This is a genomic window from Allorhizobium ampelinum S4 (genome assembly GCF_000016285.1).
In the GTDB taxonomy this organism is placed as follows: domain Bacteria; phylum Pseudomonadota; class Alphaproteobacteria; order Rhizobiales; family Rhizobiaceae; genus Allorhizobium; species Allorhizobium ampelinum.
Map to the genome: position 1 here is coordinate 1664297 of NC_011989.1, position 55694 is coordinate 1719990.

At 57.5% G+C, this 55694-nt stretch carries 54 protein-coding genes, 1 tRNA gene, 1 pseudogene and 1 riboswitch (2 of these 57 running past the window's edge); of the genes and pseudogenes, 31 read left to right on the top strand and 25 right to left on the bottom strand.

Annotation, left to right across the window (positions count from 1 at the left end; all coding sequences use genetic code 11):
- On the bottom strand, positions 1–449 hold the 5' portion of the coding sequence (locus tag AVI_RS07925) for a peptide deformylase (RefSeq protein WP_015915864.1). It extends 52 nt beyond the left edge of the window; only the first 449 of its 501 coding nucleotides appear in the window; the start codon lies at positions 447–449; its stop codon lies beyond the left edge, outside the window.
- A gap of 18 nt (positions 450–467) precedes the next feature.
- Entirely contained in the window at positions 468–1193 is a 726-nt protein-coding gene (locus AVI_RS07930) for a Crp/Fnr family transcriptional regulator (RefSeq protein WP_015915865.1), read from the bottom strand.
- Positions 1194–1512: 319 nt separating this feature from the next.
- Between AVI_RS07930 and hemN the strand changes: the two genes are divergently transcribed.
- The 7 genes from hemN to AVI_RS07965 all read left to right on the top strand — a co-directional run bounded on the left by hemN (position 1513) and on the right by AVI_RS07965 (position 8655).
- The gene (hemN, locus tag AVI_RS07935) at positions 1513–2865 is read left to right on the top strand and encodes an oxygen-independent coproporphyrinogen III oxidase (RefSeq protein ID WP_015915866.1); all 1353 of its coding nucleotides are present in this window, start codon (positions 1513–1515) and stop codon (positions 2863–2865) included.
- 107 nt (positions 2866–2972) lie between these two features.
- Positions 2973–3251, top strand: a complete 279-nt coding sequence (locus tag AVI_RS07940) for an acyl carrier protein (protein ID WP_015915867.1) — start codon at positions 2973–2975, stop codon at positions 3249–3251.
- 82 nt (positions 3252–3333) lie between these two features.
- On the top strand, positions 3334–3807 hold the full coding sequence (locus AVI_RS07945) for a 3-hydroxyacyl-ACP dehydratase FabZ family protein (protein WP_015915868.1): 474 nt from the start codon (positions 3334–3336) through the stop codon (positions 3805–3807).
- A 290-nt stretch (positions 3808–4097) separates the two neighbouring features.
- Positions 4098–5303, top strand: a complete 1206-nt coding sequence (locus tag AVI_RS07950) for a beta-ketoacyl-ACP synthase (RefSeq protein ID WP_015915869.1) — start codon at positions 4098–4100, stop codon at positions 5301–5303.
- 10 nt (positions 5304–5313) lie between these two features.
- Positions 5314–6615 carry a beta-ketoacyl-ACP synthase gene (locus AVI_RS07955; protein WP_015915870.1) on the top strand — a complete coding sequence of 434 codons (1302 nt, stop codon included), beginning with the start codon at positions 5314–5316 and terminating at the stop codon, positions 6613–6615.
- 76 nt (positions 6616–6691) lie between these two features.
- On the top strand, positions 6692–7720 hold the full coding sequence (locus tag AVI_RS07960) for a zinc-binding dehydrogenase (RefSeq protein WP_015915871.1): 1029 nt from the start codon (positions 6692–6694) through the stop codon (positions 7718–7720).
- A 2-nt stretch (positions 7721–7722) separates the two neighbouring features.
- On the top strand, positions 7723–8655 hold the full coding sequence (locus tag AVI_RS07965; RefSeq protein WP_015915872.1) for a lipid A biosynthesis lauroyl acyltransferase: 933 nt from the start codon (positions 7723–7725) through the stop codon (positions 8653–8655).
- On the opposite strand, the gene AVI_RS07970 is transcribed toward AVI_RS07965, so the two are convergent.
- Positions 8639–9445 carry a hypothetical protein gene (locus AVI_RS07970; RefSeq protein WP_234617895.1) on the bottom strand — a complete coding sequence of 269 codons (807 nt, stop codon included), beginning with the start codon at positions 9443–9445 and terminating at the stop codon, positions 8639–8641. The two genes, AVI_RS07965 and AVI_RS07970, sit on opposite strands and share 17 nt — an antisense overlap.
- 841 nt (positions 9446–10286) lie before the next feature.
- Between AVI_RS07970 and AVI_RS07975 the strand changes: the two genes are divergently transcribed.
- The 3 genes from AVI_RS07975 to bluB all read left to right on the top strand — a co-directional run bounded on the left by AVI_RS07975 (position 10287) and on the right by bluB (position 13772).
- Complete coding sequence (locus AVI_RS07975; protein WP_015915874.1) at positions 10287–11966, top strand: NAD+ synthase; 1680 nt, start codon at positions 10287–10289, stop codon at positions 11964–11966.
- A gap of 7 nt (positions 11967–11973) precedes the next feature.
- The gene (locus tag AVI_RS07980; protein WP_015915875.1) at positions 11974–12807 is read left to right on the top strand and encodes a TolB family protein; all 834 of its coding nucleotides are present in this window, start codon (positions 11974–11976) and stop codon (positions 12805–12807) included.
- An 18-nt stretch (positions 12808–12825) separates the two neighbouring features.
- A riboswitch (cobalamin riboswitch) is annotated at positions 12826–13006 on the top strand.
- 79 nt (positions 13007–13085) lie between these two features.
- Positions 13086–13772, top strand: a complete 687-nt coding sequence (gene bluB / locus AVI_RS07985) for a 5,6-dimethylbenzimidazole synthase (RefSeq protein WP_015915876.1) — start codon at positions 13086–13088, stop codon at positions 13770–13772.
- A gap of 77 nt (positions 13773–13849) precedes the next feature.
- On the opposite strand, the gene AVI_RS29540 is transcribed toward bluB, so the two are convergent.
- A complete protein-coding gene (locus AVI_RS29540; RefSeq protein WP_015915877.1) occupies positions 13850–14434 on the bottom strand; it encodes a bifunctional transcriptional activator/DNA repair enzyme AdaA in 585 nt (194 codons plus the stop codon).
- Positions 14435–14547: 113 nt separating this feature from the next.
- Between AVI_RS29540 and AVI_RS07990 the strand changes: the two genes are divergently transcribed.
- Both AVI_RS07990 and AVI_RS07995 read left to right on the top strand, forming a co-directional pair.
- Positions 14548–15480: a DMT family transporter gene (locus AVI_RS07990; protein ID WP_041696530.1), complete on the top strand. Its 933-nt coding sequence runs from the start codon at positions 14548–14550 to the stop codon at positions 15478–15480.
- Positions 15477–15983 (top strand): methylated-DNA--[protein]-cysteine S-methyltransferase, encoded by a 507-nt coding sequence (locus AVI_RS07995; protein ID WP_015915879.1) that lies wholly within the window; start codon positions 15477–15479, stop codon positions 15981–15983. Before AVI_RS07990 ends, AVI_RS07995 begins: the two co-directional genes overlap by 4 nt.
- Before the next feature lie 81 nt (positions 15984–16064).
- Here the strand turns inward: AVI_RS07995 and tyrS are convergent, their stop codons facing one another.
- On the bottom strand, positions 16065–17321 hold the full coding sequence (tyrS, locus tag AVI_RS08000) for a tyrosine--tRNA ligase (RefSeq protein WP_015915880.1): 1257 nt from the start codon (positions 17319–17321) through the stop codon (positions 16065–16067).
- 141 nt (positions 17322–17462) lie between these two features.
- Here tyrS and AVI_RS08005 point away from each other — a divergent pair.
- From AVI_RS08005 to AVI_RS08010, 3 genes and pseudogenes are all read left to right on the top strand, one after another.
- Positions 17463–18578 (top strand): annotated as a pseudogene (locus AVI_RS08005) (anhydro-N-acetylmuramic acid kinase); the annotation flags it as partial.
- Positions 18573–19082 (top strand): GNAT family N-acetyltransferase, encoded by a 510-nt coding sequence (locus AVI_RS31390; protein ID WP_234895232.1) that lies wholly within the window; start codon positions 18573–18575, stop codon positions 19080–19082. The pseudogene AVI_RS08005 and the gene AVI_RS31390, both read left to right, overlap by 6 nt.
- 123 nt (positions 19083–19205) lie before the next feature.
- On the top strand, positions 19206–19469 hold the full coding sequence (locus AVI_RS08010; RefSeq protein WP_041696531.1) for a hypothetical protein: 264 nt from the start codon (positions 19206–19208) through the stop codon (positions 19467–19469).
- Between the two features lie 82 nt (positions 19470–19551).
- Here AVI_RS08010 and AVI_RS08015 read toward each other — a convergent pair.
- Positions 19552–19626 (bottom strand) — tRNA-Asn (locus AVI_RS08015).
- Between the two features lie 175 nt (positions 19627–19801).
- Between AVI_RS08015 and AVI_RS08020 the strand changes: the two genes are divergently transcribed.
- Entirely contained in the window at positions 19802–20113 is a 312-nt protein-coding gene (locus tag AVI_RS08020) for a membrane protein (RefSeq protein WP_015915883.1), read from the top strand.
- 19 nt (positions 20114–20132) lie between these two features.
- Here the strand turns inward: AVI_RS08020 and AVI_RS08025 are convergent, their stop codons facing one another.
- Complete coding sequence (locus tag AVI_RS08025) at positions 20133–21668, bottom strand: sensor histidine kinase (RefSeq protein ID WP_015915884.1); 1536 nt, start codon at positions 21666–21668, stop codon at positions 20133–20135.
- 130 nt (positions 21669–21798) lie between these two features.
- On the opposite strand from AVI_RS08025, the gene AVI_RS08030 reads away from it, so the two are divergent.
- The 3 genes from AVI_RS08030 (at position 21799) to AVI_RS08040 (ending at position 23500) form a co-directional block, all read left to right on the top strand.
- Positions 21799–22314 carry a thermonuclease family protein gene (locus AVI_RS08030; RefSeq protein WP_015915885.1) on the top strand — a complete coding sequence of 172 codons (516 nt, stop codon included), beginning with the start codon at positions 21799–21801 and terminating at the stop codon, positions 22312–22314.
- Entirely contained in the window at positions 22311–22946 is a 636-nt protein-coding gene (locus AVI_RS08035; RefSeq protein ID WP_015915886.1) for a uracil-DNA glycosylase family protein, read from the top strand. The genes AVI_RS08030 and AVI_RS08035 overlap by 4 nt, the downstream gene beginning before the upstream one ends.
- Positions 22947–23011: 65 nt before the next feature.
- Positions 23012–23500 carry an Lrp/AsnC family transcriptional regulator gene (locus tag AVI_RS08040; protein ID WP_015915887.1) on the top strand — a complete coding sequence of 163 codons (489 nt, stop codon included), beginning with the start codon at positions 23012–23014 and terminating at the stop codon, positions 23498–23500.
- A 37-nt stretch (positions 23501–23537) separates the two neighbouring features.
- Here AVI_RS08040 and AVI_RS08045 read toward each other — a convergent pair whose 3' ends face one another.
- From AVI_RS08045 to AVI_RS08075, 7 genes are all read right to left on the bottom strand, one after another.
- Positions 23538–24407 (bottom strand): NAD(P)-dependent oxidoreductase, encoded by an 870-nt coding sequence (locus tag AVI_RS08045; protein WP_015915888.1) that lies wholly within the window; start codon positions 24405–24407, stop codon positions 23538–23540.
- Between the two features lie 105 nt (positions 24408–24512).
- Positions 24513–25487 carry a prolyl aminopeptidase gene (gene pip / locus AVI_RS08050; protein ID WP_015915889.1) on the bottom strand — a complete coding sequence of 325 codons (975 nt, stop codon included), beginning with the start codon at positions 25485–25487 and terminating at the stop codon, positions 24513–24515.
- A 21-nt stretch (positions 25488–25508) separates the two neighbouring features.
- A complete protein-coding gene (locus AVI_RS08055; RefSeq protein WP_041696534.1) occupies positions 25509–26318 on the bottom strand; it encodes a class I SAM-dependent methyltransferase in 810 nt (269 codons plus the stop codon).
- A gap of 195 nt (positions 26319–26513) precedes the next feature.
- Positions 26514–26780 (bottom strand): usg protein, encoded by a 267-nt coding sequence (locus AVI_RS08060; protein WP_041696536.1) that lies wholly within the window; start codon positions 26778–26780, stop codon positions 26514–26516.
- A gap of 233 nt (positions 26781–27013) precedes the next feature.
- Positions 27014–27844: an ABC transporter permease gene (locus AVI_RS08065; RefSeq protein WP_015915892.1), complete on the bottom strand. Its 831-nt coding sequence runs from the start codon at positions 27842–27844 to the stop codon at positions 27014–27016.
- Positions 27841–28644 carry an ABC transporter permease gene (locus AVI_RS08070; RefSeq protein WP_015915893.1) on the bottom strand — a complete coding sequence of 268 codons (804 nt, stop codon included), beginning with the start codon at positions 28642–28644 and terminating at the stop codon, positions 27841–27843. The genes AVI_RS08065 and AVI_RS08070 overlap by 4 nt, the downstream gene beginning before the upstream one ends.
- 94 nt (positions 28645–28738) lie before the next feature.
- The gene (locus AVI_RS08075; protein ID WP_015915894.1) at positions 28739–29515 is read right to left on the bottom strand and encodes an ABC transporter substrate-binding protein; all 777 of its coding nucleotides are present in this window, start codon (positions 29513–29515) and stop codon (positions 28739–28741) included.
- Positions 29516–29803: 288 nt separating this feature from the next.
- Between AVI_RS08075 and AVI_RS29015 the strand changes: the two genes are divergently transcribed.
- Positions 29804–32422 (top strand): OmpA family protein, encoded by a 2619-nt coding sequence (locus AVI_RS29015; RefSeq protein ID WP_049777166.1) that lies wholly within the window; start codon positions 29804–29806, stop codon positions 32420–32422.
- A 47-nt stretch (positions 32423–32469) separates the two neighbouring features.
- Here AVI_RS29015 and mobB read toward each other — a convergent pair whose 3' ends face one another.
- The 4 genes from mobB to moaA form a co-directional block, all read right to left on the bottom strand.
- Entirely contained in the window at positions 32470–32997 is a 528-nt protein-coding gene (gene mobB / locus AVI_RS08085) for a molybdopterin-guanine dinucleotide biosynthesis protein B (RefSeq protein ID WP_015915896.1), read from the bottom strand.
- A complete protein-coding gene (mobA, locus tag AVI_RS08090) occupies positions 32984–33625 on the bottom strand; it encodes a molybdenum cofactor guanylyltransferase MobA (RefSeq protein ID WP_015915897.1) in 642 nt (213 codons plus the stop codon). The genes mobB and mobA overlap by 14 nt, the downstream gene beginning before the upstream one ends.
- A gap of 14 nt (positions 33626–33639) precedes the next feature.
- A complete protein-coding gene (locus tag AVI_RS08095; RefSeq protein WP_015915898.1) occupies positions 33640–34533 on the bottom strand; it encodes a DMT family transporter in 894 nt (297 codons plus the stop codon).
- 102 nt (positions 34534–34635) lie between these two features.
- Positions 34636–35637, bottom strand: coding sequence for a GTP 3',8-cyclase MoaA (moaA, locus tag AVI_RS08100; protein ID WP_049777288.1), 1002 nt, complete (start codon positions 35635–35637; stop codon positions 34636–34638).
- A gap of 442 nt (positions 35638–36079) precedes the next feature.
- On the opposite strand from moaA, the gene AVI_RS08105 reads away from it, so the two are divergent.
- Entirely contained in the window at positions 36080–36445 is a 366-nt protein-coding gene (locus AVI_RS08105; RefSeq protein WP_015915900.1) for a gamma-butyrobetaine hydroxylase family protein, read from the top strand.
- 18 nt (positions 36446–36463) lie between these two features.
- Here AVI_RS08105 and AVI_RS08110 read toward each other — a convergent pair whose 3' ends face one another.
- The 3 genes from AVI_RS08110 to fumC form a co-directional block, all read right to left on the bottom strand.
- A complete protein-coding gene (locus AVI_RS08110) occupies positions 36464–37531 on the bottom strand; it encodes a GGDEF domain-containing protein (RefSeq protein WP_041696538.1) in 1068 nt (355 codons plus the stop codon).
- Between the two features lie 183 nt (positions 37532–37714).
- Complete coding sequence (locus AVI_RS08115) at positions 37715–39319, bottom strand: fumarate hydratase (RefSeq protein ID WP_015915902.1); 1605 nt, start codon at positions 39317–39319, stop codon at positions 37715–37717.
- Between the two features lie 128 nt (positions 39320–39447).
- Complete coding sequence (gene fumC, locus AVI_RS08120; protein WP_015915903.1) at positions 39448–40839, bottom strand: class II fumarate hydratase; 1392 nt, start codon at positions 40837–40839, stop codon at positions 39448–39450.
- Positions 40840–41234: 395 nt separating this feature from the next.
- On the opposite strand from fumC, the gene AVI_RS08125 reads away from it, so the two are divergent.
- Entirely contained in the window at positions 41235–43079 is a 1845-nt protein-coding gene (locus AVI_RS08125) for a L,D-transpeptidase family protein (protein ID WP_015915904.1), read from the top strand.
- A gap of 66 nt (positions 43080–43145) precedes the next feature.
- Here AVI_RS08125 and AVI_RS08130 read toward each other — a convergent pair whose 3' ends face one another.
- Positions 43146–43859: an HAD family hydrolase gene (locus AVI_RS08130; RefSeq protein ID WP_015915905.1), complete on the bottom strand. Its 714-nt coding sequence runs from the start codon at positions 43857–43859 to the stop codon at positions 43146–43148.
- 221 nt (positions 43860–44080) lie between these two features.
- Here AVI_RS08130 and rpiA point away from each other — a divergent pair, with 221 nt between their 5' ends.
- The 4 genes from rpiA to AVI_RS08150 all read left to right on the top strand — a co-directional run bounded on the left by rpiA (position 44081) and on the right by AVI_RS08150 (position 48701).
- Positions 44081–44779 (top strand): ribose-5-phosphate isomerase RpiA, encoded by a 699-nt coding sequence (gene rpiA, locus AVI_RS08135; RefSeq protein ID WP_015915906.1) that lies wholly within the window; start codon positions 44081–44083, stop codon positions 44777–44779.
- 139 nt (positions 44780–44918) lie between these two features.
- Entirely contained in the window at positions 44919–45512 is a 594-nt protein-coding gene (locus tag AVI_RS08140) for a DUF2059 domain-containing protein (protein WP_041696540.1), read from the top strand.
- A 227-nt stretch (positions 45513–45739) separates the two neighbouring features.
- Positions 45740–47128 carry a glutathione-disulfide reductase gene (gor, locus tag AVI_RS08145; protein WP_015915908.1) on the top strand — a complete coding sequence of 463 codons (1389 nt, stop codon included), beginning with the start codon at positions 45740–45742 and terminating at the stop codon, positions 47126–47128.
- Between the two features lie 196 nt (positions 47129–47324).
- Positions 47325–48701 carry a class II 3-deoxy-7-phosphoheptulonate synthase gene (locus tag AVI_RS08150; protein ID WP_041696542.1) on the top strand — a complete coding sequence of 459 codons (1377 nt, stop codon included), beginning with the start codon at positions 47325–47327 and terminating at the stop codon, positions 48699–48701.
- 158 nt (positions 48702–48859) lie between these two features.
- Here the strand turns inward: AVI_RS08150 and AVI_RS08155 are convergent, their stop codons facing one another.
- Both AVI_RS08155 and AVI_RS31050 read right to left on the bottom strand, forming a co-directional pair.
- Complete coding sequence (locus AVI_RS08155) at positions 48860–49366, bottom strand: hemerythrin domain-containing protein (RefSeq protein ID WP_015915910.1); 507 nt, start codon at positions 49364–49366, stop codon at positions 48860–48862.
- Between the two features lie 494 nt (positions 49367–49860).
- A complete protein-coding gene (locus tag AVI_RS31050; RefSeq protein ID WP_156553207.1) occupies positions 49861–50010 on the bottom strand; it encodes a hypothetical protein in 150 nt (49 codons plus the stop codon).
- A gap of 88 nt (positions 50011–50098) precedes the next feature.
- On the opposite strand from AVI_RS31050, the gene ccoN reads away from it, so the two are divergent.
- From ccoN to ccoP, 4 genes are read left to right on the top strand one after another with little or no spacing between them, the layout of a single operon-like run.
- Positions 50099–51739, top strand: a complete 1641-nt coding sequence (gene ccoN, locus AVI_RS08165; RefSeq protein ID WP_041697930.1) for a cytochrome-c oxidase, cbb3-type subunit I — start codon at positions 50099–50101, stop codon at positions 51737–51739.
- Between the two features lie 10 nt (positions 51740–51749).
- Positions 51750–52481, top strand: coding sequence for a cytochrome-c oxidase, cbb3-type subunit II (gene ccoO / locus AVI_RS08170; RefSeq protein WP_015915912.1), 732 nt, complete (start codon positions 51750–51752; stop codon positions 52479–52481).
- A 10-nt stretch (positions 52482–52491) separates the two neighbouring features.
- The gene (locus tag AVI_RS29020; RefSeq protein ID WP_049777167.1) at positions 52492–52653 is read left to right on the top strand and encodes a cbb3-type cytochrome c oxidase subunit 3; all 162 of its coding nucleotides are present in this window, start codon (positions 52492–52494) and stop codon (positions 52651–52653) included.
- 2 nt (positions 52654–52655) lie between these two features.
- On the top strand, positions 52656–53519 hold the full coding sequence (ccoP, locus tag AVI_RS08175) for a cytochrome-c oxidase, cbb3-type subunit III (RefSeq protein WP_015915914.1): 864 nt from the start codon (positions 52656–52658) through the stop codon (positions 53517–53519).
- Positions 53520–53636: 117 nt separating this feature from the next.
- Here ccoP and AVI_RS08180 read toward each other — a convergent pair whose 3' ends face one another.
- Positions 53637–53990 carry a VOC family protein gene (locus AVI_RS08180; protein WP_015915915.1) on the bottom strand — a complete coding sequence of 118 codons (354 nt, stop codon included), beginning with the start codon at positions 53988–53990 and terminating at the stop codon, positions 53637–53639.
- 345 nt (positions 53991–54335) lie between these two features.
- Here AVI_RS08180 and AVI_RS08185 point away from each other — a divergent pair, with 345 nt between their 5' ends.
- Positions 54336–55694, top strand: the 5' portion of a protein-coding gene (locus AVI_RS08185; RefSeq protein ID WP_015915916.1) for a putative bifunctional diguanylate cyclase/phosphodiesterase. It continues 579 nt past the right edge of the window; only the first 1359 of its 1938 coding nucleotides appear in the window; the start codon lies at positions 54336–54338; its stop codon lies off the right edge, out of view.

Sequence of the window (55694 nt, forward strand, 5' to 3'; positions counted from 1 at the left end):
TTCAGGCGGGAAAGCCGCTGGATCCAGAACAGGCCGTCGAGCTGGTCGATTTCATGCTGCATGCAGATGGCGGCAAAGTCCTGAAGCTCCTCCTCGCGAACCGTACCGTCCAGCGACTGGTAGCGAAGGGTAATCTGGCGCGGCCGCGTCACGGTCTCGGTCATGCCCGGCATGCAGACACTCCCTTCATCATGATCCAGAGTGTTTTGAGAAAAGGAGAGGATTTCAGGATTGACGTAATCACGCCGTCCACCCAATTCGGGCAGATCGAGGATGACCAGGCGCATCAGCTCGCCCACATGCGCAGCGGTAATGCCGACGCCGGGTGCGGCGCGCATTGCATTGTATAATGCATCGGCAAAACTGATCAGCCTGTCGTCAAACGCCGTCACGGTCTGGCAAGGTTTCGCTAGAAGCGGATGAGGGTAGCGCAGGATTTTCAGGGCCATGACAGAACGATAGGCGGCTCAATCGGAGCCAGCCGCCTCGCGCAGCTTGCGACGGTCGGGCACGATAACATGGCGGTTGTTTTCGATGACGATAATGCCCTCCTTGCGCAGTTTGGTCATCTGCCGGCTGACGGTTTCAATGGTCAGGCCGAGGAAATCGGCAATATCAGCGCGTGACAGCGGCAGGTCGAAGCTCTTGCTGAACGGCTGCATCGGGTCGATATGGGTGGCGATCAGATGGAGAAAGCTTGCCACTTTTTCCTGCGCCGTTTTGCGGCCCAGCGTCAGCATCCATTCGCGCGCTTCATCCAACTCCTTCAGGGACTGTTCGTGCAGCTTGCGCTCGAAGTCAGGAGCATCGGCCACCAGCCGGTCGATGACAGCACGGGGAAAGGCGCAGATTTCCGCGTCGGTCGCGGCCTCAGCTGTCAAACTGCTTTCCTTCAGGAACGGGCGCCCCATGAAATCGGGGGCAAATTGCAGGCCAACGATCTGTTGGCGGCCATCCGCCATCATTTTCGACAGCTTGACCACGCCCTTGACGATATTGCTATAGCTGGAGATCTGCTCTCCCTGGCCGATCACTTCGCCGCCCGCTTCGATATGGCGCTTTGTCGAGATACGGTTGAGCTCGATCAATTGAAGAATCGAAAGGGAGGCGCATACTCCGCCATGCCTGGCTTCGCATTCACTGCAAACAGCAGGCGTTTCCGCGCCGCTGATGCTGCTTTTAAGACTATGCATGTCCATTGTCTGCCCCATACATGTGAAGTCGCGCGTACACGTAGCGTCGCACGTGCTTGTGACGCCTAGGTTCGGTCGAACAGTTCGTCATTGTGCAATTGCGCGCCGTAGGGCGCCGACAAAAGTTCAAAAACGACACAGGCCACGCAGAAACGGTGATGCAGCAGACACGCATCTAAAGCCGCCGAATTTTCCGTCGCGCTCCCATGAGGAGTTTCTACCTGAACGAGACTATCAAGAAATTGATCGAAGTCAAAGTCCGTTCCGTTGAAACCGATTATTTGTTCAGTCCAACCGCCACTCGACAAGGCCTCAGTTCATGCCAGCCAAAGCGCTTCTCTCAAAATATGCCGCCGCCGTTCCGCGCTACACGAGTTATCCGACGGCGCCGCATTTTCATACCGGTGTTGACTGTGGCAATTATGCGCAGTGGTTATCGCTGTTGGGGCAGGGGCAGACGATCTCTCTTTATATTCATATCCCCTACTGCGACAGGCTTTGCTGGTTTTGCGCCTGCCATACCAAACATACACTAAAGTATGAGCCGATAACCGCTTATCTTACTGCGCTTTTCAGAGAGGTCGAAAATACCGCCAGGTTCGTCGGTCGCGAAGCAGTGGTGACTGCTGTGCATCTTGGCGGTGGCTCTCCCACCATGCTGCGCCCGCAGGACATGGTGGCGCTGATTGACCGGCTTCGGGCAAATTTTACATTTGCCGATGATGCGGAAATCAGCGTGGAGATGGACCCGAACGATCTCGACGAAGCTCGATATGATGCGCTTGCATCCATTGGTTTGACGCGGGCAAGCCTAGGTGTTCAGGATTTCGACCCGGTGGTTCAGAAGGCGATCAACCGTCTCCAAACCTTCGAACAGACTAAATCAGTGGTTGAACAGGTGCGTCTGCGCGGCGCCACCTCGGTCAATTGCGATATTCTCTATGGTCTTCCTTATCAGACCCTCGAAAGTCTGGAGAAAACTGTCCTCGATATCGTATCGTTGAAGCCGGATCGGATTGCGTTATTCGGCTATGCTCATGTCCCCTGGATGAAAAAGCATCAAACGCTGATTCCCGAGAGCGCCTTGCCTGATATCGTCATGCGCTATGAACAGATGGTGCGGGCCTCTGCCATGCTGGTGGAGGCTGGCTATGATGCCATTGGCATCGACCATTTTGCATTGCCCGAGGATAGTCTGGCTGTCGCGGCACGGCAGAAACGGCTGCGGCGTAATTTTCAGGGTTATACGACTGACGGCGCCGATGCGTTGATTGGACTTGGCGCCTCTTCGATCAGCCAACTGCCGCAAGGCTATGTACAGAACATGCCCGCGACTGGAGAATATCAGCGTCTTGTCAGCGAAAACGGGCTTGCCGCGACACGAGGCATTGCTCTGAGCGGCGATGACCGAGTGCGTGCCGCTGTCATCGAGCAGATCATGTGCGAGTTCGGCTTTTCCTTTGCCGATATCCGTCAGGCTTTTCCTGATGTCGCCGAGGATGTGATCGCAGAAGCCAAGATATTCACGGCTTCCAACGGTGACGATCTCTGCCGGATCGACCGGGAGTGTTTTACTCTGACTCCCACCGGGCGGCTCTTTGCCCGCAGCATTGCGGCCACGTTCGATTGCTACTTTTCCAGCGGTAAGGCCCGTCATTCCATTGCTGTTTGAGGAATAGGTCTGCATTTTTGCTGCGGGCGCGTAAAACAGGCCATTGGCTTTTGCCCGAGTTTTGCCTATGTGGGACGCTGAATTTGAAATTCTGAAGGATAATTGGCGTGACCGCTACATTTGACAAAGTTGCCGACATTATTGCTGAGACCAGCGAGATCGATCGGGAAACCATCACTCCTGAGAGCCATACGATTGATGACCTGGGAATCGACAGCCTCGATTTCCTCGACATCGTTTTCGCGATCGACAAGGAATTCGGCATCAAGATTCCGCTCGAACAGTGGACCCAGGACGTCAATGAGGGCAAAGTTTCCACGGAAGAATATTTCGTGCTTAAGAACCTCTGCTCCAAGATCGACGAACTTAGGGCCGCCAAGGCTTGATCCGTTCGGGCCAAGGCTTGATTTGCTCAGGCCAGGCTTGATTTGCTCAGGATTGCCACTGCCATTGCCGGGAGATCTGTGAATGCTGCTGGAATATTTCCAGATGATCGACAAGGTCGAGACGGTGGATCTGTCTGCCCTGACCTTGAAGGCCCAATCGGTGGTGCCGGAAAATAGCCCCGTCTTCGAGGGCCATTTTCCGGGCATGCCTTTGGTGCCCGGCGTTCTGTTGATCGAAACCATGGCGCAGGCGTCGGGCCTGCTGGTGCTGGCGGTGACGAAGTTTGCCTCGATGCCATTCCTCATGTCGGTAGACGGTGCCAAGATGCGCAGCTTTGTCGAACCGAATGCAGTTCTCGATATCGAGGCGCATCTGGAGCACGAAGGGTCCGGCTTTGCCGTCACCAAGGCGAAGATCACCTCTGCCGGCAAGAAAGTGGCGGATTGCCAGCTGAAGCTGCGCACCATGTCTTTTGACGAAGTGCCGCTGGGCGATATCGTTCGCAGCCGCGCCGAACAGATCGGCCTGATGGCGGCGATTGCTGCTGCGGGATAGAGTTTATCAGGGAAATTTGGACTCCGATTTTCCTGAAAAGACAAACTCAAACTAAAGAGAGTTGGAATCTGTCTGGTTCAACAAGAACCTGGCGGGTTCTAAGTGAGATCTTTAAAGTTTCGTCAATAAGGCCGCGGCTTTTGTGCGCGGCCTTATTGCGTAAAGCCGTCTGTCGGAGTAGGGCATGGCGGCCCTTGCAGGCCTTGGAGCTTTCCGGCTCGGACCTGGGAATGGACGGTATGTCGCAGTGCTGGCGCTGATCGCCCGGCATTGCTGAAGAGGTTATAGACATGCATAAGACGCCCAACGATGTGGTGATCACCGGCATTGGCATTGTCAGCTGCCACGGAACCGGCAAGGAGCCGCATCTTGCGCTTCTGTCTGCGGGAACGGCAGCTGTGCCTCCGGTCGAGGTGGAAAAATTTGCGCCTTACCCCATTCATCCGATGCCGCAGATCGACTGGTCGACCCAGATCGCCAAGCGCGGCGACCAGCGGCAGATGGAAAACTGGCAGCGGCTGGGCGTCTATGCCGCCGGTCTGGCGCTCGACGATGCCGGGCTGAAGGATGATGTGCAGGCCTGCGCCACGATGGACATGATCGTGGCAGCCGGTGGCGGCGAGCGTGACATCAATGTCGATACGCTGATCGTCAATGAAGGCTTGAAGCGCAATGACCGCGCCCAGTTGGTGAATGAAAAGCTGACGACTGAGCTGCGCCCGACCCTGTTTCTGGCCCAGCTCTCCAACCTGATGGCCGGTAATATTTCCATTGTCCACAAGGTTACCGGGTCCTCGCGCACCTTTATGGGCGAAGAGGCGGCCGGAATTTCTGCCATCGAGACCGCGTTTGCGCGCATTCGCGCCGGTCAATCCACCCATTCTCTGGTGGGTGGCGCGTTCGTGGCTGATCGTGATGATATTTTTCTGCTGGTGGAGGGCATTCAGGCCCATACGACCGGCCCCTGGAAGCCACTTTGGCAGCGCCAGTCCGGCGAAGGCGGCGGCATGATTCTCGGCACAGTCGGCGCTTTTCTGGTTCTGGAACAGCGCGCCTATGCCGAGGCACGAGGCGCCCATATCTACGCCGTGCTTGACGCCATCGAGGGCGACCGTGGCCAGCGCGCCAATGACGGGTTGGAAAAGCGTTTGAGCCGCATGGCAGGTTCTGTCGGCAAGGATATTGGCGCAGATGCGCTGGTCCTGTCGGGTGCGAGCGGCATGCATGAGATTTCTGCCCGGGAAAAGACCGCGCTTGAAAAAGCCTTTCCAGGTGCGGCCATTCGCGGTTTCGCTGGCATAACAGGCCACGGGCTGGAAGCGCAGTTTCCGCTGGGGTTGGCGCTGGCGGCGCTGGCGCTTGATGGAGAAACCATTGTCCCGGCTTTCGATCCTACCGGCGAAGCGGCGATGACCAAACCGGCACGCCAGGCCATTGTCACCACGGTGGGTTACGTCCGTGGCGAAGGCATGGCCCATTTGTCGGCTGAGGCGTGAGGAGAGAGATATGACACAATCCGGTTTCGAGTCCCGTTTCAAGGATCATCTCGGTCGTCCGATCATCGCCGTCACCGGCATGGGCGTCATCACCTCGCTCGGTCAAGGGCTTGCCGACAATTGGGCAAAGCTGACCGGTGGCGTATCCGGCATCCACAAGATCACCCGGTTCCCGACTGAGGGCCTCAATACCCGCATCAGCGGCACTGTGGACTTCATCGATATTCCGGCCATAAATGCCGTAGAGCGCTCCTATGCCATGGCACGGGAAACCACCATCGAGGCGCTGGCCCAGGCTGGCCTGTCCGGCGATTTCGAAGGTCCGCTGTTTCTGGCTGCCCCACCGGTCGAGCCGGAATGGGACGACCGCTTTGCGCTCGCCGAACGCGCGCCTGCGGAAACCGCCGAGGGCCATGCCTATCAGCGGCTGCTGGCTGCCATGCGCGCCGAGGCTGATCCAGTGTTTCTGGAGGCCGTGCAGTTCGGCTCGATTTCCGAGCGTCTCGCCGACCGGTTCGGCACACGCGGTCTGCCTGTGACGCTGTCTACGGCCTGTGCTTCGGGCGCGACGGCCATCCAACTTGGCGTCGAGGCCATTCGCCAGGGCCGCACGGACCGGGCGCTGACGGTGGCGACCGATGGTTCCGTCGGTGCCGAGGCGCTGATCCGTTTCGCGCTGCTCTCGGCGCTGTCCACCCAGAACGATCCGCCGGAAAAGGCATCGAAGCCCTTCAGCAAGGACCGCGATGGTTTTGTGATCGCCGAAGGTGCCGCAACGCTGGTGCTGGAATCGCTGGAAGCCGCCATTGCCCGTGGCGCGAAGGTGCTCGGCATCATGAAGGGCTGTGGCGAAAAGGCCGACCATTTCCACCGCACTCGTTCCTCACCGGATGGCGGCCCGGCCATTGCCACCATTCGCGCAGCACTTGAAGATGCAGGTCTTTCCGATGACGGTATCGGCTATATCAATGCCCATGGCACCTCGACGCCGGAAAATGACAAGATGGAATATGGTGCCATGCTGTCGGTGTTCGGTGAGCGGTTGAAGGACCAGATTCCGGTCTCGTCCAACAAGTCGATGATTGGCCACACGCTGACGGCAGCCGGCGCGGTTGAGGCGGTGTTCTCGATCCAGACCATGCTAACCGGCACCCTGCCGCCGACCATCAACTATACCAATCCCGATCCGACTGTGGAGCTGGATGTGGTGCCGAACGTCAAGCGCGACGCACAGGTTTCGGCTGTGCTGTCCAATAGTTTCGGTTTCGGCGGGCAGAATGCCAGCCTTGTCATGACCCTTGAACCTGCCTGATAAGGCTTCACCCGGCCCGGTCTTCACCGGGACAGGAAAGACAAGAAGATAAGCCCTCGGGCGAAGGAAGATAGCCATGCGCGCATTGCAATTGATCGAAGACCGTAAGCTTGAAATCACCGACCTGCCGGAGCCGGATGCGCCCGGTCCGGGTGAAGTGACGCTACGCGTCAAGGCAGTGGCGCTGAACCATATCGATGTATGGGGCTGGCGTGGCATGGCCTTTGCCAAGCGCAAGATGCCGCTGGTGATCGGTGCGGAAGCCTCCGGCGTGGTCGAGGCTATCGGCCCCGGCGTCGGCAATATTCTGCCCGGCCAGCTGGCGGCGGTCTATGGCGCGCGCACCTGCGGTCTCTGCAAGCCCTGCCGTGATGGCCGCGACAATCTCTGCGAACATGTTGGCGGTGTGCATGGCTTCCACCTCGACGGCTTTGCTCAGGAAAAGATCAATATTCCGGCCCGTCTGCTGGTGCCGGCACCTCCGGGCGTCGATGCCATCGCCGCAGCGCTTGCGCCAGTCACCTTCGGCACCGTTGAACACATGCTATTCGACAATGCCAAGCTCGAGCCGGGTGAAACCATTCTCGTCCATGCTGGCGGCTCCGGCATCGGTACTGCGGCTATACAGCTGGCCAAGAAGATCGGCTGCACCGTGATCACCACCGTCGGCTCGGACGACAAGATTGAACGGGCGCGGGCGCTTGGCGCCGATCATGTCATCAATTACCGCACGGACCGGTTTGAAGGCGTGGTACGCAAGCTGACCAAGAAGAAGGGCGTTGACGTGGTGTTCGAACATGTCGGCAAGGATACCTGGGCTGGCTCCATGCTGTGCATGAAGCGCGGCGGGCGCCTTGTGACCTGTGGCTCGACCTCCGGCGTTTCGACCGACCTGAACCTGATGATGTTGTTCCAGCAACAATTGAAACTGCTCGGCTCGTTTGGCTGCCGGATGGAAAACATGGCCAATGCCATGCAGAAAATGGCTCGCGGCCTCGTTCATCCTGTTATCGATACGCAGGTGACATTCGAGGACATCGATGTGGCGCTGACCCGGATGGAAAGCCGCCAGATCTTTGGCAAAATCATCCTGAAAATGGATTGATCATGCTTCGTCGGGTTCTGACAAAGGTCGTGCTGGGCCTGCGGAGATTTCCGCAATGGCTGGTGGCCAAGCTCATCCTGGTGCTGCTGACGCTGCTGAAACTGTTTCCTGCCGATAAAGCCTTGAATGGTGCCGATCGGCTGGTGCGTTTTATCGGGCCGAAGCTGAAGCGCCATCGGTTGATGCTGACCAATCTGCGCAATGCCTTTCCGGAAAAATCCGAGGCGGAAATCGAGACCGTCGCGCTGGCTGCCTGGGGCAATATGGGCCGGCAGATCGCCGAATATGTGTTTCTGGACGAGTTGTTCGATTTCGACCCGGACAAGCTGGGAAAGGGCCGCGTCGAGGTTTCCGGCATTCCGATCTTTATGGACCTGTTGGAAAATCCGCGCCCGTTCATCGTTTTTACCGGCCATACCGGCAATTTCGAAATGCTGCCGGTGGCGGGCGCTGCCTTCGGCCTTTATGTAACGGTGCTGTTTCGCCCGCCCAACAATCCATACATTGCCGAGATGGTGTTCGATTTCCGCCGGGCGCGGATGGGCAATCTCGTGCCCTCCCATGCCGGTTCGTCCTTTCATCTGGCGCGCCAGTTGGAGGCAGGCAAGGGGGTTGGGGTGCTGGTCGACCAGAAGTTCAAAAAGGGCCAGCCCACGACGTTTTTTGGCAGCGAAGTGCGCACCAATCCGCTACTGGCTAAGCTGGTGCGACAGTTCGGCTGCGATATCTATCCGGCCCGCTGCATTCGTCTGCCCGGCAATCGCTACCGGCTGGAAATCGAGCCTAAGGTGGACATACCCAAGGATGGTCAAGGCCGGGTCGATGTCCAGGCGACCGCGCAAATGCTGAACGACAAGGTCGAGAGCTGGGTACGCGAATATCCGGAGCAGTGGCTCTGGTATCACGACCGCTGGAATATCAAGAAAACACTTTGAAGTCCGCTCTGGCCTTTTCGGCTTGGGACAAGTCAGCTCTCGTTTGTTCGGTTTGATGCGGCGTCAAAACGTTGACCTGTGCGGCAGCGTTCCAAAAGGCAGTGTTGATGGCTTCGAACTTTGTCGATTGCCAATGGAAGTAATCATCGACAAAACGCTGTGACAGCCAGACATTGCCGCGGCGGCGGGGCAATTCCCAGCCCAGCAGTTCTTCTTCCTGCGGCTTCTTGAACATCCGCTTCAGGTTGGTGATCGAGATCAGATAGGTCTCTCCAAGCGCGGCGAGGCTGATGGGTCCCAGCCGATAGAGCCCATCGGCATCGGCATGATCCGGGATCTGGCTGATCATGCCGTGCAGCACCATGCCACCCATGTCCGAGTTGAGAAACGGAGCAATCGTCTCGCGCGGTATGCGCCAATCGGGGTCCACCACCAAAGCCTGGGCGATCATCGGCTGGGCAATCCTGAAAATAAGCGGATTGGCATCGGCCAGCGCGCGGCGGCCTCCATCGTCCAGCCGGTCAAGGCAATCCAGATGGCCCAGAAACCAGGAGATCATTGCTGCCTCGGTTGCTGCCGTTGGGACCAGGATGCGCATTCGCCGATCGGCTGGGTTTTCTATTTCCTCGATAAATTTATAGGCGGACAGTTCGGCCAGAAATGACGCTGCGGTATTGCGGCTTGCCGCGCCCAATTGCATAGCCACGTCCATGAAGCGAGAGGCCGTCAGGCCCGACAGAGGATCTTCTGGCACACGTTGCAAGGCGAGTGCATACATGGAATGCGACATCAACCATTTGCGGTGACAGGCCTTGAGGCGTGAAAGGCGCGGTGTCTTAAGATGTATCCCGATCAGGTGCCGGGCGATTTCCCGCTCGATTTCCGGAAAAGCCGGATGAGCAGCGATTGCCTCACGGCTTAGAAGGGATGGGGATGAGATTTGTGAACGCGGAGATGACAACATCTGTGTTGAACCCGACAATGACGAAAGAGCAATAGGTGTTTTTTGACGGCTGTCTTACAGTCTATCCAAGAATTGCCGCTGGCCGTCTGCAAATGGCACTTTCTGCGCTTCCGGTACTCACGTAAATTAAGTACGCTCCGTTCCGGTTCTCGAAATCACCATTTTTGCCAGGCCAGCAGCAATTCTTGAACAGACTGTTAGTGAACGCTCTATGGTAACAAGAATAGCGGTAAGCCAGGAAACTTCCGGTTAATCTTCATCCAAGATCATCATGCTACCTTGTATTTTCATTGCGATGCCGATGCAACGAGCATGCTCAAAACATACGTGCTTTGTCCCATAAAATATATGGGAATAAAAATTCCTGTTTAACAAACTGTCTTTGGTATTCTCCTGCCGATATCAGGGACGGTGCAGCCCCTCGAGAACTTGAATATTTCGAAATAGTTTCAAGCATATTTGATTGGCATTCACGCGAGCAAGATGACCCTTGCTGTCAATTATATCAGGTGGGACGTGCGGCGAAAATCCATCTTCTCGGTTTGTTTCCGGCAATAGAGCCGCGCCCTCCATGCTCTTTTGAGGAAACAGGAACGCACAATTTTTCGTTTCAGCAGGGTGTTTTGGGCCGTTGCAGTCCACCGACGGCCGGGTTAAACCTTGAGCCATGAGCGACATAGTCCAAAGACCCGAAACGCTGCGCATTGCCGTGGCTCAGTTCAATCCGACCGTGGGCGATGTGGTTGGCAATCTCAGCCTTGCCCGCACCGCCCGCGCCAAGGCGGCCTCGCTGGGGGCTGATCTTCTGTTGCTGTCCGAGCTGTTCATTTCCGGCTATCCGCCGGAAGATTTGGTGCTGAAACCCGCCTTTCTTCAGGCCTGCAAGGCGGCTGTGGAGGAACTGGCCGCCGATACCGCCGATGGCGGGCCGGGCGTCATCATCGGCTTTCCCCGCCAGGGCGATAAAGGCCGACACAATTCGGTGGCGATCATCGACGGCGGCAAAATCCTCGGTCTGCGCGACAAGATCGACCTGCCCAATTACGGCGAATTTGATGAGAAGCGGGTGTTTGTCGAAGGCGATATGCCGGGACCGGTGAACTTCCGGGGTGTCCGGCTGGGCGTTCCGATCTGCGAGGAAATCTGGAACGATCTCGGCGTTTGCGAGACGCTGGCCGAAAGCGGTGCGGAAATTCTGCTGGTTCCCAATGGGTCGCCCTATTATCACGGCAAGCTTGAGGTTCGGTATCAGGTCGTTCTGCGCCAGGTGATCGAAAGCGGCTTGCCGCTGGTCTTCGCCAATCAGGTTGGCGGCCAGGACGAACTGGTGTTTGATGGTGCCAGCTTCTGCTTCAATGCCGACAAGACGCTGGCTTTCCAGATGCCGCAGTTCGAGGAAAGCATCGTGCTGACCACCTGGACGCGGGAAGCCGATGGCTGGCGCTGTGCGCCCGGCGAGGTCTCAGCTATCCCCGAAGGCGAAGAGGCGGATTACCGGGCCTGCATGTTGGGCTTTCGCGATTACGTGAACAAAAACGGCTTCAAGAGCGTGGTTCTCGGCCTGTCCGGTGGCATCGATTCGGCGATTTGTGCGGCAATGGCTGTGGATGCCCTGGGGCATGAGCGGGTGCGCACCATCATGCTGCCCTATCGCTACACATCCGAGGAAAGCTTCAAGGATGCTGCCGATTGCGCCAAGGCGCTTGGCTGCCATTATGACATCGTGCCGATTTCAGAGCCGGTGGAGGGCTTCCTTGCCAGCCTCGCCGATATGTTTGAAGGCACGGAAAGCGGCATTACCGAGGAAAACCTGCAAAGCCGCACCCGTGGCACCATCCTGATGGCGGTATCGAACAAGTTCGGCTCGATGGTGGTGACGACGGGCAATAAGTCGGAAATGTCGGTGGGCTATGCGACGCTCTATGGCGACATGAACGGCGGCTTCAATCCCATCAAGGACCTCTACAAGATGCAGGTCTATGCGCTGTCTGCCTGGCGCAATGCGCATGTGCCAGTGGGTGCGTTGGGACCTGCGGGGGAGGTCATTCCGGCCAACATCATCGCCAAGGCGCCATCCGCAGAACTGCGCCCCGACCAGAAGGACCAGGACAGTCTGCCGCCCTATCCGGTGCTGGATGACATCTTGGAATGCCTGGTGGAAAAGGAAATGTCGGTGGACGAGATTTTGGGCCGTGGCCATGATATCGCCACTGTGCATCGTGTTGAACATCTGCTTTATCTGGCCGAATACAAGCGCCGCCAGTCAGCTCCGGGCGTGAAGATTACCAAGAAGAACTTTGGCCGCGACCGGCGCTATCCGATCACCAATCGGTTCCGAGATAGGTAGAGTGCTGATGCGAAGCTCTGTGGAGATCTACAACATCGAGACCCGGCAGAGCCGTATTGTCTGGCAAACGGAACGGCTGGTGGAGGCGCCGAACTGGTCGCGAGATGGCCAGTTCCTGATCTTCAATGATGACGGGTTGATGTATCGCCTGCCTCTGGTCGGGCAGTCGGTGCCGGAAAAGATCGACACCGGCTTTGCCACCCAATGCAACAATGACCACGGGCTTTCGCCGGATGGCCAATGGCTGGCGATCTGCGACAAGGTGGAGCACGGCAAAACCTGCCTCTACATCCTGCCAGCCAAAGGCGGCACGCCGATCCAGATCACCGAAAACCTGCCCTCCTACTGGCATGGCTGGTCGCCGGATGGCCAACGGGTCTGCTATTGCGGTATCCGTGACCAGGTCTTCGACATCTATACGATCTCGGTTGATGGCAGCGACGAGCAGCGCCTTACCCATGGCGAAGGCCGCAATGATGGGCCGGACTGGTCGGCGGATGGGGAATGGATTTATTTTAACTCCAGCCGCAGCGGCACGATGCAGATCTGGCGTATTCGCCCGGATGGCAGGGATGTGCAGCGCCTGACCGATGACGGGCAGGGCGACTGGTTTCCGCATCCATGCCCCAATAACCGCAAGTTGGTGTTCATTTCCTATGACGCCGATGTGTTCGACCACCCACGCGATCTCCATGTGCGCATGCGCCTGATGGACATGGACGGCGGCAATGTTGAAACCCTGTTCGAACTATTTGGCGGGCAGGGGACGATCAATGTGCCAAGCTGGTCGCCGGACGGTCAGGAATTCGCCTATGTGCGATATTTTCCGGCGACCGCCTAAGCATCGCCGCAGTCTATCATTACCAGCCCTCTGTCAGGTGCCCCCATGTTTGCGGGAGAATCGGGAATGCGGTGAAATTCCGCAACGTGCCCAACGCTGTGAGGTGGATGGTTGTTGCTTTTGCCACTGGTGAAAACCGGGAAGGTGCGGCAACCAAATGAAACCCAGTCAGAAGACCGGCCTGACATGATAGACGCCATCTGCGCGGACGGCAGGTGCGTTTTGCTTGAGCGCGATTCGCAAGGGATCGCGTAGGGCGCATTGTTGGGGACCAAACGATGCAAGACTTAGTGAACGATGCTCTGGTGTCTGCCGGAGCTTTTTCTGCCGAAGAACGCGCCGCCGTCTACCGGGCCATCATGACCCGCCGCGACGTGCGCGATGAATTTCTGCCCGACCCAATCGACAATGACACGCTCTGGCGCATCCTCACCGCCGCCCACCACGCCCCCTCCGTTGGCTTCATGCAGCCCTGGAACTTCGTGCTGGTGCGCGACGCAGCACGGCGACAAGCCGTCTGGCAAGCCTTCTCCAAGGCCAATGACGAGGCAGCACACCTGTTTAAAGGCGAAAAAGCCACGCTCTACCGCAATCTGAAGCTTGAGGGCATCTTAAAAGCCCCCCTTGGCATCTGCGTCACCTGCGATCCCGACCGCGCAGGCCCCGTGGTGCTAGGCCGAACCCACAACCCCCGTATGGACAGCTATTCCACCGTCTGCGCCATCCAAAACCTCTGGCTCGCTGCCCGCGCAGAAGGCATCGGCGTCGGCTGGGTCAGCATTTTCCACGATGCCGATTTGCGGGCTATTCTCAATATTCCAGAGCGGATTGAGATTGTGGGGTGGCTGTGCTTGGGCAAGGTGGCCGAGCTTTATGATGAGCCGGAATTGCAGGTAAAAGGCTGGCGCAAGCGGCTGGCTCTCGAAGATTTGGTGTTTGATGAGGGGTGGCAAGGTGCCGGATGACGGGCATTTTGTAATATCGAATGCGATGAGGATGTAGTGATGAACGCCCCAAGAAAGTTTGAATGAGCGCAAAACCTCTATGAATTTTGCACCCGAGATGCTCGTTTGATGGCTGTTGGCGGGCGCTTATAGACCTCCTGAAAAACTGCATTAAAGCGTCTGAGGCTTGTGAAGCCGGATTGTAGAGCGATGTCAGTGATCGGCAGGTCCGTTTCGGTGATGAGGCGTTTTGCGCGTTGCACGCGGGCTGTTTTAGCCACCTGAATAGGGCTTGCTCCAAGATGTTTCTGGAACAGGCGGGTAAGATGTCGTGCGCCGACTCCGACGCACTCGGCAAGCATTTCTACTGTTGCTTCTCGTGCATCTAGGGCTCCTTCGTCTCTTATAAGTCTGGCGGCCCTTTCCACAATCGTCGCACTTCCTTTCCAGGCAGGACAAAATGGCGCGGTTTCCGGCCGACAGCGCAAACAGGGCCTATAGCCCGCCAGTTCAGCCGCGGTTGCACTTGGCAGGAATTCGACGTTGCAGCGATAGGGAAGGCGCACGGGGCACACGCAACGGCAATACACCCCTGTGGTTCGAACGCCGATGAAAAATCGTCCGTCGAAATCAGGGTTACGTGCCAGCCACGCTTGCTCGCATATGGAAATATCCAAACTCATGGCTGGATATTATAGTAGTCTGGATACCCATAAAAGGACGGAGTCCGATTCCGGCGAGTAAGGGTCGTGAGATCGGATAGATTTACCCTGTTGCATCACGACAGGATCTTTACATGCAGAAAACCGAATCCATGGGCCTTTCAGACTGGGCTCTCCTTTTGTTTCTATCCGTTCTGTGGGGCGGTTCTTTCTTCTTTTCAAAGATTGCCCTTTCTGAACTGCCGCCGTTTACTGTCGTTTTTGCGCGTGTGGCAATTGCGGCCTTGGCTTTGTATGTCTATCTGCGGGTAACGCGACAGGCCATTCCAACAGCCACGAAAATCTGGTTGGCTTTCTTCGGTATGGGGCTGTTGAACAATTTGATTCCGTTCAGCCTTCTCTTTTGGGGGCAAACGCAGATTGCCAGCGGCCTTGCTTCGATCCTGAATGCAACGACGCCAATCTTTTCGATTGTTGTGGCGCATTTCCTGACTAAAGAAGAACGGCTGGCACACAATAAGGTCGCAGGCATCCTCTTTGGCTTCATGGGTGTTCTGGTGCTGATGTCGGGCAATGGCCTGTCATCACACGAGCTTTCGTTGCTGGCCCTGTTTGCCTGCCTTGGGGCTGCTCTATCCTACGGGTTTGCAGGTGTTTTTGGCCGCCGGTTTCGGCGCATGGGAATTACGCCAACGACAAGTGCCTTTGGCCAGACGACGGCGACGACCCTTATGATGATACCAATCGTTGCCTTTGTGGACGCGCCTTGGCACTTGGCAGCGCCGAGCGGCGGCGTCATCGCAGCGCTTCTGGGCTTGGGGCTGCTGTCCACCGCGCTGGCGTATATTATCTTTTTTCATATTCTCGCCGTGGGCGGCGCGATTAACAGTTCGCTGGTGACTTTGCTCATTCCGGTGAGTGCCATAGTTTTGGGAAAAATGTTTCTGGGAGAAATATTGCTGATCAACCATTTCACAGGCATGGCTTTGATTTTTCTGGGCCTGCTATCAATAGACGGTCGTTTGTTTCGATTGCGGGGCAAAGGGTATGGGGTAAAGGGCCAATGAAGGATGTTCGCTATACTTTTATGGATAGTCCGATAGGAAGCCTTCTCCTGGCTGGTGATGGTTACCGACTATCTCGTATTGGTTTTCCAAGCGGGAAGGGTACCATTAAGCCCAAACCGGAATGGGTGTTTGATGATGCAGCATTCCATGACGCGAAAGATCAGTTGCAGGCGTATCTTAACGGGACAAGGCAGGAGTTTGATCTGCGGCTTGATCTGAAAGGTACCAATTTTCAACTGGAAGTGTGGCAGGAACTGGCAAGGATTCCGTTCGGCGTAACAATCAGTTATGGCGAGTTGGCACGCCGCATAGGCCGCTTATCGGCGAGTCGCGCAGTCGGGGCTGCAAATGGAGCCAATCCACTCCCAATTGTCATTCCATGTCATAGGGTTATTGGTTCAAACGGAAGTCTGACCGGATTTGTTGGCGGTCTTGATACCAAAAAGTGGCTTTTGATGTTGGAGCGCGGCGCAACGGTGAATGATCAGCAACGACTGCTTTGATAGTATTTTCTCCGAAATTCCATCACATTGCAGAACAATGGAAGCCCTCTGGACCAATAAGGCACAAGAGGGCCTCTCACATCAAACAGGCCGCACCAGAATATGCTTCTTCTTGCCCAGTGACAGCTTGATAACCCCATCCGCCGTCACTTCACCCGCCCCAATGCTCATGCGCTCATCTGACACGCTCTGATCATTGATCTTCACGGCTCCGCCTTGCACATGGCGGCGGGCTTCGCCGTTGGAGGCGGCGAGGCCGGCTTTGACGATCAGGGCCAGAAGGCCGATGCCGGATTCAAGCTCGGCGCTAGCAACCTCGATGGATGGCAGGTTGTCGGCCAGTGCGCCTTCTTCAAAGGTTTTGCGGGCGGTTTCAGCTGCTTCTTCGGCGGCTGCACGGCCATGCAGGATGGCGGTGATTTCGGTGGCGAGGATTTTCTTGACCTCGTTGATTTCCGCACCGCCCAGCGCAGACAGCTTGGCAATCTCATCCATTGGCAGCGTTGTGTAGAGTTTCAGGAAGCGGCTGACGTCAGCATCTTCCGTGTTGCGCCAATATTGCCAGAAATCATAGGCCGAAAGCAGGTCGGCATTCAGCCACACAGCGCCCGTGGCCGATTTGCCCATCTTGGCACCGGAGGATGTTGTCAACAGCGGCGAGGTCAGCGCGTAGAGCTGTGGTGTGCCCATGCGGTGGCCAAGGTCAATACCGTTGATGATATTGCCCCATTGGTCAGAGCCACCCATTTGCAGGCGGCAGCCGTAACGCTTGTTCAGCTCGACATAATCGTAGGCCTGGAGAATCATGTAGTTGAATTCCAGGAAGGACAAGGACTGTTCGCGGTCCAGGCGGGTCTTGACGCTATCAAACGACAGCATGCGGTTGACCGAGAAATGGCGGCCCACATCGCGCAGGAATTCAAGGTAATTCAGCCCACGCAGCCATTCGGCATTGTTCAGCATCAACGCGCCGCCCTTGGGGCCGTTGTCGTAATCGAGGTAATGCGCGAAGCAGCGCTTGATCGAGGCAATATTGTCCTCGATTTTGTCCACGGTCATCAATTGACGGGCTTCTTCCTTGAAGGATGGATCGCCCACCATGCCAGTGCCGCCACCCATCAGGGAAATCGGCTGATGGCCCGTTGCCTGAAACCAGTGCAACATCATGATCTGAATGAGCGAACCCGCATGCAGAGACGATGCCGTGGGATCATAGCCGATATAGGCGGTCACGGTTTCCTTGGACAACAGATCATCGAGGCCGGTTTCATCGGAAATCTGATGAATAAAACCGCGCTCATGCATTGTACGGAGGAAATCGGACTTGAACTTGGACATGATCGTCACGCCTTCTGGTATCGGACTTTGGTCTTGTGAATTTGGAATTCGAGGCGGCTTTATCATTGTTTTTTGAAAAGTGCATCAATTTCAGCCATCAATGACGCTCTTTCTGATCGCCCGCAAAAGGAACATCGAGTCGTGACCAAAACGCTGCAAGCAATCGGCCTGATGAGTGGCACTTCCATGGACGGTATCGATGTTGCCCTTGTCACCACGGATGGCGAGACGGTGGTAGAGCGGGGGCCGTTTCTGGCGGTCACCTATGACGATGCGTTTCGCCAGCGGCTGAAGCAGGGGCTGGAGGAGGCCAAGGCGATCACCGATCGCCGTCAACGCCCAGAAAGCCTGGCCGCGCTGGAGAGGGAGTTGACGCTGCGTCATGCGGAGGCGGTCAAAAGCTTTCTCGCCGCAAACGGGCTTCGCGCCCGCGATATCGATGTCATCGGCTTTCATGGCCAAACGGTGCTGCACAGGCCGGATCAGGCTTTGACAGTGCAGCTTGGCGATGGCGCGTTGCTGGCCCGCGAAACCGGTATTGATGTTGTCTATGATATGCGGGCCAGTGATATGGTGCATGGCGGGCAGGGTGCTCCGCTGGTGCCTGCCTATCATGCCGCGCTGGCTGGCGGATTGGGGGCGGAACGCCTTCCGGCCTGTTTCGTCAATATCGGCGGCATTTCCAACCTGACCTATATCGGTGCTGATGGCGAAATCGCTGCCTTTGACAGTGGTCCCGGCAATACCTTGATTGACCAATGGGTCGAGACCCATACCGGCCTTGCTTTCGACGCCGGGGGCGGGATTGCTGCCAAGGGCAGGGTGGTGAAGGCGTTGGCGGATCGATATCTCAGCCACGGCTTTTTCACCTCCAATCTGCGCCGCTCTCTGGACCGCAATGACTTCACCCCGCCCAAGCCCGGCGATATCAGCCTTGAAGATGGCGCGCGCACGCTGGCGCATGTGGCGGCGGCATCGATTTTCGCCTCCGCGCGGCATTTGCCGCAAAAGCCGAAGACCTATGTGATTTGCGGCGGTGGTCGGTTGAATGCGGTTATCATGGCGGATTTGAGCGACATGGCGACGCGGGAGGGGGCGGTCATCGTCAATGCCGATGATCTGGCGCTTGATGGTGATGCCATGGAGGCGGAGGCCTGGGCCTATCTGGCGGTACGATCATTGAAAGGTCTGCCACTGACCTTTCCCGGCACGACCGGCGTGCGTCAGGTCGTATCGGGCGGTGTCCATCAGATGCCGCTGGTCTGCGAGACGGAGCGGCTTTTGCTGACCCCATGGCGGGCGGGTGACGAGACATTGCTGTCCGACCTGCATTCCACCCCGGAAACCAGCCGCTTTGTCAGCACGGGAGAGCCATGGAGCCTGTCCTATGCGGCTGAGCGCATCGGTGGCTGGATGGATGACTATGAGGCAGGCGGCATCGGCAAGCTCAAGCTGATTGCACGCGACGATGGCCGCTTCATAGGACGTGCCGGTTTCTCATGGTCGAAGGAAAGCGGGCAGTACGAATTGGGCTATTCCATCTGCCAGAGTGAATGGGGCAAGGGCTTTGCAACGGAAATCGCTGACGGTTTGAAGCACTGGTTCTTTGAGCAAGGAATCGGGACCGCCTTCATCGCCTTCGCCCATATCGACAACGCCGCCTCGCTGGCCGTGCTGCGCAAGATCGGCCTTACGGAGACGGAGCAGCGCGAATACAAAGGTCGGCCTTTTCAATTTTTTGAATGCCTGGCCACTGAGTAATCGTGGGCATGTGACCGCTGAAAAGACCCGTCCTCAACATGAACAACAGGATCAGATTGCGTTCATCTTGGTTCGCTTAATCTCCAGCCATCGTTTCCAGTGAAACGCATCAGGAGATAGAAGATGAAGAAATTTTTGGTCGCATGTCTGATCGGTCTGGGAAGCATCACAGCAACGGCGGCGCCGTCTCTGGCCGATGATGTCAGGGTTATGGTGTATGATCGCGGTCATAATCCTGATCGCTTCTACAGCCGAGACGACCGTCGTCCGCATCATCGCAATTTCGAGCGGCGTCACCACGCCTACCGCGACAACTGCCGGACCAAGAAGGTCAAGTTCCGTCATCACGGTCGTTGGGTCTACAAGACCACCACGGTTTGCCGTTAAGCCAATCAGCTTGAACTCGGATAGAAAAAAAGCCGGATCAGAAATGATCCGGCTTTATAATGTCAGCTATTCAGCTGGAATATGGCTCCCCGGGCCGGATTCGAACCGGCGACCTGTCGATTAACAGTCGAATGCTCTACCGCTGAGCTACCAGGGAATGTACCGTTTGAAGCGGTGTGAACCGCGTCCGTTGGTGTGAGTGGGCTTCTACTCAGGCTTTGATGGTTTGCCAAGTCCCTTTTTGAAAAAAAAGTGCCTCTTGTTTTGTTTTCCCCTCTTTCCCATCTGATGGTGAGTGGAAAACCGGCCTCGCACGGCCATGAAGGACGATCGTGACGACCAGTAAAACCAAGACCTATCATATGGATACCGAAAATGGACGCCTTCATCTGGGGCGTTTCAACCTGCCTATCCCGCAGTCTCGCGGCGGGCGGATCACGGTTGGCAGTCTTCTGGTGGTTGGCGGCTGTCTTGGCTTTCTGCCCGTGCTTGGCTTCTGGATGGTGCCGCTTGGTGTCTTGGTCCTGTCCCACGATGTTGCGCCAGTTCGGCGGTTTCGCCGAAGGGCCGGGCTGAAATTTGCCAGGGCGCAAAAAAATGGTTGGAAACTGGGGCGCAAACGTCGGCCCCATATGCAGCGGTGAGGGGTCAGAACTCGTTTGTTCAGGCGAAATAACGCCGCTTCGGTTCCACGGCCTGGGTGCCCTGTACGGCGGGAATCGTTTGCAGGACGCGCTTGGCGGGCAGGATGGCAATCACTTCCGTCCCTTCGCGCAGTTTTGACTTCAGCTTGAATTCGCCGCCATGTTTGGCAAGGATTGCCTGGACGATGGGAAGGCCGAGGCCCGTCCCCTGTTCGGCGCTCTTGATGGCGATGGAGCCTTGGCCGAAGGCCGAGAGCACCACGGGGATTTCCTCTTCGGCGATGCCGGGACCATTGTCTTTGATGGAGACATATTGCCCGCCGCCGACGGTCCAGCCGACCTTGACGAGAATTTCTCCGCCCGGCGGCGTGAATTTCACCGCATTTGACAAGAGGTTCAGCACCACTTGCCGAAGGGCTTTTTCATCGGCCCAAAGGGCGGGCAGGTTGATCTCATATTGCTGGGATATCTTGATGTCCTTGGCCTTGGCGCGCAATTGCACCATGCCGACGCAGTCCTCGGCGACTTCAAGCAACGAGATCGATTCTTCCGAAAGATCGTATTTTCCAGCCTCGATTCGGGACAGATCGAGGATTTCGTTGATCAGATTAAGCAGGTGCTGGCCGGACCTGTGAATATCGCCGGAATATTCCCGGTAGAGCGGATTATTGAGCGGCCCCAGCACTTCCTGGGCCATGACCTCGGAAAAGCCGAGAATGGCATTCAATGGTGTGCGCAACTCATGCGACATCGATGCGAGAAAACGCGATTTTGCCATATTTGCTTCTTCCGCCCGGCGGCGGGCCTCATCCGACATGGATTTGGCCACTTCCAGCTCGGCGATCAGGTCGTCCTTCTCGCTCTGGAAGGAGATCAGCTTGAGGTTCGAGACATAGAGCCTGCCGGTGATATAGATGAAGAACAGCACGGAAACGGTAAAGGCCAAAGCCAGCGTTGCGTCGTCGACACGCTGCGAGAAAAACGCCTGGGCGGATAGCGCGATGATCGGTGGGGTAAACGCATAGAGTACGGCCTGACGCAGCAAAATATTGGTCATGGCCGTGGTGCAGAGCACCACCAGCAGCACGGAACCTTTAAGCAGCAGGTCGCTTGTCGGGCCGCACGCATCGCAGGTCTGGAAGGTAAAGGCGGCCCAGCAGCATCCCATGGCCAGATGCCCGGCCAACAGCACATGGCGCCAATGTTCCTGGCGATGGGTGACCGGAATGCGCTTGGCAGCCTTGCGGATGAGCAGAATGTTCAGGGCGTGAATGCTCAGCGTCAGCAGCGCCCAGAGGATATAGATCGGGCTTCCCGACAGGTAGGCCGTGAGGCCGGCGGTCAGGATCGTGACGAAGGGTGTGATGGCCGCGCCCTGCAGGCTGGCCTGGGTATGCATAGACAGCAGGTCTTTTTCGAAAGCCGGTGTGCCGCCATGGGTGGAATGCAGGCGTTCTCTGGTCACGCGTAAGGCTTTTGCCGTCGCCTTGTTGCGGTGGCTATGCGATAGGTCGACAATATTCTTGTCAGTAGAGTTTGAAACGCCGTTACCCATGATGTGGTTGCATTTTTTCCGCGGTCCGTCTCAGACTAGCCATGAAGTCTTAAGAGTTACTTTCTGGAAAGGTTTTATTTGCCATTCTCGGATACCGGCTGTTATTGAAAAGGGCCAGATTGTGTCACGCATGCATCGGATCATTGCTGCCGCCTTCGTCTGCCTGGTCATCGGCACGATGATTGCCGCCGCCTTCTGGCCCCGCAAGGTGCCGTCTTTCGATGGCCCTTTCGTGATTGCCGATGGTGAAACATTGGTGACAAATGGTCAACGCCTGCAACTAAAAGGCCTGGATTCACCCGAAATTGGTCAGCGGTGCCGGGGCGAGGATGGCGTGGTCCAGCTTTGCGGTGCGCAGGCCCGATTCGGTCTGGCCCAGCGTATGGCTCAGGCTGGCGTCCTCTGCCAGGGGTCGGACCGCATCGACAACGACCGTATTCTTGTGAGCTGTAATGTCATGGGCCGCGATGTCGGCGCAGAGATGGTTCGCTCCGGTCTTGTTTTGAATGCGGGCGGCTATGAGAATGAGGAAAAGCAGGCCCAGGCCGACAAAGTGGGGCTTTGGGCAGGCGCGTTCGACCGGCCGGAAGAATGGCGAAGGCTGCATCCTCGCAATGATATTATCCGCAGGCAGGACGAAAATTGACCGTGAGCTTGCCGAGGGATCTCAAAGGATTGCGCGCCGCCATTCACGCCTGCCGGATCTGTCGAGATTGTCCGACGCAGGTAACGGCCCTGCCGCATGAGCCCAGGCCCGTTGTTGTCCTGTCGTCGACAGCTCGCATTCTGATTGCCGGGCAGGCACCGGGCAAGCGGGTGCATGAAACCGGACTGCCTTTCAATGATGCCTCCGGCGATCGGCTGCGGCAATGGCTGGGCGTGGATCGAGAGGCGTTTTACGATAGCCGCAACTTTGCCATCCTGCCGATGGGCTTCTGCTTTCCGGGATACGACGCCAGCGGCCACGACCTGCCGCCCCGGCGCGAATGCGCGCCCCATTGGCGGGAAGCGGCCATGGAGGTCATGCCTCAAGTGGAACTGGTGCTTGCCATCGGCCAATATGCGCAACGCTGGCATATGTGCGACCTGCGAAAGCCAACCTTGCATGCCACGGTGGAAAGCTGGCGAGAATCGTTTTTTACCAACCGGCCAGGTCCGAAGATTTTGCCGCTGCCGCATCCCAGTTGGCGAAACAGCGGTTGGCTGCGCCGCAATCCGTGGTTTGAGGCAGAATTGCTACCTGTCTTGAAAAAGCAAGTGGATCACTGTCTGCGGTGAAAGCATTTTGCTTTCGTTTGCTCCAAATTGCGCTATACCGGAAAAAAATTTCAATGGTGTCGCTCATGGATCGTCTGGACCGTAAAATTCTGCGTATTTTGCAGGAGGATTCCACTCTTGCCGTTGCTGACCTCGCCAAGAAGGTCGGTCTTTCCACCACGCCCTGCTGGCGGCGTATCCAAAAGATGGAAGAAGATGGCGTGATCAAGCGCCGTGTAGCGCTGCTTGATCCGGTCAAGGTCAATACAAAGGTGACGGTGTTCGTTTCGGTGCGCACCAATACCCATTCGATTGAATGGTTGAAGCGGTTTTCCGAAGTGGTGGCGGAATTTCCCGAAGTGGTCGAATTCTATCGCATGAGCGGCGATGTGGATTACCTGCTGCGGGTCGTGGTGCCTGACATCGGTGCCTATGATGCCTTCTACAAGCGGCTGATCGCCAAAATCGAGATCCGCGACGTATCCTCTGCCTTCGCCATGGAGCAGATCAAATACACGACCGAATTGCCGCTCGATTACATGATGCTCGATAATAACAAGTCTGGCGAAGAATGATGATTGGGGGAGCCTGAGAGAGGCTCCCCCAAATTCATTATTTTTCCAGCCGGGCCAGCAGCGACGATGTATCCCAGCGATTGCCACCAAGCTTCTGAACGTCGCCGTAGAACTGGTCCACCAGGGCGGTGAGAGGCAGGGTGGCGCCATTGGTTTTGGCTTCGTTCAGCACGATGCCCAGATCCTTGCGCATCCAATCGACGGCAAAGCCGAAATCATATTTACCGACGGCCATGGTCTTGTGGCGGTTTTCCATCTGCCAGGAACCGGCAGCCCCCTTGGAAATCACCTCGATAACCTTTTCGATGTCGAGACCGGCCCGCTTGCCGAAATGCACGCCCTCAGCCAACCCCTGCACGATGCCGGCAATGCAGATCTGGTTGATCATCTTGGTCAACTGGCCAGAACCCGCTGGCCCCATCAGGCCGATCATCCGTGCATAGGCGTCGATCACCGGGCGGGCCTGTTCGAATAACGGTTCGTCGCCACCGCACATCACGGTCAACACACCATTTTCCGCTCCAGCCTGGCCGCCGGACACCGGCGCATCGATGAAGTCAAAGCCTTTGGCCTTTGCAGCCTGATAGAGTTCGCGGGCCACGTCCGCTGAGGCCGTGGTGTTGTCGATCAATATCGCACCGGGTTTCATGCTGGCAAACACGCCATCGGCGCCAATGGTGACGGCACGCAGGTCATCGTCATTGCCGACGCAGGTGAACACGAAATCAGCACCCATCGCAGCTGCTGCCGGTGTCAGGCCAAGCGACCCGCCGTGCTGGGCTACCCAGCTTTCGGCCTTGGCCGTGGTGCGGTTATAGACCGTCACATCATGGCCGCCCTTCGCCTTCAGGTGTCCGGCCATGGGATAGCCCATGACGCCCAATCCGATGAATGCCACCTTGGCCATGTCTTAAGTCTCCTTTGCTTATTGCGTGCCGCCAGAGGTATCGCAGCCCGCAGCGCAGGAAAAGTCATTTTTGGGTCAAGCTGCCTTGATGGAGATGGGGCCGGCTCAAGGTTTCAATTCGTGGGCAAGCTGTTGAAGCGACCTGATGACGTTGGCCGCCATACCTGGCGCACTGATATTGTGTTCGCCATCCTCGACGATAATCAACCGACTGCCAGCCCATGCAAGGTGCAGGTCATAGGCGGTCTTGAGTGGGCTGCCGAAATCGAGTCGGCCATGAATCAATATCGCAGGAAGACCCTCTAATAGTTTGATACGCCGAAGGATTTCGCCATCGGCTAGCCAGGCACGATGCGACCAGTAATGGGTGACGAGCCGGGAAAAGCACAGCCGAAATCGGGCGTCCGACCACCTGACATGTGGGACATAGCCCGGCTTTATGGAGAGAGTGGCAGATTCCCATGCACACCAGGCACTTGCGGCCTTTTCATGAATCTCTTTGTCAGGATTGATCAGCAGCCGGTGATAGGCGGTAGTGAGATCGCCGTCTTGCTGATCCCTTGGAAGATGGTCGAGAAAGCGTGCATGTTCTGCCGGAAAAAACTGTCCGACGCCGCGCGTGATCCATTCGATTTCGGCAGCACTTGTCGTGACGACCATGGTCAGCAGCAGGCCGAGAACCCGTGTCCGATGCGCTTGGGCATAGGCGAGCGCTAGCGTTGATCCCCATGATCCGCCCATCACCAACCAGCGCTCAATGCCGAGATGGAGGCGTAAGGCTTCGATATCCTCAAGCAGATGCGGCAGTGTGTTGGTGCTGAGATCGACCACCGGATCGCCAGCAAAGGGAAGACTGCGGCCGCAGTGGCGCTGGTCGAACTGGATGATGTGATAGTGCGCGGGGTCGAAGAACCGGCGTGTTGTTTCAGAGAGCCCGGAGCCTGGGCCGCCATGCAGAATAAGGGCCGGGATGCCCTTACGGTTGCCGCTGCATTCGAAATAGATCTGGTGGCCGTCGGTGACCGGCAGATGGCCGGTTCGGTAAGGTGGCAAGGGCGGATGAAGATCTGGTCCGGTCATCGCGCCCTCGCTTGGTTTCGATCAGTTCAGGGTTCGCAGTTGCGCTATCACCAGATGGCCGGGCGAAGGCTCACCATCTTGCATCCGCACATTGATATCGGTGACTTCGATGACCTCGAAGCCAGTGGCGGCCAACCGTTCGCGGATATAGGTCTGCGCATGGACGAAGCGCTGATGCGGGCCGACCTTGTAGGGGACATCCTCGCCCATGGTTTCGGAGGAGAAGATGAAATAGCCGCCCAGCATCAGATTTTCGGATACGCCGAAAAATAGCGGCTCAAGCGCGCCGAGATAGGGCAGAACATCGGTGGCGGTGATCAGGTCGAACAGGTCCTCATCATTATCCTCCAGAAAATCCTCGACTTCGGCCACGTAAAGCGTGTCGTAAAGGTCTTTCTCATGGGCGATCTCGACCATGTTTTCCGAAAGATCGATGCCGGTGATATCGTCTACCATATCGCGCAGGGTGCCGCCGGTTAGGCCGGTGCCGCAGCCGAGATCCAACAGGCGCTTGAATGGGCCAAGCTTCAGTTCCTGCAAGCGCTGGCGCACGATGACCGGCACGGCGTAGCCAAGCTGCTCAACGAGAATATCCTCGAAATCTTCGGCATGCTGGTCGAACAGCGTTTCCACATAGGCATCGGAGGCACGCGGCGGCGTTTCACCGCGGCCAAGCGAGGCAAGGCGAACGGCGGCACCGCCATGGTCTTCCGGGTCTATTTCCAGAACCTCGTGATAGGCCTTCACCGCTGCGTCGATATCGCCCGCCTTTTCAAGCGCCAAGGCCCGGTTATAAGCCTCGGACAGCTTCTCTTCATCGATTTTCGCCATTGCGTTACCCTCACATCACGCCGCCGCGCACCGGACCGGCGCATCAGGCTCTGGCGTAAATTTCCATCCAGCCGCATGATCTCGGCCCGGCATTGAAAGTCAATGGCAAGGCTTATGAACAGGCGTTTGGCGTGAGGGTCTACCGGCTCATGGCGCGTTTGGCAATATTGCCAGCTTGCGCGCCGTGATCGGCTGTCAATGCAGGATGAATTCGCCTTTCAAAGCGCGCCATTCATTGGCGGCAATCAGCTTGCGATGGACATAGCGTACCGAATGCAGCGGTCCATCCAGCTTTTCCTGCCAGAATTTCAGAAAGCCGCGCATTTCCGGAAAATCCGGGGCCAGATCGTAATTCTGCCAGATGAAGGTTTGCAGCAGGTTTTGGTGATCAGGCATGCGGTAGAGAATTTGCGCTGTGGTCATGCCATAGCCTTTCAGCATCATTTCCATATCGGAAGTCATGCCAGATTTAGATGTGTCGTCATTCCTGATGTCAGTGTTCATGGCAACCTCGTTTCGTTCCCATTCTGATCCCGGCGGACAGGTTCAACCTGCTCGTCGCGCATCGGTTCGTCCGATACAAGAATGGTTCCATGCGAGGCTTAATCGAGGCTTAACAAAACTGTCATAAATGACGTTTTGAAATAAAAATCATATGGTTAGCAGCGTATTGTCCTGAGTGCTGCCAACATGTGTCATCGTTTGAGATGGCGCGTCAGCCGTGTCTCAATAGCGGCCCAACCATGGCGCAGGATCTCGACAATGGCGAGATAGAAGATCGCCGCCCAGAGATAGGTCTGGTAGTCGAAGGTGCGCGAGAAGGCGTAGCGGGTCTCGCCCATCATGTCGAGAACGGTGATGATCGACAGGATGGCCGAGCCCTTGACCATCAGGATGATTTCATTGCCATAGGGCCGGAGCGCCACGATCAGCGCCTGCGGCAGAATGATTTTCCAGAACGTGACGGTGCGCGGCAGGCCCAGCGAAGCGGCACCTTCATGCTGGCCGCGTCCAACGCTGCGGATCGCGCCGCGCAGGATCTCTGCCTGATAGGCTGCCGTGTTCAGCGACAATGCCAGCAAGCCGCAATACCAGGCATCGCGGAAGAACCACCAGAGGCCGACAGCCTCGAATTCCGCCCGGAACCCGCCCAAGCCGTAATAGACCAGAAACACCTGCGCCAGCAGCGGTGTACCGCGAAAGACATAGACATAGGCATAGGTCGCGGCATTGGCCAGACGGTTTTTCGACATCCGCCCAAAGGCGATCGGGATAGAGAGGACTGCACCGGCGGCAATCGAGATGGCGACGATGCTGAGCGTCGTCCCAAGGCCAGAGAGAAAACGCGGGCCGTATTTGACGAATTTCTCCTGGTCCCAATTGCCGATCATCATCGCCAGCAGGCCAAGGCCAAGCAATCCCCAGACCAGCAGCAAGGAACCGCCCAACACCCTGCCAGGGGTAACGCGATGCTCATGTCTTGGCGGGGCAGGGCGCGGCGGGATCAGTTCGAGGCTGTGGCTCATCGGTTCGCCCCCGACTGTTTCGTCCAGTTTTCGATATAGCCGACGGCGATGGAGGAGAGGATTGCCAGCACCAGATAAAGCGCACAGGCAATCGTATAAAACAGGAAGGCTTCCTTGGTGACACGGGCGGCAATACCGGTCTGGCGGATAATATCGGAAAGGCCGATGACCGAGACCAGCGCGGTATCCTTCAAAAGGTTCATCCAAAGATTGACAATGCCGGGCAGGGCGATGCGTATCAATTGAGGCACGATCACCAGCAACATGGTTTTGGTGCGCGACAGGCCGATGGCAAAGCCCGCCTCATATTGACCGGAGGGAATGGCCCGGAAGGCCGATTGCAGCACCTCGGCGCAATAGGAGGAAAACACCAGGGCCAGCGCGATCATGCCCGCGAAAAAGGCGTTGATTTCAATCCGCTCCTCAAAGCCCATGGAGGCGAGGACGGCTTGGATCAGGATCTGTGAGCCGTAATAGACGATGAACAGCGTCAGGAGTTCGGGCAGGCCGCGAAAGATCGTCGTGTAGATTGCTGCGGCCTGGCGCAGCATGCGCTCGCTGCTTTGGGTGGCAAGGGCCATCAGGAAGCCGATCAGCAGGCCGAAAGGCAGCGTGGCTGCGGCCAGCGTGACTGTTACCTTGAAGCCGAAACCGATTTCGTCGCCCCAGCCCGCGTCGCCGCAGGCCAGAAGTGTCCCGGATGCAAACCAGGTGAAGATCCCGGCGCTGCCGCAAAAGGGATCGAAAATCTGCGAAACGAGCGCCCAGAAGGCGTCGAGCGCGGAAGCAAGTCCGCCCATTTAGCCAATTCCCCTTGCGGTCTTTGCCGCATGTTTTTGTTTTGTCTGTTGTGCGTGATCCGGGTAGGCCCGGATCACGCCGTCTTAAACCGATTTATTTGTCGCCGTAAACGTCAAAATCGAAATATTTGGCATTGATCTTCTGGTAGGTGCCATTGGCGCGAATAACGGCGATGGCCTTGGTGAAGCGGTCAGCCAGAGCGGTTTCGCCCTTGCGAACGGCAATGCCAGCACCCTCGCCGTTGATCACAGGATCGATTGGCAGTGGCGTCAGGATCTTGCAGCAGGTGCCCGCATCGCTTTTGATCCATTGCGTCAGCACCACGACATCGTCGATGACAGCATCGATACGGCCATTGGTGATGTCCAGCTTGTATTCGTCGGCTGTCGGGTAAAGCTTCAACTGCGAATCAGGCATATGCTTTTCGGCATAATTGGCATGGGATGTGGAGGTTTGCGCGCCGATGGTCTTGCCCTTCAGGTCTTCGACGCTCTTGGCAGGCGAATCCTTCGGCACGGCGATGGCTGGAGGAGTATTGTAGTATTTCTTGGAGAAATCCACCTTTTCCAGACGCTCGGGGGTGATCGACATCGACGCGACGATGGCGTCGAATTTCTTCGCCTGCAAGGCGGGGATGATGCCATCCCAATCATTGGTCTTGAAGGTGCATGTCACCTTCATTTCTTCGCAAAGCGCCTTGGCGATATCGATGTCGAAACCGGTCAGCGAACCGTCGGCTTCAAGGCTGTTGAAGGGCGGATAGGCACCTTCCGTACCGATAACGAGCTTTTCTTCAGCCATGGCGCCACCGGCAAACAATGACAGGGCAGTAAGGGAGGCGGCGGCCAGAAAACGGGTCGAGATACGCATGAGATCCTCTCTGTTGGTTGCCATGTGGGATGGGAATGTCCCGCTGGCGCAGGTGCCGGCCATTTCTTTGAATTTTCGCCGGAACGTTTCGCCAGTTTTTCCGTTTTTGCGGAAATTGCAACTGCTAATGCTAGCCACTCCCCGCCTCATATCGTGAACATGCTATTCACCCTTCGTTCATTCCAATCCAGCCATCTTCCTGCCTAGAATCCGGCGCGTAAAAGCACGTCGTTAAAGAATCGAATTCAAGAACAACGAGGCAAAATGCCTCAACTGCGAGGAAAACCCATGGCAGTACAATCCAGGATAACGGCATCGGTGCTGATTGCACTTGCAAATCTCGTTGCCGCACCATCCTTTGCCGCCTCTTATACTTCCGACACTCTCGCACAAGGCCAGGATATTGCCGGCCGGACGCGGGCTATGTCGGCTGGCACAACACTTGACGGTCACGGGATCGTGCTGATGGCCCAGGCCGAGCCGCCGCCGGAAGAGCTGCCGAAGCAGAAAAAAAAGGGGCCGCCGGAAGAAGGCAAGCCGGGTGAGGAGCGCCCACCTGAGGCCGCAAAACCGCCGAAGGAAGAGAAACGCCCTGAAGCGCCACCCGCTCGCAACGAAGCCCCGCCGCCTGCCCGAGAAGAAGCGCCTGCTCAACAGACCAGGCCAAAGCCTCCGGCAGCAATGGAAGCTCCTTCCGCTGAGCCGCCACCGCAGAAAAAACATGAAAAGCCGATGGAGCCAGCGATAGAGCCACAAAAGGCTCCCCCGCCGCCGAAAATGGAGCCGCCGAAAATGGCTGAGCCTCCAGCTGAACCGCAAGAAAAACCGGTGAAGCCGAAGAAGAACGAAGCTCAACCGCCTATGCCTCCTGGCGCTGAGCCGAAAGGCGCACCTACGCCGCCCGTTGGTGATCGCAGCATCGTACCTCAGCCTGGTACGCCGCAGCCCGGTACGCCAAAGGGCGAAGCGCAGCCCGTGAAACCGGAAGACCAGAGACCGGCTGGCAAGAAGCCCGTTGCGAACCCTGCTGCTCAAAATCCGGCTGAACAAGTTCCGGCTGGAAAAGCCCCGGAAGGCCAGAAGCGTCCAAATCCGCAAGCGGAAGGTCAAGCCCCAGTAGGTCAAGCACCGGTAGGCCAACCACAGGAAGGCCAAAAGCCGCAAGCTCCACGGCCAGCCGAACCGGAACCGCAAGCCAAGCCCGAACCCAAAACGACACCTGAACCTCAAGTAAAGCCGGTTGCGCCTAACGCGCCCGCTGAGCCCCCTTCGGGCAATCCGCCAGCAGGCAAGCCTCCAGCGCCTCCGGTTGCCGAACCGTCGTTGCCGGGTGGGCCGAAGCCGCCTGCCGAGGCGCCGGGCGCACCGAAGGCGCCGCAACCGCCCGTTCAGCCTGGCGCGCCTGCCGCACCACGTGCCGATGCTCCCATGCCACCACCGCCCGGTCCCGGCAATGATGAGGCTGGTAAGCCTCGCCCGGCGCTGTTGCCGCCAATGAACGCCACACAGTCTCGTGAGCAAGGTGGTCTTCCTGGCCAAGGCGGAAAGGGCGGGGCTCCTGGTCTGGGTGGTCAAGCCGGACAGAATGGACAGCCGGGTCAGCCTGGACAACCCGGTCGGCCGGGAGCTCAGGGAGCTCCGGGAGCGCCTGATAATGCCGTGAGTGATCAGCAATTGCGTCCGCAATTGCCACCGCAGGAACAGGCACCGTTTACGCCGAAGGAATTGCAGCGTCTGCGGGCTTTGGCTGACAAGCCGTCGCAGACCAATGAAACCATTATCCTGCCGGTGGATCGCGGTGCGCCCGTGCTTGACAGCGACAAGGACAATAACTGGCGTCGTGGCATGTCCGAAGATCAGTTGCGCCGTCTGCGTCAGCAGGCCGATGACCAGGATCGCTACGCTATCCCCGAAAGCGATGCTCAGGCTCAGCAGGACTATTACGGCAACCGTCCGCGCCCGGATATCCGCATCGAATCCATCGATCAATATCAGGGCCGCCGTCTGCGCGATCAGCCGCAATTCACCTACCCTGACGATGTCCGCGTCGAGCGCAGCTTCGACGATGACCGCGAGGTGATGGATTATGGTGGCCAGATCGTCATCCGCAGCGACGACAACCGCCGCTTTGCCCAATATGGCCGCCCGCCGGTCTATGAGCAGGTGGATCACCAGCGTGTCCGCATCACCGTCTTCAAGGAAAACGGCGATCGGATTGTCAGCCTGCGCAATCGCTATGGTCAGTTGATCCAGCGGTCGCGCATTGATGCCAATGGCGAGGAATATGTGCTGTTCTACTCGCCGGACCTCTACAGCGCCGACGACGACCGGCGCGTTGCCTACCGTGATCCGGGTGCGGATCTGCCCCCGATGCGCCTGCGGGTGCCGCTCAATGACTACATCATCGATGTCGGCAGTTCGCCTGACCGCGATTATTACAAGTTCATGGAGCAGCCGCCGGTAGAACCCGTCGAGCGTGTCTATACGATTGACGAGGTTCGCAATTCCGCCCGTATCCGCGACAAGATGCGCCGTATCGACCTTGATACCGTGACGTTTGCGACTGGTAGCGCCGATATTTCCATGAACCAGGCTGGTACCTTGAAAAAGGTTGCGGATGCCATTGTACGGGTGTTGAAGGACGATCCGGGCGAAACCTTCCTGATCGAGGGCCATACCGATGCTGTCGGTTCGGCTGAGTCAAACCTGGTGCTGTCAGACCGCAGAGCTGAGTCGGTCGCCAATGTCCTGACCCAGGTTTACGGTATTCCACCGGAAAACATGATCACGCAGGGCTATGGCGAGCAGTTCCTCAAGGTGATGACCTATGGGCCGGAACAGCAGAACCGGCGCGTCACCGTTCGCCGTGTCACTCCGCTGGTGCGGCCGGTGCAGGCGGCACGCTGATAATACTCGGATATCATCAATGCCGCCGGAGCGATCCGGCGGCATTTTTATTTGCAAAGACCGGTAGCCGAGGCGATGAAATCAGCAATTGCCGTTGTGTCGTCAAGATTGAAGACCGGCAGTTCTGTGTCGGTGATCTGATGATCGGCGGCAATGGCGACGATATGCGGATCATCAGGGGCAAGCGGCGCGCCGTTCTTTGCGTCCAGGCGTCGCGCCTCGATTTTCGGGATGGCCTCGCGTTTATAGCCTTCGATCAACACGAGATCGCAGGGTGTCAGCCGGTGCAAAATGTCATTGAGACCAGGTTCGGGGCTTCCCCGCAGCTCATGCATGATGGCAAAGCGCGTGCCTGAGACAATGGCGACTTCCGCCGCACCGGCCTGACGGTGCCGGTGGCTGTCGGCACCCGGCTTGTCGATATCGAAATCATGATGGGCGTGTTTGACCGTGGAAATCCTGAACCCACGCTGCGTGAATTCGGCAACCAGCCGCTCGGTCAGCCCCGTCTTGCCAGAATTCTTCCAGCCGGAAATGCCGAATACCCTTTGAGGAACGCGATCATTTGATGTCATGAGACAGGGCCTTGAGATAGATTTCCGCCCGGGCCAGATCATCCGGGCTGTTGACGTTGAAAAATGGATCAAGCGGGCCGTGCGTGGTTTCAATGGCCTGAAATTCGACCTCGATACACTGTTGATCCTGAACAAAGTACATGAGCTTGCGATTATCGGGCGTGTTCAACCAATCCTCGATTGTCTCCTTCAACGCGACCGGCCAGAGGCCGATGACCGGGTGAACCCGCCCGAGCGAACGCGCCAGCACGACGGTTTTGTCGTTGGTTGCCATGGACAGCAGACGCTGCGTCAGATCCGCCGGTAGGAAGGGCGTATCGATGGGGGCGACCAGCACATGGCTGGAGGATGAGACCTGCCGGGCAAATTCCATGGCGCGGGCAATACCTGCCAACGGCCCGGCGTAACCAAGGATCGTGTCGCCGATCCGGGGGAGATGGGTGACGAGGGTGGGTTGGTTGCTGTTGACGGCGAGGTTGCCGACCTGTGGTGACAGCCGGTTTGCAACATGGTCCAGCAGAGTAAGGCCTGCCATAACAGTGGTTGCCTTATCCGCGCCCATGCGGCGCGACAGTCCACCGGCCAGAATGACGCCGGGAAGGTCGGTTGGTGTTGCCGTGGCTCCCATGGCGTTCCCTAGTTTCAAACCGCTAGCGCGCTGGCATCGCGGATTTTCCGCAGCCGTTCACGGTGGAACGTATAAAGGCCCGATCCGACCACGACGGCCATGCCCAGCAGCATCCAGGGGTCCGGCCATTCATGAAACACCAGAATGCCAAGGCCGATGGCCCAGAGCAGGCCCGAATAGCGGAAGGGTGCGATGAAGGAAATATCTGCGGTGCGCATGGCGAGAATGATGCATTGATAGCCGACGAACATCAAGATGGCGGCACAGATCAGTATCCCGACAGACGGAAGCGAGAGCGGCTGCCAGCCTCCCTGGAACGGGATGAGCGCCGCCCCGGCCAGCCCGTTACCGGCGGCGGTCATCAGGGTGATGACGATGGAAGGCGTGGCCCTGTCGATCCGTGTCGTCACCAGATCGCGGGTGGCGGCGAAAAACACGCTGCCCAGCACGTAGAGCGCTGACAGGGTAAAGCCTTCCGGACCGGGTCGAATGATGATCATAACCCCGATAAAGCCAGCGATAATGGCAAGCCAGCGCCGCCAGCCGACCGGCTCGCGCAGAAACACCGCAGCACCAAGCGTGACGGCCAGCGGCAGCGATTGCAGGATGGAGGCGGCATTGGCGAGCGGGATGGCAGACAGCGCCGTGAGATAGGTGATCGAGGCCAGAATCTCACACAGCACGCGGGTCATGATCAGCGGATTGCCGAGCAGTTTCGGGGACATCACGGCGCGGGCCTGACGGGCGATGCAATAGACCAGAAGCGTGGTCAGCGCGCCGCGCACCAGCATGATCTGTCCAACGCTCATCACCTCGGTCAGCGATTTCGACAGGGCGTCGTTGATGGTGAAGCCAGCCATGGCCGCAGCCATGAACATTGCGCCCTTCATGTTTCGGGTCAGCACCATCGAGTAAAAGCTTTCCAAACAGTCCGCCCGGACAGATCGCCCGGGCTTGGATGCGGTGTTCTATCCAGAAAACCAATAGATGCAAAGGTTTGAAAATACCTGTTAACCGCCGGTAACGCTCATATGGCGCGACACGGCGGGGCGGCGGGTGGTGCGGTCGATGATGAAATCATGACCCTTGGGCTTGCGCAGGATTGCCTCATCAATGGCCGAAGACAGCAGTGCGTCATCCTCGCTGGCCCGCAAGGCGGCCCGAAGATCCGCCGCATCGTTCTGGCCGAGACACATATAAAGCGTGCCGGTGCAGGTGAGGCGAACGCGGTTGCAGCTCTCGCAGAAATTATGCGTGAGCGGGGTGATCAGCCCAAGCCTGCCACCGGTTTCCTCGACGCGTAGATAACGGGCCGGGCCGCCAGTCTGATAGTCGAGATCCTGGAGGGTGAAATGCTCTGACAATCCTTGCCGGACCTCGGAAAGTGGCAAATAGCGGTCGGTGCGGTCTTCGTCGATCTCGCCCATCGGCATGGTTTCGATCAGCGTCAGATCCATACCCCGGCCATGGGCAAAGCGCATCAGATCCGGAAGTTCTTCCTCATTGAAACCTTTCAGAGCGACCGCATTGATCTTGATGTGAATGCCCGCCGCCTGGGCCGCATCGATACCCTTCATGACCTGGGAGAGATCGCCCCAGCGGGTGATGGTACGGAATTTCTGCGCATCCAGCGTATCCAGCGAAACGTTGATGCGGCGCACGCCAGCATCAGCCAGTTCGGCTGCGTGGCGGGCGAGCTGCGACCCATTGGTGGTCAGCGTCAATTCCTCCAGCGCGCCGTTTTGCAAGTGGCGTGACAGGCTGCGGACCAGGAACATGATATTCTTGCGCACCAGCGGTTCACCACCGGTCAGACGCAGCTTTCGCACACCCTTGGCAATGAAGGCACTACAGAGCCGGTCCAGCTCCTCCAGTGTCAGCAAATCCTTTTTCGGCAAAAAACTCATGTTTTCCGCCATGCAATAGGTGCAGCGGAAATCGCAGCGGTCCGTCACCGATACCCGCAGATAGGTGACGGCCCGACCGAAGGGATCGATCATTTTGTCTGGCATCTGCACTGGCTGTAGACCGGTATGGGCCTGCAAGGTCTGATTTTCCTGCAAGTTTGGCGCCGGCTGGTGCAGGCGGGGGGCATAATCCAAGCGAACCTCCATGATTGCTCACTAATCTGGTGCGCGCATTGCGATCCGTCAAGCAAGGCAACAGGCTGGACGACTGGAATATGTTGGATCGCACTGAATCGGGTGATACAGCATCAGACCGAAAAGTGCGAAGCGGTTTTCGGATCATCTGATGCGAAGAGGAAAATGATCAGACCCGAAAAGTGCGAAGCGGTTTCGAGCTATTGCAGAAAAAGTGCGCAGCGGTTTTGCGTCCGCAATGGCGGCAAGGATGTTCATCTGATGCGACGCGGGAATCGATCAGACCGAAAAGTGCGAAGCGGTTTGCTCGGATTGTGTCGCAGGCGGTACTTTAAAATATGACAGGGAGAATGTGGTGAGCGAAGTTTGGCCGAAGGAAATCAGGGTGTCACCGGATCGGCGGCTTTTGACGCTGGTTTTCGATAATGGGGAAAGCATCAGTTTGGCGGCGGAGATGCTCCGGGTGCTTTCGCCGTCCGCAGAGGTGCAGGGCCATGGGCCGGGCCAGAAGATCACCGTGCCCGGCAAGCGCAATGTGACGATTGCCAAGCTTATTCCGACCGGTAATTATGCGGTACGGATCGGTTTTGACGATGGTCACGATACCGGCATCTTCACCTGGGCCTATTTGCGGGAACTTGGGCAAAGCGGTGAGACGAAGTTTGGGGAGTATCTGCGCGACGTCGAGGCAAAGGGCCTGTCGCGCGATAAGCTTTAGGTGCTTTTATACCAGCTCTCACCCCTTGTAGATCAGCCAGCCCTTGGCGAAATCCTTGCGCATGCCCGGTTCAAACGGCCTGCTGCAATTGCGCCCGGCATTCTTTGCGCAGTACAGGGCGATATCGCTGCGGCTATAAAGTTCGCCGGGGTCCTGGCAATTGGCGGCCAGGGCAAAGCCGATGGAGACCGTGACCGGACCGTAATTGACGCCGGTGCGGGAGTTGCGAAACAGGGTGTTTTCCAGATTGGTGCGGATCCGTTCACACAGCCCGAACACTTCGGTATCCGGCATGCCCTCAACGATGATGGCGAATTCCTCACCACCCGCCCGTGCCACGAAGGCATCACGCGGTGCATTGGCACGGATGACGCCCGCAACGGTCGCCAGGATCTTGTCGCCGACCGGATGGCCGAATGTATCGTTTATCTTCTTGAAATGGTCGATATCGATCAGCATGAGCGACGTTGCTGTCAGTGTCGAGGGATAGTTGAAGAGGCCAGCCATGCGTTCATCAAAGGCGCGGCGATTGGCAAGCCGGGTCAACGAATCGGTGTTGGCGATTCGCTTGTATTCGTCCAGTTCACGCCGCACGGCATCCATTTCAACGGATTTCTGGGTAAAGCTCTCGGCAGTCTTTTCGCCATGGGCCAGGGTATCGTCTGTTGCCCGCGTCAGGAGTGCGATGGCATTGCGCAGCAACTCGACACTGCCGCTGCTCTTGGCGTTGATGCGCGAACAGGTTTCATCCAGCAACTTGTTATAGGTCTCGAGCGAACTTTGCTCCTGCTTCATCAGCCGCAGCAGATTGTCCAGTTCCGAAACCAGCCTTGAATGGGCATTTTCGATGATGCGGTTGGAATTGTGGCCGAAAAATTCCTCGGCAATCCGGTCGAGGTCATCCTGGGTGGCACGGCTTCCAAGAGCGGTGACCCTGCGGGTCAGAACCGGGTTGGACCCGATATAGGCCTCATAGAACAGCTCGTAATTTCTTGGCAGCGGCGAAATGCCCATAGAGCGCATCGCAAAGGAAATTTGCGTTGCGATATCGAGCCCCTGCGATCGCGCCAATGTTGCGGTGTTCATCCTGCTAGCCCCATCCGATAATCCCCACTCAGGATTAGGGCTGAATGGTGAGCAAATATTTAAAACAATAAGTAAAGAACGCCGGTAATTGTAAAATTGATATTTATTATATGAAAATCCACAGTAAACTATCGTAGTCCACGTGCAAAGCCAAATTGTTGCCTTTGCACGTGGATTAAACGATCAGAGGTTGAATTCCTGGAAGAAATCGTTGCCCTTGTCGTCAGTGACGATGAAGGCCGGAAAGTTTTCGACCTCGATCTTCCAGACGGCTTCCATGCCGAGTTCCGGATATTCCAGCACTTCAACATGGCGGATGCAGTCCTGGGCAAGCCGGGCTGCCGGGCCACCGATGGAGCCGAGGTAGAAACCACCATGGGTCTTGCAGGCTTCACGTACGGCGCGTGAGCGATTGCCCTTGGCCAGCATGACCATGGAACCGCCAAACGACTGGAACTGGTCCACATAGCTATCCATACGGCCAGCCGTGGTTGGACCGAAGGAACCGGAGGCAAAGCCTTCCGGCGTCTTGGCGGGACCGGCATAATAGACCGGATGGTTTTTCATATAGTCTGGCATGCCTTCGCCGTTTTCGAGCCGTTCGCGGATCTTGGAATGCGCCAGATCGCGGGCGACGATGATCGTGCCGGTCAGCGACAGCCGGGTCTTGACGGGATGCTTCGTCAGTTCGGCCAGGATGGCGCTCATTGGCTGGTTAAGGTCGATGCTGACCGTGGAGGAGGAGAGGGCGGCCTCATCGATGTCAGGCATGTATTTCGACGGATCGGTTTCCAGCTGCTCGATAAAGATCCCGTCGCGGGTAATCTTGCCCATTGCCTGACGGTCGGCGGAACACGAGACACCAAGGCCAATCGGCAGCGAGGCGCCATGGCGCGGCAGCCGGATGACCCGCACGTCATGACAGAAATATTTGCCGCCGAACTGGGCGCCGACGCCGAGCGATTGCGTCAGCTTGTGGATTTCCTGTTCCATCTCGATATCACGGAAGGCGTGGCCGCTTTCGGAACCTTCGGTGGGCAGGGCATCGAGATAGCGGGCCGAGGCGAGCTTCACCGTCTTCAGGTTCATTTCCGCCGAAAGCCCGCCGATGACGATCGCCAGATGGTAGGGGGGACAGGCTGCCGTGCCGAGCGACAGGATTTTGTCCTTCAGGAAATCGATCATTCGGTCATGGGTCAGCAGCGAAGGCGTGCCCTGGTAAAGGAAGGTCTTGTTGGCCGAACCGCCGCCCTTGGCCATGAACAGGAATTTATAGGCATCCTCGCCCTCTTCATAGAGATCGATCTGGGCGGGCAGGTTTGTCTTGGTGTTCTTTTCCTCGAACATTTTCAAGGGCGCCAGCTGCGAATAGCGCAGGTTACGCTTTTCATAGGCATCGCGCACGCCATGGGCCAAAGCCTCATAATCGCCGCCATCCGTCCAGACGCGGCGGCCCTTCTTGCCCATGACGATGGCGGTGCCGGTATCCTGGCACATCGGTAGCACACCGCCAGCAGCGATATTGGCGTTTTTCAACAGGTCATAGGCCACGAAACGGTCATTGTCGGTGGCTTCCGGGTCCTGGAGAATGGAGGCCAATTGCTTGAGATGGCCCGGACGCAGTAGGTGGTTGATGTCGGAAAGCGCGGTTTCGGCCAGAAGCCGCAGGCCCTCCGGATCAACGGTCAGGATCTCCTGGCCCTTGAAGGTTTCGACCGAGACGTAATCGGCGGTCAGTTTGCGGTAGGGAGTCGTGTCTTCGCCAAGGGGAAAGAGATCGTCAGCCATCGAAGGAGCCTTTTTGCCAAACGGATTTTCGGCATTTGGTCTAGTTCGGCGACGCACAGTTTGCAAATGATTCTAAAGTGGAGGTTGCGACGCAACATTTTGCGCCGCAACGACATTGCATATAGGTTTTATTTCGGCCCGATCATCAGTTCCGGCCGGACATACTGATCAAATTCCTCGTTGGTCAGGTAGCCCCCGCCCACGGCTTCCTCACGCAATGTCGTGCCGTTCTTATGGGCGGTTTTGGCGATCTTGGCGCAGGCGTCGTAGCCGAGCTTGCTGTTCAGCGCCGTGACCAGCATCAGTGAGTTTTCGACGCCCTTCCTGATATTGTCCTCACGCGCCTCAATGCCAACAACGCAATTGTCGGTGAAGGAGACGGCGGCGTCGCCGAGCAATTGCACCGATTGCAGGAAGTTGTAGGCCATCATCGGGTTATAGACATTCAGCTCGAAATGGCCCTGGCTACCCGCAAAAGTCAGCGCGGCATTGTTGCCGAAGATATGGGCGCAGACCTGGGTCATCGCTTCCGACTGGGTCGGATTGACCTTACCGGGCATGATCGAAGAGCCGGGTTCGTTTTCTGGCAGGGCCAGTTCGCCGAGACCGGCGCGCGGGCCGGAACCGAGGAAGCGGATATCGTTGGCGATCTTGAAGCAGGCCGCCGCAGCCGCATTGATCGCTCCATGGGCAAACACCATGGCGTCATGGGCGGCCAGCGCCTCGAACTTGTTGGGTGCGGTGACGAAGGGTAGGCCGGTAATCGCGGCAATCTCTTCGGCAACCTTTTCGGCAAAGCCGATGGGGGCGTTCAGCCCGGTGCCGACAGCGGTGCCGCCTTGCGCCAGCTCATAAAGGCCGGGAAGTGTCAGCTCGATCCGCTTGATGGAGGAGGCGACCTGTGCGGCATAGCCGGAAAATTCCTGGCCCAGCGTCAGCGGCGTCGCGTCCTGGGTATGGGTGCGGCCAATCTTGATGATGTGTTCAAAGGCCTTGGCCTTGGCATCCAGCGCCGCATGCAGATGCTTCAAGCCGGGGATCAGATGATGCACGACATATTCGGCTGCCGCGATATGCATGGCGGTCGGGTAGGTGTCGTTGGACGACTGGCTCATGTTGACGTGGTCGTTGGGATGAACAGGCTTTTTCGAACCCATTACTCCGCCCAGCATTTCAATTGCGCGGTTGGAGATCACTTCATTGGCATTCATGTTGGATTGCGTGCCGGAGCCGGTCTGCCAGACTACCAGTGGGAAATGATCGTTGAGCTTGCCGTCGATCACCTCCTGTGCGGCTTTGATGATTGCTTCACCAAGCGTCGAGTCCAGACCGCCGAGCGCCATATTGGCGCGGGCCGCCGCCTGCTTGACGATGCCGAGGGCACGCACCACCGGCAGGGGCTGCTTTTCCCAGCCGATCTTGAAATTGCCGAGTGAGCGCTGCGCCTGCGCCCCCCAATATCGATCGCTGGCAACCTCAATAGGGCCAAATGTATCAGTTTCGGTACGGGTGGCAGTCATGATGTGTCTCCAGCTGATGGTCTGAATAGGCAATGGCTCCGTTGACCGGCAGGATGACGGTCGCCGTAAAACATGACGCTTTGATACATGTTTTCGCGCCTGCGTCAAAGCATACCGGTCTCAGGTAGGTTCGGTTGTCCAGTCGCGGTAATGTCATCAAAGTTTGGTGGAAGAAAGGACCTGCGGTTACTGAATTTTAACCAATTCCCGGCTTAACCTTGACGTCGTGTTAACCATGGCTGCGCGCTGATCGGTCACTTAAAGTTGACCCTCTGCTTTTCAAGCATTTTAGCATGGTTAACTTTCCAAAGCCGATGCAATCGGCTAGGGAACCGGCTAATATTCGGGGATTGATTTCGAATCCCGACCTTGACCTTTCTGAATGGGGAAAGCAGTTGCAGAAACCTTCACTGAACCGGGCGCTGATTGCAGTCCTCCTGACCACGTCCACGGTTGTGGCCGCCCTGCCGCAGACGGCGAGCGCCACGACCCTGATGGATCTGCTGCGTGGCAGGTCGGAGGAACGCCGCCAACCAGCGCCGGCGGAAATCATTCCCCAGGCCCAATTGCGCGATCCAGAGCCGATCCAGAAGGTCGCCGCACCTCGCTATTATGCCTATAAGGCCGAGAACAAGCGTGCGATCTCAATCAAGGCACCGGACATGCCGATCCCGGTTTTCGGTGAAGACCATGCCTTGGCCGTCGCTCATCTCGCCATGTCGCAGGTCAAGGTCGAAGCCACGCCCGACGTGGCGCAGGCTGTGGAAAACTATTATAACAACAAGGGCGCGTTGATCTGGGCCAGCGATACCGCCATCACCGACAAGGCGAAGTCGGCGGTTGCCGCCCTGGCAACGGCTGATACGGCAGGGCTTGAGCCAGCCGATTATGCGGTGAAAGTCCCTGATGGTCTCGACACCATGCCCGAAGACGCCCGCCGCCAGGCGTTGATGGCCTTCGAACTCAACCTTTCGGCCAAGATCCTGACCTATGTTCAGGACACGGTGCGCGGCAGGCTCGATCCGAACCGTATTTCAGGCTATCACGATTTCAAGCGCAAGACTGTCAATCTCGATCCGGTGCTGGATCTGGTGCGCTCCAGCCCGGATATCGCTGCCTATCTGCATGGCCGCGATCCGGCCAGCCCGCAATTCCAGGCGCTGAAGGCTGAGCTTGCCAAATTGGTGGCAGAGGCCAATCAGCAGCAGAGCAAGCCCGTAAAAATCAATCTGACCGGCGTTTTGAAGCCTGGCGGCAGCAATCCTGAGCTTGCCAATATCGTCGAAGGCATCAAGACCTATGGCAGCGACGCGCTGAAGACCGAGCATGCGCTGACGCTGACCGACTACACTGGCACGCCGGATTACACACCGGAACTGGTGGCGCTGGTCGAGAGCTACCAGAAGGAACGCGGTCTGAAACCGGATGGCGTCATTGGCCAGGCAACGGTCCGCACCATGGTCGGACATTCGAATGCCGAGAAGATCGAAAAGCTCGTGGTTGCCATGGAGCAATTGCGCTGGTTGCCTGCCGATCTGGGGCCGCGCTATGTGTTCATCAACCAGCCGGCTTTCGAGGCCTATTATTTCAACGACCGCCAGCAGCAGATTGCCATGAAGGTCGTGGTCGGTGCGCCGCAGCACCAGACTTTCTTCTTCCAGAACATGATCCAGACGGTGGAATTCAACCCTTATTGGGGCGTTCCGCGGTCGATCATCGTCAACGAAATGCTGCCCAAGCTGCGCCAGGACCCGAGCTATCTCGATCGTCTCGGCTATGAAGTCAGCTACAAGGGCCGCAAGGTGGCCTCCTCGCAAGTCGATTGGTACACGACAAGCGATGTTGATGTGCGCCAGCCGCCAAGCAGTGACAATGCGTTGGGCGACCTGAAGATCCTGTTCCCGAATGCCCATGCGATCTACATGCATGACACACCGGCGAAGAGCTTCTTCAAGCGCGATATGCGCGCGCTCAGCCACGGCTGTGTGCGTCTTGCCGAGCCCCGCGTCATGGCCGCAGCCGTGATGGGTACGACAGTTGAAGACATCGATGCGCAGATTGCTTCCGGCCAGAACCGCGCCGTGCAGGTGCCGCAGAAGTTCCCTGTTTATGTCGCCTATTTCACCGCCTGGCCGGATAAGGATGGAGTGGTCCGCTATTACGACGACGTTTATGGCCGCGATGAAGCGACCCGCAAGGCCTTCGACGTGACATCGACCTCTCGCGGCGTGCAGAGTTGATAAGCTGTAAGCAAGGCATATTAGGCAAAAGGCCCGGTCGACACGGGCCTTTTGTGTTTTGGAATTTCAGTTGGCCTCGTTGAGGAGCCTGTCGACCAGATCCAAGGTCAATTCATTGAAATGTGTAATGATCACATCGGGTTCGAGGTCAGCGACCGGTACGTCCGAGTAGCCGAAAGGCACGGCAATGGATGGGATACCGGCATTGCGCGCCACCAGAATGTCGTTGCGGCTATCGCCGACCATGATAGCCCGGCGCGGGTCGCCGCCAGCCTTGGCGATGGTGCCGAGCAGATGACCGGCATCGGGCTTGCGCATCTCGAATGTATCACCGCCGGTAATGGCGGCGAACCGGTCCGTCAGGCTCAAGCCCTCAAGCAATGGCCGGGCAAGGCCCTCCATCTTGTTGGTGCAGACCGCCAGTCGGTGCCCTGCCTTGTCGAGCCGTTCCAGGGCGTTCAGCAGGCCGGGATAGGGCTGGCTTCTGCCGGGCATATGGTCTTTGTAATGGTCGATGAACCGTTCAAGCAGGGGCTGGAACGCATCCTCGGAAATCGGCCTGCCGCGCAGGCTGAAGGCCCGCTCGATCATCACCCGCGCACCGTGTCCGACCAGATGGCTGAGGTCCTCGGCCACCATTGGCGCCAGATCGGCAGCGGCGATGGTATAGTTGAGGCTTGCCACGAGGTCCTCGGCCGTATCGATCAGGGTTCCATCCAGATCGAAGACAATAGTGGCGGGGGCGGCGTTGATTGCTGGGGACACGGGCTGACTTTCCATGATTTGCACTTTAAAACCTTGGGTTTCGGTGGGCAGGGCTAAGGTTTTTCAGGGCGGAATGCAAGATTGGACGGCGTCGAAAGGGGCTTTCGTTTGGCTTGCGACCCGTGTAAACAGCGAGAACTTTCTGCGGAATGCTTGGCAAACCGACAAGGTTTGCTTCATTAACCCGCAGTTTCGAAAGGCCTTGGCCGAGTGTTGCAAGAGGAGTTGCGGGCAGCATGGACGTTCGTCAAATGAAGATCAAAGCCGCGGAACTGGCTTTGTCTTATGTCGAAAATGGGATGCGTCTCGGCATCGGCACTGGCTCGACCGCAGAGGAGTTCGTGCGGTTGCTGGCTGAAAAGGTCGCCGACGGTTTCAAGGTTCAAGGCGTGCCAACGTCGGAGCGCACCGCAAGGCTTTGCCTGGAACTGGGCGTGCCGCTGATGTCGCTCGATGAATTGCCGGAACTGGACCTAACCGTCGATGGCGCCGATGAGCTTGATCGTCACCTGACCCTGATCAAGGGCGGCGGCGGTGCGCTGCTGCGCGAAAAGATCGTTGCTGCCGCCTCGTCGCGGGTGATCGTCATTGCCGACGAAACAAAGCTGGTGGAGACGCTCGGCGCTTATCCGCTGCCCATCGAGATCAATGGATTCGGTGGCATTGCAACCCGGATCTCCATCGAAAAGGCTGCCGCCAAACTGGGCCTGTCGGGGACGATTGGCCTGCGCATGTCTGGTGACGATCTGTTTATGACAGATGGTGGGCATTATATTCTCGATGCTTCTTTTGGCCGCATTCCTGATGCAGTGGCCCTTTCTCAGGCATTGCATGCTATACCCGGGGTGGTGGAGCACGGTCTGTTCATCGGAATGGCATCGCTGGCCGTCGTGGCTGGCTCTGATGGTGCGCGGGTGATCGAGCCTGTGGCGTGATTGATACGGCGTGATAGCCGGATGGTCATGGTCTGGCGCAAGTTCACGTCCCGGCCATGTGCATCGATAATACCAATATGACAATTCAGCGCTGCCGTTGGAGGCGAGCGCTGGGGACACAAACAGGAGCATGAGTTTTATGAGCAAATATCACGGTCTCGGTCGCCTTAATCTCGGTCACATGGTTGCCGGTGCGGTTATCGCAGCTTCGCTTCTGGCTGGTCCGGCCGCTCGCGCGCAGGATGTGACGGATGCGCAGATCGATACTGCCCGTCAGGCCATCACGGCGCTGGGCGTTACCAATGTATTCGACAATATCCTGCCGAATGTCGCCGCTCGGTTGAAGGCACAGCTCATCCAAGCTTATCCTAACCTTGAAGACCAGATCGACAAGACTGTTGACCAGCAGGCCATCGCGTTGGCTGCCCGCCGTGGCGATCTCGAAAAGGAAGCGGCAACGGTTTATGCCAAGTCGTTTACTCAGGAAGAGTTGAAGCAGATTGCGGCCTTCTTCTCCAGCCCGGCTGGCAAGAAGCTGATCAAGGACCAGCCGGTCGCCAATCGTGAGCTTGGCAAGTCCGCCGATATCTGGGCTGCCGGTGTGGCGCGTGATCTCGAAAAGAACACCAATGATGCCCTGGTCAAGGTGGCCGGCGCACAGTTGAAGGCGCAGATGCCTGCTTCCGAACCGGCTCCGGCCCCGGCTGCTCCAGCACCGGCCCCCAAGCCTTGATCTGATAATACCGATCAACGAAAAGCCCGGACCTGGTTCCGGGCTTTATCGTCTGGTCGGTCGGGAACGATCCGGCGGCATTCCGTTGTCGTTGTTATGATCCATTCCCATATAGGGGATGGATGATTTTATGGTTTTTGGCCAGCATTCATCCTTCTTTGCCAGTCCGGCCGATCTACTGAAATTTTCGAGGGACGCTTTGGCCGTCCGTCTTGCGGGAGTTTTCCATGTCATCATTCGATTATGATCTGTTCGTCATCGGCGGCGGCTCCGGCGGTGTGCGCAGCGCCCGGCTTGCGGCCTCTATGGGCAAGCGAGTGGCGATTGCCGAGGAATACCGATTTGGCGGCACCTGCGTCATCAGGGGCTGCGTACCGAAAAAGCTGTTCGTCTATGCCTCGCAGTTTCACGAGCATTTCGAGGATGCGGCGGGATTTGGCTGGACGGTGGGCGAAAGCCATTTCGACTGGAAGAAGCTGATCGCGGCCAAGGACCAGGAAATCGAGCGTCTGGAAGGCCTGTACAGAAAGGGGCTCAACAGCGCCGGTGCGGAATTGATTGAGAGCCGGGCGGAACTGACCGGTCCCAATCGCGTCCGTCTGCTGGCGACCGGACGGGAAGTGACCGCCGAGCGGATCATCATTGCGGTCGGCGGCTCCGCCAATGCGCATACCTCCTTGCCGGGGCATGAGCTATGCATCACCTCCAATGAAGCCTTCCATCTGGAGACGCTGCCCCGCTCTATCGTGATTGCCGGTGGCGGTTATATCGCTGTGGAATTCGCCAATATCTTCCATGGTCTCGGCGTCGATACGACGCTGATCTATCGTGGCAAGGAAATCCTGTCGCGCTTCGACCAGGATATCCGCCGTGGCCTGCACCAGGCCATGGAAGCCAAGGGCATTCGTATTCTTTGCACGGATGTGATCGAGGAAGTCGAGAAGATGGCCGCAGGTGGCCTTTCCGTGCGCACCCGCAATAATGGGGTGATTTCGGCTGAAACGGTCATGCTGGCTTTGGGCCGTGATCCCTATACCAAGGGCCTCGGCCTCGAGACGGCGGGCGTTGCTGTCAATGAGCGCGGCGCCATCATCGTCGATCAATACTCACGCACCAACGTGCCGGGCATTTTTGCATTGGGTGACGTGACGGACCGGGTGCAGCTGACGCCTGTGGCGATCCATGAGGCCATGTGTTTCGTCGAGACGGAATACAAAGACAATCCGACCTCGCCGGATCATGATCTGATCGCCACGGCGGTCTTTTCGCAGCCGGAAATCGGCACGGTCGGCATGACCGAGGAAGAGGCGGCCCGCACGTTCCCGGAAATCGAGATCTACAAGGCCGAATTCCGGCCGATGAAGGCAACCCTGTCGGGACGCACCGAAAAAGTGATCATGAAGCTGGTCGTCAATGCGGCTGACCGAAAAGTGGTTGGTGCCCATATTCTGGGCCATGACGCTGGCGAAATGGCGCAATTGCTCGGCATTACCCTCAAGGCTGGCTGCACCAAGGACGATTTTGATCGCACGATGGCCGTGCATCCGACCGCGTCTGAGGAGCTGGTCACCATGTATAACCCGAGCTATCGGATCAGGAACGGCGAGCGGGTTTAAAAATCACCAATCCCCCTTAAGATACAGGGAGGCAGGTTACTGCTTCCCTGTTGTCCAAAATCCTTCCAGGATGGTTTTCACCTATGGAAGGCCGATTTGACAGCAAGGTATTGCTTTTCAAGCTTCCATTAAGCGTTTATAAGCCGCCAATCCGAGCGGCCCGCAGGCATGGCCGCGTTTTGTTTAGGTGAAGACGATGGCGCAGAATTGGACCCCGACAAGCTGGAGGCAGAAGCCGATCAAGCAGGCTCCGGCCTATCCGGACCAGGCCGCATTGGCCGCAGCAGAGAAAAAGCTGGCGACCTATCCGCCGCTGGTCTTTGCTGGTGAAGCGCGCCGGTTGAAAAAGGCGCTTGCCAATGTGGCTGATGGCAATGGCTTCCTGCTTCAGGGCGGCGATTGTGCCGAAAGCTTTGCCGAACACGGCGCCGACACGATCCGCGACTTCTTCCGCGCCTTCCTGCAGATGGCCGTTGTCCTGACCTTTGGCGCCCAGCTTCCGGTCGTCAAGGTCGGCCGCATCGCTGGCCAGTTCGCCAAGCCGCGCTCGTCGGATTTCGAGCGTCAGGGCGATGTCGAGTTGCCGAGCTACCGTGGCGATATCATCAATGGCATCGATTTCACCGAAGAGTCTCGCGTTCCCGATCCGCATCGTCAGTTGATGGCCTATCGCCAGTCAGCCGCGACGCTGAACCTGCTGCGCGCTTTCGCCATGGGTGGCTATGCCAATCTCGAAAACGTTCATCAATGGATGCTGGGCTTCGTCAAGGACAGCCCGCAGGCAGAGCGTTACCGCAAGCTTGCCGACCGGATTTCCGAGACCATGGATTTCATGAAGGCGGTCGGCATCACGGCGGAAACCAATGCCAGCCTGCGCGAAACCGATTTCTTCACCAGCCATGAAGCGCTGCTTCTTGGCTATGAAGAGGCGCTGACCCGCGTCGACTCGACATCTGGCGATCATTACGCCACATCAGGCCACATGATCTGGATTGGCGACCGTACCCGTCAGGCCGATCATGCCCATATCGAATATTGCCGCGGAATCAAAAACCCGCTGGGTCTCAAATGCGGCCCGTCGCTTCAGGCTGACGATCTTCTCAACCTGATCGACATTCTCAATCCGCAAAATGAAGCGGGTCGTCTGACGCTGATCTGCCGCTTCGGCCACGACAAGGTTGCTGACCATCTGCCGCGCCTGATCCGCGCGGTGGAGCGGGAAGGGCGCAAGGTCGTATGGTCCTGCGATCCGATGCATGGCAACACCATCACGCTCAACCACTACAAGACCCGGCCCTTTGACCGGATCCTGTCGGAAGTGGAAAGCTTCTTCCAGATCCACCGGGCTGAAGGCTCGCATCCAGGCGGCATCCATATCGAGATGACCGGCAACGACGTGACCGAATGCACCGGTGGCGCACGCGCCGTTTCCGCTGAAGATTTGCAGGATCGCTACCATACCCATTGCGACCCGCGTCTCAATGCGGACCAGGCGCTGGAACTGGCCTTCCTTCTGGCCGAGCGCATGAAGGGCGGACGCGACGAGAAGCGGCTGAGAACAGTCGGGGCCTGATCGTTTAGGCTCAAACCAAAAACCCGTCACTGCATGAACTACCCCCCCCCCCCCGAAAGTTGGACATCAACCTGGGGCAGTTCATGGAGGGGCGGGTTTTTTATTGACCGAAGAGAGAGGCACAGTCACCGTTGTGATCAACGGCAAAAGCTTAGCCGTCAGGATAGCTGGGTTTCGCCGATCTGGCAGAGAATATGTTCTCTCTCGAAGGCGATATGGCGCCGCAGCCCTTCAAAGAAGCCACGCAACATATAGCCCACGGCCTCCATGTTGACTTCGCGGCCGCTGCCGAGTTTGAGCAGGGCATCCGTCAACTCCTCGGCAAAACACTCGTCTTCGCAATGTTCGAAGCGCAACCGGTTCAGCGTCTCGTGCATGCCGATGCTGCTGTGTGTCGATGTTTCGAGCCAGGGAAACAGGATGCTTTCTTCATAGTGGTGGACGCCCTTGATCAGCGGGGTCAGCGCCTTGGCCGCGTAGATGCATTTCTGCCGGTTGATACTGTTCGGCAGCGAATCGGCGATCTCTTCCAGCTCGGCGCATAGCGCCATTTGCTCCCCATGGGCATGATGCAGCCATTCCAGACTGGTCTCACATGGCGGCAAAGCAAGGGGCCGAGCGTCTCTGGTTTTCGGAAAGCCCGCCTTGTCCAAATTGCTCTGCATTCCGCATCTCCTTCTATTGCCGGCCCGGCACATGCGTAGGGCGTTATTGACAAGCGCGAAGGTGTTAGCCACATCTCCGCCCTGCACGAATGCCGAATATCTCAAATGCATCAAAGGCTTGAGATGTCCGGAAATGAAATGCCAGGGCCATTTTCAAAGAGCCATGGTCGTCGGTCGCAGCGCCGGGCTCTGAACTTGGCAACGCGGCATCGTGCAAGGGCGCGAAAAATCCCGCCTTGAAGACCGTTTCCCGATCAGAATGCGTAATGCGCACTGAAAGGGTCACTTAGGAAACGCCAGAGACCCTTTCCAGGCCATCAAGTGTTCCGCCGCAACTGCCGGTTCGCAATGTCTCCGCATCGGATGCTTGTCCGATGCCTGCGACACAATGCCATTGCCGTCCTTTATATATCGCCGCCTTTGCATGGACTGCCTTGATTTGAATCAAGGTTGCAGAGGCTGCGGAATGTCAAACAGAGACTCGACGCAGAAGTCTATCCATCCGGCAGGCGGCATGGCGCGGCGAGCAAGACTGCTTTTCCTCGAAATGCAAAACGCTCTATCTCGCTGTTTTTACGTACTTTTGCTGGAAATAATCTGGCGCTGTCAGAAAAACGTTCCGGCAACGGAATGGCTTTTCTCATGGAGCGACTGCGCAAACCACAAATCAGGGCGGAACCCTTCCCTTAAGGAGGGGCCGTGCCGACACAAAGCCGTTGGGGGATGCCAACAATGAATTATACTTTCGAAACCATGGTTTTGGCCATTCTGGCCTTTGCCGCGCTGCTCGGGGCGGGTTTCGCCTATGACAGCCTGTTTGCTGCCCATATGTGGGTGGCCTTTTTCGTGCTTCTGGGGGCGACGGTCGTCATGTTGCGCCATATCCGGTTTGCGCCGGTGACGGCTGGCATGTCGAGTCGTGCAGCGGCGCAACCCAAGTCTGAATATTTCGACGAGGTCATTCGTTATGGCGTCATCGCCACGGTGTTCTGGGGTGTGATCGGCTTTCTTGTCGGGCTGGTCATCGCCCTGCAACTGGCCTTTCCCGATCTGAATTTCGGCCCCTGGCTGAATTTCGGGCGGCTGCGGCCATTGCACACGTCTGCCGTGATTTTTGCCTTTGGCGGCAATGCCCTGATCATTACATCGTTTTATGTGGTGCAGCGCACGTGTCGCAGCCGTTTGTTCGGCGGCACGCTCGGCTGGTTCGTGTTCTGGGGCTATAATTTCTTCATCGTCATGGCTGCCACCGGCTATCTGCTCGGGATCACCCAGGGCCGTGAATATGCGGAACCCGAATGGTATGTCGATATCTGGCTGACAATTGTCTGGGTCGCCTATCTCATTGCCTTCCTGGGCACGATCCTGACCCGCAAGGAGCCGCATATCTATGTGGCGAACTGGTTCTATCTGGCCTTCATCGTCACCATTGCCATGCTGCATATCGTCAACAATCTGGCGATCCCGGTCTCCTTCCTCGGCGTCAAGAGCTATTCAGCCTTCTCCGGCGTGCAGGATGCGCTGACGCAATGGTGGTACGGGCATAATGCCGTCGGCTTCTTCCTGACGGCGGGCTTCCTGGGCATGATGTACTACTTCGTGCCCAAGCAGGCCGGTCGCCCGGTCTATTCCTACCGGCTGTCGATCATCCACTTCTGGGCGCTGATCTTCATGTATATCTGGGCCGGTCCGCATCACCTGCATTATACAGCGCTGCCCGATTGGGCGCAGACGCTGGGCATGGTGTTCTCGATCATGCTGTGGATGCCGTCCTGGGGCGGGATGATCAACGGGTTGATGACGCTTTCGGGTGCCTGGGACAAGATCCGTACCGATCCGATCATCCGGATGATGGTCATGGCCATCGCCTTCTACGGCATGTCGACTTTCGAAGGCCCGATGATGTCGATCAAGACGGTCAATTCGCTCAGCCACTATACCGAATGGACCATTGGTCACGTTCACTCCGGCGCACTCGGCTGGGTCGGCATGATCACCTTCGGCGCGATCTACTACTTGACGCCCAAGCTCTGGCACCGCGACCGCCTCTATTCGATGCGGATGGTCAACTGGCACTTCTGGCTCGCCACGCTCGGCATCGTCGTCTATGCCGCCGTGCTTTGGGTTGCTGGTATACAGCAGGGCTTGATGTGGCGTGAATACGATGCGCAGGGCTTCCTGGTCTATTCCTTCGCGGAAACCGTCAAGGCCATGTTCCCCTACTATGTCATGCGCGCCGTTGGCGGCGGGCTCTATCTCGCCGGCAGCCTGGTCATGGCCTGGAATATCACCATGACCATTCTCGGCCACCAGCGCAACGAGGCGCCTCTTGCAGGTTCGGCCATGGCGCCTGTCCTGCAACCGGCGGAGTAAGGAGGGCACCATGTCCATTCTCGATAAACACAAAATCATCGAAAAAAATGCCAGCCTGCTGCTTTTGGGTTCGCTGCTGGTGGTTGCGATAGGCGGTATCGTCGAAATCGCACCGCTGTTCTACCTGCAAAACACCATCGAAAAGGTGGAGGGCATGCGGCCCTACTCGCCACTCGAGCTGGCCGGTCGCGACATCTACATCCGCGAAGGCTGTTACCTCTGCCACAGCCAGATGATCCGGCCGTTCCGTGACGAAGTGGAACGTTACGGTCATTACTCCCTGGCGGCGGAATCGATGTACGACCATCCGTTCCAATGGGGTTCCAAGCGCACCGGGCCGGATCTGGCCCGGGTCGGGGATCGCTACTCGAACGATTGGCATGTCCAGCACCTGAGCGATCCGCGCTCGGTGGTGCCGGAATCGATCATGCCGAAATACGCGTTCCTGAAAGAAACGCCGCTGAAGATCACCAATGTCTCCATGGACCTGAAGGTCAACAGCGAAGTCGGCGTACCCTATACCCAGGATATGATCGACAATGCCAAGGCCGATCTGGCTGCCCAGGCGGACCCGAATGCCGATACCACGGCGTTGCTGGCCCGCTATCCCAAGGCGAAAATCGGTGATTTCGACGGCAACCCGGCGGTCCTGTCCGAAATGGACGCGCTGATCGCTTATCTGCAAATGATCGGCACTTTGGTGGACTTCACCAAATATGACGACGCAACCGGCTACCGTTGAGGAGGGCGTCATGGAAGGAACCGAAATCTATACGGCCATGCGCCATTTCGCTGACAGCTGGGGCATGCTCGCCATGCTGCTGTTCTTCGCGGGCGCCATTCTCTTCGTCTTTCGTCCGGGCGCCAAAGAGCGGGCGGAAGATGCTGCCTCTATCCCCTTGCGGGAGGACTGATCATGTCTGACAAACACATTGACGAAATCAGCGGTGTCGAAACTACGGGCCATGAATGGGACGGCATCCGCGAGCTGAACAATCCGATGCCGCGTTGGTGGGTCTATACCTTCTACGCTACCATCGTCTGGGCCATCGGCTATACGGTGGTTTATCCGGCCTGGCCGATGCTCTCTACCAATACCAAGGGCCTGTTCGGTTATACCAACCGTGCCGCTGTCACCGCCGAGCTTGCCGACGCCAAGGCAGCGCAATCGGTGTTTACCGACAAGATCGCCGCCCTGCCGATCAAGGATATCCTGGCCGACAAGGACCTGACCGAATTCGCCACCGCTGGTGGTGCTGCGGCCTTCAAGGTCAATTGTACCCCCTGTCACGGTTCCGGTGCGGCCGGTGGCCCCGGCTATCCGAACCTGAACGACGATGACTGGCTGTGGGGCGGTAGTGTGGATGCCATCTACACGACGCTGCAACACGGTATTCGCTACACGAGTGATCCGGAAACCCGGGCGTCGGAAATGCCGGCCTTCGCCGACATCCTGAAGCCCGAGGAAATCCGCCAGGTCTCCGCCTATGTCGTCAGCCTGACGGGCAAGCCGTCCAACGACGCATTGGTTGCGCCTGGAAAGCAGGTCTTCATGGACAATTGTGTTGCCTGCCACGGTGAAAAGGCCGAGGGCAACCGCGATCTCGGTGCGCCCAATCTCGGCGACGCCATTTGGCTGAAGGTCAAAGGCGAGCAGGAGATCATCCAGCAGGTGGCTCATCCCAAGCATGGCGTCATGCCGGGATGGTCAGCACGTCTAGGCGATACGACAGTCAAGGAACTGACCGTCTACGTCCACTCACTCGGCGGCGGGGAGTGATAACGAGCCGCCGGGGCTCAATAGTTCCGGCAGCTCTCCTTTGATCTTGCAGGAAGATGGGTTTAGCGAAGGCAGGCTAGGTACAGCATCATCCCAATTGCAGCTTTGTGCCCGATATTAGACACTGTCCGACCAGATAGCCAGTTCATAGCCATCCAGGTCGCGGAAGTGAAATCGCCGACCGCCGGGAAAGGGAAAGATCGGGCGGGTTATCGTGCCGCCTGCGCTTTCCACGCTGCTCAAGGCCTGTTCCAGATCATCAGCAAACAGGATGACGAGCGGCCCGCCGGTTGCCGAGACCGGGGCCGTCGTGGTAAATCCACCTTTCAGCCGACCATCGTTGAATTCGGCATAATCCGGTCCGTAATCGGTAAAGGACCAGCCAAAGGCCGTGGCGTAGAATTGTTTTGAGGCCGAAATGTCGCGCACGTTGAATTCGATATAATCAATTTGATCGTTGCGTTGCGTCATGCTCGACCATCTCCTCTGGATTGTATTTTCCTGCTGCACAATCCCTTAAACCGGTTGCGGTTTAAGGCGAAAATTATGCGGCACTACAAAGGCGCTAAAGTGAAATTTAGCGCACTCATAGGGTGCATTGAGTGCGTGACGGTTCCCGTGACGCATAATTCTAAGACGTGGCACAATTTTTAACTGCATTGTTCATTATTTCTTACCGAAAAGGCGCAATCTTAGCGCCAAGCTCGTAAAAACACAATTATTGCGCCTAGTTTGAAGAATGAGATAGTCTTGTTTTCAGAAACTGCGGATCAAAAAGCATTTTTGCTGTCGTCTGCCCATAAGGCGCGGGCTTCCATGGCATTGCATGGCAGCGGAACAGCGGCAGTTTACAATGTGATGGCTGGGCTATCCACGTCCATTCTGCTTCTGGCCGAGGCGAATAACGTCAGCGTCGTTGTCGGCTGGATGACAGCGTTGGCTGTCGCGACGTTATTTCGCTTCCTGTTGTCGCGCCATCTGCTGCACCGTCACTATGCCTCTTCCAATCCGGATGACGTGCTTCGGCTGATGTGCATCACGGCCTGCCTGCAAGGGACCGTATGGGCTCTACTGCCGACAGCGGTGGTCGATATGGACTTGCTGGGCCGTGATGCGTCTATTCTGGTGGTTATCGGCGGTCTGGTGGCGACAGCCATGTTCCGCCAGGCCGGCACCAGTCAGGTCGCCTTCAGCTACTGTATTCCGATGATTTTAGCGATATTGTGGAATTTCGCGATTCATGGTGGCATCATTGCGACCGTCTCCACGTTTAATTTCATCGTATTGGCCATATTCATGTCGCACCTGCTGTTGAAGGCGGACAGGACATTTATGGAAAGCGAAATGGCCAAGCTGAGCAGCCAGGCCGCGACGCAATCGCTGACCATTGCCAATGAGGACATTCACCACAAGAATTTGCGGCTGGAGGTTCTGGCCAACGGTGATCCCGTGACGGGGCTGTTCAACAGGATCTACTTCAATGGACGACTCGCGGGGGAAATTGCTGCTGCCAAAGTCGGAAACCGGGAAATTGGCCTGTTATTGGTCAATGTCGATCGGTTCAAGCTGATCAACGATGCTTTTGGTCATCGCGGTGGAGACCAGTTTCTGGCGATCCTGGGGCAGAGGTTGAAAAATGCCGCCGGTGGTGATGCCGTCACAGCCCGGATCAGCGGTGATGAATTTGCAATTCTGTTGCGGAACGGCGACGTGCGCCAGGATTGCCGAGCGCTTGCTGAGACCGTTATCGCCGCGTCCATGGTTCCTATTGCCGTCCATGGCACTCAGGTCAGTCCTGGTTTGAGCGCCGGGATTGCGTTTTTTCCCGACCATGCGGAAAATGGTGACGGGCTGTTTACCTGTGCCAGCATGGCTTTATCGGATGCCAAGCAGGACGGTCGCGGTCAATTGCGGGAATTCGATCATCAGATCAAACAGCGCATCGATCGCCAACGGCGTATCGAGCAGGACCTGCCAGCAGCACTTCGCGACACTGCGCTCGAGACCTGGTTCCAGCCACAGGTCGATCTTGCGACGGGCAAGATCGTCGGTTTCGAGGCGCTGGTTCGCTGGTTCCATCCGGAGTTCGGGGCGATTGCCCCGCCTGAAATCGTCAATGCCGCCCAGGCCATGCAGATGTGTGAGGCGTTGACCGGTTTCGTGACAGAAAATATC

Excerpts from the sequence above, each read along its gene's own strand:
- ccoN (WP_041697930.1), top strand. The coding sequence starts at position 50,099 with ATGAATTATACTTTCGAAACCATGGTTTTGGCCATTCTGGCCTTTGCC.
- AVI_RS08025 (WP_015915884.1), bottom strand. The coding sequence starts at position 21,668 with ATGGGTAACGGCGTTTCAAACTCTACTGACAAGAATATTGTCGACCTA.
- AVI_RS08110 (WP_041696538.1), bottom strand. The coding sequence starts at position 37,531 with ATGAACACCGCAACATTGGCGCGATCGCAGGGGCTCGATATCGCAACG.
- AVI_RS08065 (WP_015915892.1), bottom strand. The coding sequence starts at position 27,844 with ATGAGCCACAGCCTCGAACTGATCCCGCCGCGCCCTGCCCCGCCAAGA.
- ccoO (WP_015915912.1), top strand. The coding sequence starts at position 51,750 with ATGTCCATTCTCGATAAACACAAAATCATCGAAAAAAATGCCAGCCTG.
- AVI_RS08040 (WP_015915887.1), top strand. The coding sequence starts at position 23,012 with ATGGATCGTCTGGACCGTAAAATTCTGCGTATTTTGCAGGAGGATTCC.
- AVI_RS07980 (WP_015915875.1), top strand. The coding sequence starts at position 11,974 with ATGCGAAGCTCTGTGGAGATCTACAACATCGAGACCCGGCAGAGCCGT.
- AVI_RS08180 (WP_015915915.1), bottom strand. The coding sequence starts at position 53,990 with ATGACGCAACGCAACGATCAAATTGATTATATCGAATTCAACGTGCGC.
- AVI_RS08045 (WP_015915888.1), bottom strand. The coding sequence starts at position 24,407 with ATGGCCAAGGTGGCATTCATCGGATTGGGCGTCATGGGCTATCCCATG.
- bluB (WP_015915876.1), top strand. The coding sequence starts at position 13,086 with ATGCAAGACTTAGTGAACGATGCTCTGGTGTCTGCCGGAGCTTTTTCT.
- AVI_RS07945 (WP_015915868.1), top strand. The coding sequence starts at position 3,334 with ATGCTGCTGGAATATTTCCAGATGATCGACAAGGTCGAGACGGTGGAT.
- AVI_RS07970 (WP_234617895.1), bottom strand. The coding sequence starts at position 9,445 with ATGTCGCATTCCATGTATGCACTCGCCTTGCAACGTGTGCCAGAAGAT.
- gor (WP_015915908.1), top strand. The coding sequence starts at position 45,740 with ATGTCATCATTCGATTATGATCTGTTCGTCATCGGCGGCGGCTCCGGC.
- AVI_RS29020 (WP_049777167.1), top strand. The coding sequence starts at position 52,492 with ATGGAAGGAACCGAAATCTATACGGCCATGCGCCATTTCGCTGACAGC.
- AVI_RS07990 (WP_041696530.1), top strand. The coding sequence starts at position 14,548 with ATGCAGAAAACCGAATCCATGGGCCTTTCAGACTGGGCTCTCCTTTTG.
- AVI_RS08010 (WP_041696531.1), top strand. The coding sequence starts at position 19,206 with ATGAAGAAATTTTTGGTCGCATGTCTGATCGGTCTGGGAAGCATCACA.
- fumC (WP_015915903.1), bottom strand. The coding sequence starts at position 40,839 with ATGACTGCCACCCGTACCGAAACTGATACATTTGGCCCTATTGAGGTT.
- pip (WP_015915889.1), bottom strand. The coding sequence starts at position 25,487 with ATGACCGGACCAGATCTTCATCCGCCCTTGCCACCTTACCGAACCGGC.
- AVI_RS08075 (WP_015915894.1), bottom strand. The coding sequence starts at position 29,515 with ATGCGTATCTCGACCCGTTTTCTGGCCGCCGCCTCCCTTACTGCCCTG.
- AVI_RS08140 (WP_041696540.1), top strand. The coding sequence starts at position 44,919 with ATGAGCAAATATCACGGTCTCGGTCGCCTTAATCTCGGTCACATGGTT.
- AVI_RS08030 (WP_015915885.1), top strand. The coding sequence starts at position 21,799 with ATGCATCGGATCATTGCTGCCGCCTTCGTCTGCCTGGTCATCGGCACG.
- AVI_RS31390 (WP_234895232.1), top strand. The coding sequence starts at position 18,573 with ATGCCGCTGGTCTGCGAGACGGAGCGGCTTTTGCTGACCCCATGGCGG.
- tyrS (WP_015915880.1), bottom strand. The coding sequence starts at position 17,321 with ATGTCCAAGTTCAAGTCCGATTTCCTCCGTACAATGCATGAGCGCGGT.
- AVI_RS08070 (WP_015915893.1), bottom strand. The coding sequence starts at position 28,644 with ATGGGCGGACTTGCTTCCGCGCTCGACGCCTTCTGGGCGCTCGTTTCG.
- AVI_RS29015 (WP_049777166.1), top strand. The coding sequence starts at position 29,804 with ATGGCAGTACAATCCAGGATAACGGCATCGGTGCTGATTGCACTTGCA.
- mobB (WP_015915896.1), bottom strand. The coding sequence starts at position 32,997 with ATGACATCAAATGATCGCGTTCCTCAAAGGGTATTCGGCATTTCCGGC.
- AVI_RS08150 (WP_041696542.1), top strand. The coding sequence starts at position 47,325 with ATGGCGCAGAATTGGACCCCGACAAGCTGGAGGCAGAAGCCGATCAAG.
- AVI_RS07955 (WP_015915870.1), top strand. The coding sequence starts at position 5,314 with ATGACACAATCCGGTTTCGAGTCCCGTTTCAAGGATCATCTCGGTCGT.
- AVI_RS08055 (WP_041696534.1), bottom strand. The coding sequence starts at position 26,318 with ATGGCGAAAATCGATGAAGAGAAGCTGTCCGAGGCTTATAACCGGGCC.
- AVI_RS08130 (WP_015915905.1), bottom strand. The coding sequence starts at position 43,859 with ATGGAAAGTCAGCCCGTGTCCCCAGCAATCAACGCCGCCCCCGCCACT.
- AVI_RS07960 (WP_015915871.1), top strand. The coding sequence starts at position 6,692 with ATGCGCGCATTGCAATTGATCGAAGACCGTAAGCTTGAAATCACCGAC.
- AVI_RS08060 (WP_041696536.1), bottom strand. The coding sequence starts at position 26,780 with ATGACTTCCGATATGGAAATGATGCTGAAAGGCTATGGCATGACCACA.
- rpiA (WP_015915906.1), top strand. The coding sequence starts at position 44,081 with ATGGACGTTCGTCAAATGAAGATCAAAGCCGCGGAACTGGCTTTGTCT.
- AVI_RS07950 (WP_015915869.1), top strand. The coding sequence starts at position 4,098 with ATGCATAAGACGCCCAACGATGTGGTGATCACCGGCATTGGCATTGTC.
- hemN (WP_015915866.1), top strand. The coding sequence starts at position 1,513 with ATGCCAGCCAAAGCGCTTCTCTCAAAATATGCCGCCGCCGTTCCGCGC.
- AVI_RS07975 (WP_015915874.1), top strand. The coding sequence starts at position 10,287 with ATGAGCGACATAGTCCAAAGACCCGAAACGCTGCGCATTGCCGTGGCT.
- mobA (WP_015915897.1), bottom strand. The coding sequence starts at position 33,625 with ATGGGAGCCACGGCAACACCAACCGACCTTCCCGGCGTCATTCTGGCC.
- AVI_RS07965 (WP_015915872.1), top strand. The coding sequence starts at position 7,723 with ATGCTTCGTCGGGTTCTGACAAAGGTCGTGCTGGGCCTGCGGAGATTT.
- ccoP (WP_015915914.1), top strand. The coding sequence starts at position 52,656 with ATGTCTGACAAACACATTGACGAAATCAGCGGTGTCGAAACTACGGGC.
- AVI_RS08115 (WP_015915902.1), bottom strand. The coding sequence starts at position 39,319 with ATGGCTGACGATCTCTTTCCCCTTGGCGAAGACACGACTCCCTACCGC.
- AVI_RS08155 (WP_015915910.1), bottom strand. The coding sequence starts at position 49,366 with ATGCAGAGCAATTTGGACAAGGCGGGCTTTCCGAAAACCAGAGACGCT.
- AVI_RS08095 (WP_015915898.1), bottom strand. The coding sequence starts at position 34,533 with ATGGTGCTGACCCGAAACATGAAGGGCGCAATGTTCATGGCTGCGGCC.
- AVI_RS07930 (WP_015915865.1), bottom strand. The coding sequence starts at position 1,193 with ATGCATAGTCTTAAAAGCAGCATCAGCGGCGCGGAAACGCCTGCTGTT.
- AVI_RS29540 (WP_015915877.1), bottom strand. The coding sequence starts at position 14,434 with ATGAGTTTGGATATTTCCATATGCGAGCAAGCGTGGCTGGCACGTAAC.
- moaA (WP_049777288.1), bottom strand. The coding sequence starts at position 35,637 with ATGCCAGACAAAATGATCGATCCCTTCGGTCGGGCCGTCACCTATCTG.
- AVI_RS31050 (WP_156553207.1), bottom strand. The coding sequence starts at position 50,010 with ATGAGAAAAGCCATTCCGTTGCCGGAACGTTTTTCTGACAGCGCCAGA.
- AVI_RS07995 (WP_015915879.1), top strand. The coding sequence starts at position 15,477 with ATGAAGGATGTTCGCTATACTTTTATGGATAGTCCGATAGGAAGCCTT.